This window comes from Desulfobacterales bacterium, assembly GCA_029211065.1.
Lineage (GTDB): Bacteria > Desulfobacterota > Desulfobacteria > Desulfobacterales > JARGFK01 > JARGFK01.
Map to the genome: position 1 here is coordinate 1 of JARGFK010000001.1, position 57,671 is coordinate 57,671.

The following is a 57,671-nucleotide window of genomic DNA, read 5'->3' on the forward strand; positions in this document are numbered from 1 at the left end:
GTTATTGGTGATAACATTGCCGACGTTATCTCCACCGATGGTTGCATTAGATGAATCAAGATAAATCCCGTTGCTGCTGCTGTGCCGTATCGTGCTGTTTTTAATTGCGAACGAAGCCGAAGCAACATAAATATCGGCATTGTTGGTATGACCTCCATACTCCACAACGCAGTGGTCCAGGATGGTCTTACTGTCATTGGTCTGATCCGTAAAATAAATCCCCTTCCAGTTGCCCGGCGCCGAAGTCGACGCATTGGAAGTAAAGATGATGGGAGATCCCGCCGTACCTTGGGCCGACAGCGCGCCGTAACACCCGTCCGCACCGATATAAAGACCCGTGCCGGTATTAAAGCGCACCTCCACCCCTGGCTCAATCGTCAGCGTCGCCGTATAGGCCGGATTGTTCCAGGTAGTATGCCGCACCCTGACATCACCGGTGACAATATAGGGGCTGCCGGCCAGAGTCCAGGTAGTATTTGCGGTAATGTTCCCACTGACATTGGTGGCGGCAAGAGAAATCGGCGAAAAGGAAACAATGAAGACCAAAATCATGAAGATCCCAAGTAGGGCACGTATCGTTCTGCCTGTCTTTTCCGGAGAACAGAAGCAACCGATTTTCATTTGATTCCCAACCGGCTTGAAATCAAAAAAGCAGGTCTTTATCATAAATTTCTCCAAATATTTCCAGAATGTATTGGACTGCTTTTTTCGCCACATTTATTTCACCACAGAGGCACTGAGAACACAGAGAAAATTTATTTTTATTCAATCGGGAGATGCCGATTGAATAAAAGATTCCCTGTAGAAAATCCTTGCCACAGGCAAGTGTTTTTCCCGGCCGGTATCTTCCGGCCGGGGAAACTGCTCTACCCTCTGTGTCTCAATGGTTGTTTATTTTTCACATTCAAAAAAATCATTCTCTCTGCCCGCAGGGCGCACAGTCCACGGTTTTTTTTACGCGGCTATCTCGTGCCTGTAAGGCCAGGTCCTGATTGGACAGATAAGTCCGGTATCCTGCCAGACCGCCTTCAAGGAAAAAAACATTTTCAAGATTGGTTTGGGCGACGATTTTTTCGATCTCTTCGTACCCTGCGCCGGTATCGTTAAAAATGAGGATTAACTTTTTCCCGGCCGCAGCAGCACGGAGCGCCCCGGCGGTCAATTGCCGGGGAAACGGCAGATAGCGCGTCTCCGGCAAAAGGCGTTTTGCCTGCGAATTCTGCCGTTCGGACACATCGATAACGACCTGGTCTTTGCGGTCTTTTTCCTGGTAGAATTCCAATGCCGAAATATGTTTGTATCGGTCCGGAAAAAACAGATCGCCATTTAGCTGTCCGCCGCTGCGCTGCCAGGCGAGCAGGCCGCCGCTTAAGATCGAAACCCTGAAACCGCTTTTGTTTAATTCCCGGCAGGCCGCCTCCGTTTGCCCGTCGGGATAGCCGCCGTCCACCAGCACCACGGGATTGTTTTTCAAAAACGCCTTGGTCTTGATAAAATACAGCGGCACGTTGATGGAATCGGGTATCCGCACCGCGCTGAATTCCTCCGGCCGGCGGATGTCCACCAAAAAGATCTGCTGCTGTTGTTTGAGCTGCTCCAGGACGGACCGGGTCGAAACCGGCGTTGTTTCCGCCGCCGATGTAGGCCGGGGATAAAGGGATAATCCCATCATCGCAGTGATCAGAATTAATCGGTTTAATATTTTCATATATTCACCACAGAGACACGGAGAGCACAGAGTGATTTTATTTTATTTTCCTTTCACATCAGTCGCAGCCTCCCATGCTGTTGATGCTTTCACAGATATTTTTGGCCTGAATGAAGTCGGCTTTGTCCGAATCGGGATTGTTCAGAATGCTTTCCACCCACAGGATGGCTTCAGCCAAAGTCATGTCCGGAACGTTGTCAAAATCCGTATCCACCGGCATATCCAGCGAAAGCGCTCCGTCGGCAAAGTTCAGCCAGGTCGCCAGAAAGTGTTCCAGGGCCTGTTCTTTTTTGGCCAGGTCTTTGTCTTTTTTGCCGTTGCCCCCGGCCGGCCAATACACCTGCTTGGCTTCTTCGATGGTCGTCATGCCGATGCTTTCAGAGAACACGCTGCTGAAACGGTCTATGATATAGAGATAGGCCTGGAGCGTGTCATCATTGATCTGGTGGTTGCCGTTGTCGCCGAACTGATGCGCCCAGAATCCCTTGCCTCTGACGCAGCCGGAGTTTCCGGTTACGGCAACGATCAGGTCCCGGCCGTCCTCACCCCCGTCATCATCGGATATCCTCACAAGGATCGAATGGAGACCGGTTGAGGAATAGGTGTGACTGAATGTAAAACTCTTATTCTGATCCAGCGCCAGTGTCTCCTGGACCCCGTCGCCGAAATCAATCGCGGCGGTCCAGGTGTCACTGCCGGGATCGGTAAAAGAACAGGAACCAAATATTGCTTCCCCCGTTTTAATGATTTCGTCGGCGGCAAGTTCATTTATTACCGGCGGCACGTTGTTCACCGTAACCGTCAGGGTGCTTGAACCCACCCCGCCGTCATCGTCGGTCACCGTCAATGTCACGGTATAAATGCCGTTGTCGGCATAGGTGTGTGTCGGCGTCAGACTCCCGCCGGCAGTCGCACCGTCGCCGAAGCGCCAGAGAATTGTATGGCTGTCCGTGCCCGGATCGCTGAAGCTCCCGCCAAAGGCCACTTCCGCGCCCTCGGCCGCGGTCTGATCCGGCCCGGCATTTGCCATCGGCGCCACGTTGTTCACCGTAACCGTCAGGGTATCGCTGCCCACACCGTCATCATCGTCTATCACCGTGAGAGTGACGGTATAAACTCCGTTATCTTTATAGGTATGCGCTGGATAGAGAGTATCGATGACGTTGGCACCGTCGCCGAAGTTCCACAGGATCGTATGGGCGTCATCGCCCGGATCGGTAAAGCTGCCGCTAAAACTGATATCCGCGCCTTCACCGGCATATTGATCTACTCCGGCGACTGCCGCCGGTGCGACATTATTAACCGTAACCGTGAAGGTGTTTGAGCCTGCAGCGCCGTCATCGTCGGTTATCGTGAGCGTTACGGTATAAACGCCGTCATTGGAATAAATATGGTCTGCCTGAACCGTGCCGGAGCCATCGGTCTCCACCACGCTGCCGGCAGAAACCGTGCCGTCTCCCCAGTCAATTTGGGCGCTGTGGGTATCCAGCCCTCCGGAATCGCTGAAACCGGCGGAAAAACCGACGCTCGCGCCTTCATCAACTGTCAGGTCGGGGCCGACATCTACAACAGGAGCAACATTATGAACCATAACCGTGACCATGTCGGTGCTCTCCAGGCCCACCGCGTCGACTACCGTCAGCGTAAAAGTCAGTACTTCGCCGCCGCTGCCGGCATCCGGGGCCGTAAATGCGACCTGCGCTGACTCCGGATCGGGCAAAGAAACGGCCGGCCCGCCGGTCTGCTCCCAGCGGTAAGACACCGTCCCGTTGCCGGGATCGTAAGAGGCAGAACCATCCAGAAGGATTACCGCGCCCTCATCCACATCCTGATCATCCCCGGCCTCGGCCGACGGCGGGGTCTTATCAACGGTTACGGCCCCAGAACTGTATGACGTGACGGTTGAGTTGCCGTCGCTGATCACGGCATAGATATAATAGTTGCCGTCGGCTACAGCGGTAATGTCCCATACAAAGGTATCGCTTTCTTCATCCGGATCCTCGCTAATATCCGTCATGATCGGAATGCCGTCCGCCCCGGAAGTATCCGTATCGTAAAAGAGAGAAATGGCTGCATCGGTCTCGGGATCGCCGTCGTCCCAAGCAATGGTGATACCTGCATGGGTCCGCAGATCCCCGGCCGGTTCCACAATTACGATCCGGGGCGGATCATCGACACCGTTCTGATCGGTAAAGAAAGCCGATACCGCCGACCAGTCGCCGGGAAGCCCGTGTTCGTCCTCGGCCCGGGCGCGCCAGTAATACCAGTGGTTGTCCAGCAGCGTCGCAGACGGCGTCCAATTGAGACTTTCCGTAACCGTGTCATCAACCGGTTGGCTCAATGCCTCATCGCTATACAGCCTAAACCGGTAATAGATGACATCTTCATCCACGTCCACGGCCGGGTTCAGCTCAAGGGTCGGCTCAAGCGAGCTCACCCAGGCGGCGTGTCCCGGATTTTTCACCGTCGGAACCGAAGGTGCGTCATTGGCCGTATTGACAAAGAAGCCGGCCGTGGTCCAGGGGCTCTGGGCGGCGTCGTCGCCGGCTTTGACCCGCCAGTAGTAGCGCGTGTTGTCGCTGAGACCGGAAACCGGCCATACGGCCCCATCGGCGCCCGGGCTGATCTCACCCGACGTCCGTTTGAGGGACCCGTCAAATGTGATGACGGTATCAATCTCAAAGATATAGGCGAGGGCATCCCCATCGATATCAACGGCATCAGCTGCGACAAGGTCCAGTTGCTGGATCGTCACTTCATTGCCGTCCTCTGGAAATACGATCCGGGGCGTCGTGGGGGCGTCATTGGCCGTGTTGACAAAAAAGACAGCCTGCGCTGTTGCCGTCCAGGCGCCGTGTTCATCAATGGCGACCGCCCGCCAGAAATACCGGGTATTGTCATCCAGGTCGTTTGTCACGCTCAAGAAGGTGGTACCGGCGCTGCCGGCGGCAATGTCTGCGGCTGTGGCCACCACCTGGCTCATGGCGCTATCGGCATAAATTTCAAAAGTATAGGTGACGGCGTCCCCGTCCACATCCACGCTGTTGGTCACTTCCAGCATCGGTTTCAGCGTGTCCACTTCGGAACTGTCCGCCGGGCTGCTGATGTTAAACGCACCGGGGGGATCGTTTTGGGTATTGACAAAAAAGCCGGCCTGGGCCCACTGGCTGAAGCCAGTGCCGTCCCCTGCCCTGACCCGCCAGTAGTAATGCGTATTATCGCTGAGATTTTCAGGAACCGTCCAGCCGGTCTGCTGGGCGGTTTGGGGCACGGCCGGTTGATATGCCACCCGGGCGGTGAGACCCGCGTCGGCATAGACCTCAAACTCATAGGTAATCACGTCGCCGTCGGGGTCCGTGCTGTTTTCAACGACAAGCTCGGGCTGCAGCAGGGGTGTTTCGGAACCGTCCGGGGGCGCAAGGATGTTCGGAATGCCGGGGGCGTTGCTCGACGCCGGATCGGTGCCGTTGAGATACTCATCCAGATCCGAAATGCCGTCGCCGTCGGCATCGCCGCTGCCGTCACGGTCCAGGTTTCCGAAATGTGCCATCTCCCAGTCATCCGGCAGGCCGTCCTGGTCGCTATCCCCGAAGGCATTGATGCTGACAAGCACCGCCCGGGCATCTTCCAAAGCGCCGTCTGAGGCTTTGAACGTGATGGTATAAACACCGGCCTGGCCTTCGGCCGGGGTCCAGCTGAAAAGACCGGTGCCGTCGCCCCGGTCCACAAACGTCGCCCCGAACGGCAGGGGCGCGGCGCTTAGAGTAGGGATCGTGCCGTCCGGATCGCTGGCCGCAACCGTAAAGGCGAGGGCGTTTTTTTCAAAGCCGGTCTGGTTGGCGATGGGTTCAAGGACCGGCGCGCGGGGTGTTTCCGCCGATGCATCGAATATAAAGGTATAGGAATTGGTGGTATTGACATCGAACAGGTTGACAAAGTGCTGCCAGGTATGGTCCGCCTGCTGCTTTTTGGAAAGCCAGGCGTTTTCGGGTTTGATGACCTTGCCGTCGCTTCTCAGCACCTGCTTGAGTATCTTCTGGCCGTTATGGGGGTCCGGCAGCGTCACAACCATAAACCCGGCCGTGGCCGGCGCGGACAGGGTATAGCGGCTCTCGGCATCGGTCGACGACGCTAATACCAGGGATGAGTTGGCGCTCTGGTTGGTGACGGCCGTGTTCTGGCCGTTTGACTCATACAGGGTGTAGATCTGGCTGTCGGCGCTTTCTTTGGCCAGAAAATCCCGGACCGTGTCCCGCCCGGGCAAGTCCGCCAGGACGTCCCGCACCGAATAATGGGTCCGGGCGGCCTCAAAAAGCGAGGTGAGTTGTCCGCCCAGCTCGTCTGAATGGCTGAAGTTTGCGCGAAAATCCACGAAGCGGCCCGACAGGGTGCAGGTCATGAACCAGCGGGCGGCTTTGGCACCGTCGGGCGCTATGTCGCCGAAATCCGCCAGCAGACTGGCCGTGGCCGGCTTGCCGTTGACTTCGCTGCCCTCAATCACAAAGCCAATTAAAAGCCCCTGATCGTTGTCGACAATCTTTGGCTGAGCGGAGTCAATCTTAAGCGCCTTGGCCGTGCCGGCGCCGGTATTCTTCACGCGTACGCCCAAACTGAAAGGAACCGACGCCTCGGTCTCGGCCGTCCAGGGATCGTCGCCAAAAACATCCGTGGGCAGAAAATAATCGAGGGTCAGCGCCGGCATGGGTTTCACAAAAATGTAGTCCGGGGTCACTTCGGTGGTATGGGTTTCGCCGCCGATGGTATAGGAAAGGGTGGCCCCCACGTAGTAAAGGGTGCCGGCGTTCAGGCCGTTGGAAGAACCGGGGGCCGGGATGATGAGCCAGTGGATATCGGCCGATGAAGCCGGTGAGACTGCGCCGCTGCCGTCCACAGCGTCAATATTCTGCAGGGAGTCTATGCGCACAAAAAACAGGGCGTCGGCATCATCGGGGTCTGAACTCGCGCGGATGGTGTTTCCGGCCGCGTCCTTGAATGAAACCGTCGCAGCCACATTTTTAAGCATGATATGGGATAGGCCGTTGTTGATGCGCATGTGGGCGTCAAAGGCCTGCCGTTCCAGGGTCAGCTCCTGTTTGATTTCGATCTTAACATCGGCGCAGACGGAATCGGTTGCGGCCAATGCAGTGCCCGGCGCGGCAATGAGGCACAAAACCGCCCAGAACATCAAAAACAGTCGACTGATACCCGAATACCCCGGCGATCCGTTCGGCTTTCCCATCCTTTTCCTCCGGAATGAGATGTTAAGCTGGTAAATACAAAAAGGCTCACGGCTAACGGTGCACGGCACGAGGAGAACTTAACTTTAACGTCGCGCCTATTCTTTTTCTGACTGATGCTGAAAACTAATTTTAAAAAAATTTAATTCATGCTGACTTTAAGCCCGTCTCCTTTATAGCTGAAACGGTTAAACCGATTTTCAGCGCCATCCCCTTGGTTGCCCATAATGTGCATGGCAATGTACCCGGCCGTGTTTTTAAAAAAAAACCTGTTCTGGGGGTCGGCGATATGCCAGGCGCCGTCCTGGTAAAACTCGGCCCAGTTGTGAAAGCCGGCTACCTTTAAGATTGTATTTTCAGGGCAGATGTAACCCCCGACCCCCCGGGACGGGATTGCATTGGCCCGGCAAAGGGCGGCAAACAGATACATATATTCGGTGCAGTCTCCCTTGCGGTACGTGTGCGCATACAGAGCACCGCGATCGTTTTTAATATAACCGGCATACTGAATATGGCCCGCGACCCACTGAAATATATTATTGGCCGTCTGCAGCACGTCGGAAGACTTTAACTGCCGGGCGGTGCTTTGAATGGCCGGATGGTCCGCTTCGATATATTTTTCCGCCTTCAGCCATAAGGCCGGGGCATCCGGACTGTTCGGCTTCGCCCCTTCGGACAGTCGCAGATCCGCCGTAATGCGGATGATCCGGGTCGCATAGGGCGGCAGCGCCTTCAGTTTAAAATACAAAATCTGGTTGCCCAACCCATCAATGGACAAATCAAACGGATGGGACGCCGTGATCGCGTCGCAGCGCTGGTTGGCCGTCTGTTTGACCGGCGCGTAGGTCCGGAATTCGGCATTTTCCAGCAATTGCGATCCCGTGTTCTGGAGCGTAAATTCATAGTAAACCTGTCGCGGGATCGTGTATGCGCTCCGGTCATCGGCCGCATCCGTTTTTGCGTCAAAATACACCGCCACACCCCAGATCAGAACACTCCCGAGGAACAAACAAACCACCTGTCCTGGTTTTTTATTTCCGGCCAAACGATACATGGTTAGCTTTTGTTTGAGTGTTAACTTTTTAAATTGCGTTATGCCGCAATAACGAGGAATGTAATGAAGGGTTTCCAATTCGACGGCAAACCCGTTTTGTCTTTAAATGGAAAAGCGTCTTAATGAAGCGATAGGAAAATCTTTAAAGGTAAGAACTTCATTAAATTTCAACTATCCTAGCGATTTTGTCAATGGTTAAATGTGCCAGCGGTTTCTACCGGCTTTATTAAGCCTCCCGGAGTCCTGCCCAGGTGGGACGGCGGGGATCTTTAACCCCAAATTTCGCAAGCGCACGGCACAAAAATGAATATAGTATATTCAAAATTCATGCCGGAACCGTGATAGTATCCATAATTTTTTTTGCCTGGAGCTGCCTGTTCGTTTGATTTCTTAACAATCCGGTATTTTTTGAAATATAACCTTGGCGGCAGGGGCTCCGAAGGGGATTTTTGAAACAAATTGATACGACAGACCGGACAAGGCAGTTTCCTTTTGCACATTTTTTTGTGCACGTGCACAATTTTCTGTGCATTTCCGGTATTAGTTCAGTTCCTTCATCAACGCGATTTCATCGCAATTGGGGAATTTGACGCAGGCCAGGCAATCTCCCCAGATCTTGAGGGGCAGTTCCGAAATTTCAATCTGTGAAAACCCATGTTTTTTAAAAAATTCCGGCTGGTAGGTGAGGGTAAACACTTTGGCCACTTTAAATGTTTGCGCATCGGCAAGGGCGGCTTCCACCAGTTTGGCGCCGATTTTCCTTTTCTGATGCTGCGGGTGCACGGCCAGGGAGCGGATTTCGGCCATGTCTTCCCAGCAGATCTGCAATGCGCAGCAGCCCACGACGGTTTCGTCGGGGCCGTCTAAACAAACCAGAAAATCCCTGATATGATCATAGAGCTTGCTCAACGGCCGCGGAAGCAGTTCGCCCTTGTTGCCGTATTGCTGCAGCAGGCTGTGAATGGCTTTGATATCCTTTATTTGGGCTTTGCGAATCATGGCGGTTCCTATAGCATTATTTGCGGTTAAAGCAAATTATTTTTCGGATTCTTCTCCGGATTTCGGCTTCAGGCTATAGACCTGTTCTTCCGACTCCCGAACTTCAGCCTTGTTGTGTCCGTTGATTGTTGTCCGTTGTCGGTTGCGGTTCCGGACACGGACAACTGACCACGGACAACCGGTAGTTCTTTCCAACCCTTCAGCCTATTTACCTACTCTCATCGGTTCGGCTCCATCCCCTTTCTGAACATCGCAGAGACTGCATTCTTTGAATTTTCCGGGGCCGGCAGGCCGGTCTGGGGATCCATCCGCACCGACACCACGTCGTCGGGAATGTCAAAGTAATGATAAGGCCGGTCGTGATGCGCCTGGCTCATAAACTCAATCCAGGCGGGTAGCGCCGCCCGGGCCCCGGTTTCACCTCGTCCCAAGGGAGTGAAATCATCATTTCCAACCCAAACGCCGGCGGCGATGGAAGGCGAAAAACCGATAAAAAGGGCGTCTTTGAAATCATTGGTGGTTCCGGTCTTGCCCCCGAGGGGGAAGGTCAGGCGGACGGCCATTTTTCCGGTTCCTTCTCGAATCACGCCCTGGAGCATATCGGTAATGATCGCAGCCCCGGTCCGTGACATCGCAAGATGAACCTGGGGTGCCCGCTGCCAGACGGTTCGACCGGCCGTATCCATTACTTTTAATACCCCGAACGGTTGTATTTTTTTCCCCCGATTGGGAAACACCGCGTAGGCGGATGTCAGATCCATCAGGGTGATTTCCGAGGTTCCCAGTGCCAAGGAAAGATTCGGCCGCAACGGAGAGTGAATCCCTAAAGAAAAAGCAAAATCGGCGACGGCGGCCGGTCCCAAAGTCTCAATGAGCCTGACGGCCGGGATATTTTCCGATAAGGCCAGAGCCTTTCGCAGGGTTATTTCCCCCAGATACGTTTTTGAGAAATTTTCAGGCTGCCAGTCATTTCCGTCCTTGGCCCCTTTAAATATTACCGGTGCATCCAGGATTGTCTGGTTCTGGGAAAAGCCCCGTTCAACGGCCAGGGCATAGACGATCGGTTTAAAGGCCGAACCCGGCTGGCGCAAGGCCATTGTCGCTCGGTTAAATGGGCTTTGTACGAAATCCCTGCCGCCGGTCATCGCCAGGATGGCGCCGGTCTGAACGTCCAGGGCAACCAGCGCGCACTGGGGCTCCGGTTGGGCGATGCCGTTTTTTTTCATACGGCCTTCAAGGGATCGCAGACCGCTGATGGCCGCTTGATCGGCTGCTTTTTGCAGATCATGAGAGAGGGTCGTTATGACCGTAAGTCCGCCCTTGTATAGTCTATCCGACCCGATGTCATCTTCAAGAAAATTTTTAATATATTCAACAAAGTAGGGGGCGTTCCGGGCAAATTTACCTTGATCGGGTGTGAGAACCGGTTCAGCAAGCGCCTGCCGGTATTGTGCGTCCGTGATGATATGAATCTCATGCATCTGTCGCAAAACAATATCCCGGCGTTGTCGGGCAAGCGCTTTGTTAATCAACGGGGAAAACCGTGAGGGCGCTTTGGGCATGGCTGCGATAAGGGCGCACTCCGCCAGGGTCAGCTCGCCGATGGGTTTACTGAAAAATATACGCGCAGCAGACGCGACCCCGTAAGCGCCGCTGCCGAAATAGACCTGATTCAGGTACAGCTCCAGGATTTCATCCTTGGTGTAGCGCCGTTCCAGATGAAATGCCAGCAGGGCTTCTTTGAGCTTGCGGACTATGGTTTTGCGGGGTGTCAGAAAAAGGGTTTTGGAAAGCTGCTGGGTCAGCGTGCTGGCCCCCTCCACAAACTCACCCGCCCAGATATCTCTTACAATGGCCCGCAGAATACCCTTGAGGTCTATCCCGGTATGCCGGTAAAAGTTTCTGTCTTCGGTGGCAATCAGGGCTGATTTCAGATAGTCGGGTACCATTTCAAGGGGGACCGGATCCCTTTTTTCAACAAACAGTTCGTCCAGCAGAATATTGTCGGCGGAAAATATCTGCGTAGTGGCCGATGGTTTATAAGTTTCCAGGGAACGGATCTGGGGCAGATCGCGGGTCAGGGCGAAAAAAGCCCCCACCGTCATGCCGCAGGCAATGCCGGCAATAACGATCAGGAGTATGGGGATTTTTAGTTTTTTAAAACCGGTTTTAACCATTGAAATTATTTCCGGCCAAATTGAGCTGTCGGGGCCTTCTCGGCCCAACGCTCACTAAGTACATGTATTCTTAAATACGATTATGTATAACTTTTCATTTCACCACAAAGGCTCAAAGGACGCGAAGTATTGCCCGAACCGGGTGCCGGCCCTAAATAATAGCCGGCTTCGGTTCGAGCAAAGGTGCACACTTTTTTACCGGTAGCGCCGTGAGCTCTAACCTTGAAGCGATAACCATTTGCGGGATCGCAGCCAGGTGGAGTCGGTTCTTTGACGGAGCCAGGACCCGATACCGCAAATTTTTCTCTTTGCGACCTTGGCGTCTTGAGCGCAGCGGGCGGTGAAACAATACAAAAAATATTTCATCGAACTTACGAATTTGACCATTAAGTACACCTAATTCTTAAATCCTACTATTATTTTGCTTTTTACACTAGATCAGGTTTAGAGTCATCTTTCTTTTGAAACAAATTGGCCATAAGCCGTTTCCAAAAACCATTCGGGAAGGTCTTCCGCCCGCCGAAATGAAAGGCTGGTTGTCATGAAAAGCGTCATTGCGCGCTGGAAACAGAAAGCGCGCGATCTCAAAAAAGAAACGTTCGCCATTTATCTGGCGTATAAAGACCCGCGGGTTCCCTGGTATGCAAAGCTGCTGGCTGCCTGCGTGGTGGGGTATGCCTTAAGCCCGATAGATCTGATACCCGATCCGATCCCGATTCTGGGTTATTTGGATGATCTTGTGATCGTCCCACTCGGCATTGCGCTGGTTGTCAGAATGATTCCGCCCGATGTCCTGCAGGAATGCCGGCAAAAAGCTGAAACAGCTTTCCGCCAGGGCAAACCAAAGAATTGGATAGCTGGCGCTATTATTATCGTTATATGGGTCATTGCTTTTGCTCTAACAATTTTCTATTTGAAAAAATTGTTCATGAAATAGCGAACCTATAATCCGTCATAACGAGATGATCCTATTTGAGTTGAAAACGGATCGGTATCTTAACCCACATTTCAATTTTATTCTCCCCTTCCATACCGGGTTCAAATAACCAGTCTTCAACAGTGGTCCGGGCGGCCTTGTCCAGGGTCGTGTAGCCGCTGGATGAAAATATCTTCATATCCGCGACGCGGCCGTTTTTATCAATGAAAACTTCGAGTATCACGGTGCCCTGGTAGTTTCTTTTTCGAGCCAGGATGGGATAATGCGGGGGTGGATTGTCGCGATACCTGGGTTTGGCCTCCCGGATGAGCGGTGGGGCCGGAGTTTGTTCAACAGTCCCGTCCGAACCCGCTTTTTTCTGTTCATCCGTCTTCAGTATTGTCCGGAGCCGGGGTTCAGGACCGGGTGGGGATGCAGGGACATCCGGTTTTTCTTCCCCGGTTATCGGATCAGGCTTGGAATAGTGAACCGGTTGGCTTTCAGAGATGAGCTGAGAAGGCATTTGCTTCTCCGGTGGAGGGGGAATCGCCTTAATATCAGAGACACGATCGCGGCCGGATTCTGGTTCTGATTTGGGCGTGGGCTTTGGTTTTGGTTCGGGTGCAGGTTCAGGTGTTGACTTCGCGGCCGGTTTTGAAAGTTTTGGTGCGGGTTCAGCTTTCGGCATCGGCCGGGACACCAGGGCCAGGGTCACCATTTGAGGTTTCGGTTTTAAATAAGGTTTTTTCCCCATCCAGCCGAAATCCGCCCACAGAAGATAGGCATGGATCCCCATTGCTATTATTGCTGACAGCAATATCCGCTTCAAATCGGGCTACTCCCATTCGGCCTGAAGCGAGACGTGATTCAGGCCTGTTGATCGGATTTGATCCAGAACCCGGAAGAGCTTCTGATAGGTGAGGCTGCGGTCGGCAAACAGGAGCACGCCTGTTTGATGCTTGCCGGCGGCTTTCGCTTTCAGTACGCCGGCCAACTCGGAAAGAGGGACCGGTTCTTTGTCCACAAAGGTTGAACCGTCCGCAGTGATGGTGACGGACAGGGTCGTCAGTTTTTCAATTTGGGCAGCGGCGGCGCTCGGCAAACGAACCGGCAGGCCGCGATGAACGGCCATGGAGAGTATGGCATAGATAAAGAAAACCAGCAGCAGAAACACGATATCGATCAAAGGGATCAGTTCGATGCGAACTTTACTGCTTTGGTTGAGTTGGATTTTCATGCCGAATCGCCTTTTGGTAATTCTGACTTCTGGAACAGTTTTTCATAAACGATTTCCAGGCTGGTGGCATATTTTTCAATATCCAGAACGGCGCCGGCCACGCGTGAATTAAAATAGTTGTAGGGAAAGACCGAAAGAATGGCGATTCCGAGTCCTGCCGCCGTGGTAATCAGCGCCTGGGCAATACCGGCGGTTACCGCTTCAGGGTGTTCAATGCCGGCAGATCCCAGCATTTCAAATGATGTGATAATGCCAAGCACCGTGCCGAAAATACCCAAGAGCGGGGCAACCGTAATCATGGTGTCCAGCACCCCCATATAGCGGCGCATATTTTTGACCTCATCGGCCGCAGCCGACTCCATGGCCTTGGTCATGGAAAATTCACGGTGCAGGATGCCGCTGACAAGAATCCGGATCAGGTAATCTTTTGATCCGGCCACCTTTATTTTGACCGATTCCCAATCGGCGGCCCGGCAAAGCTCCAAAACCTCATTGACCAGCGACTGGCTTCGCAGCATGTCCAACCGGATCCAAAACATTGCCCGTTCAATGACAACGGTGAGCACAATGAAGGAGCATGCCAGGAGGGGATACATGACCGGTCCGCCGCTTTTAAATATTTCCAGCATAGTCTGTCGTTCTCCTCTAAATAATCATTTCATTTGATGGGAAACATGACCCCGGCTGCCGGCGGCCACAAAATTCATCCGTCTCAAGACAGCGAACTCGCCATGGAAACTGAACACATTGAGAGCGCTGTAATCCTGTTCGATTCTGAACATATTCTGTAAAGAAACCCCCAGCAGTTCGCAAATAATAATCCGGTTAACCCCTCCGTGGGCGACAATGGCGGTCTTCTTTCCTTTCTCTTTCTCAATGATGTCGCGGAAGGCCGGCATAACTCTGTCCCGGACAGCTTCGGTGCTTTCCCCGCCGACGGGGAAAAATGTTAGGGGATTGTTTATCCAGGCCATGAACTCATCCGGGTATTTACGGTTGATTTCATCAAAGGTCATGCCTTCCCATCGGCCGAAGCCGCGTTCTCTTAAACGGGGAATGATGATCGGTTGCAATCCAAAAGAACGGGCGATAATTTCTGCGCTTCTTCTGGAACGTTGCAAGTCTGAACAATAAATGCAACCCAAAGCGTTGCCCGCGCTCCCCGGCAATTGACTCTCATTCGCTTCATGAACAAGATGATCTGCCAGACGTCCTATCTGTTTTTCACCTTCTTCAGAAAGCGGCACATCCAGATGGCCTGAGTATCTTTTTTCTTCCGCGTTGATCGTCAATCCATGACGAATGATATAAACTGTTGTAATCATATTTAAATTTAAGTTGGATAGGGCACTAAAAACATGAATAGGCATAACACCTCATTCATTTCTGTAATTGCACCTAGATTGTCACCGGTGAGCCCGCCGAATTTTTTTGCAAAGAAGCGCGACATCGAAAAAGAAAAGATATAACACGATATGAATATGACGATTATTTTCAGTGGCACCAGCAAGTGAGATGCCATTAATACATTTACAGCGGCAATTCCCGTTGCAAGGCTGGTTGCGACAATCAACTCCCTGTGGCCCGTCTGTTCGATGAATATTTTTCCCAAACCATCATCCCGGGCGCTTTTGGCATGAAAGAGGGCCGGGACCATACTCCAGCGGGCGAGTACCGGGGTTAGGATCAGCACGACGTAAGCGGTTACGCCCGGCATGAAAAAAACATTCTGAAACAGAAGATATTTTATCAGAATAAGGATAACAATGGAAACCACACCGATGGGACCGGTGGTGCTGTCCTTCATGATGGCGATCATTCTTTCTTTGCTTTTCCGTGATGCCAGCGCATCAACCGTATCGGAAAGTCCATCGATATGAAACCCGCCGTTACTGAGAACAAGTGATGCGACGACAAGTGCGGCAACAATGTCGTTCGGAAATATCCGCACAAAGATCGCATAGACCAGGGCAAGCAGAAATCCCTGTATCAGGCCTACAATGGGGAAAAAGGCGCTACTTTTGCCGATTTCGTCCGCGCTTGCATGAGCAGACCCGGACGGAACCGGTAAAATCGTAAGGAATTGAACTGCGCCAAGTAGTTTCTGCAACATCCTTTAACCCTTGTTATTTATTCTGATCGGAAACTCCGGCCTCACCGAAGGTCGCCATTTCCCGATAAATCTTCAGCCCCGCGTCAATAACCGTCATGGCAAGGGCTGCCCCGGTGCCTTCACCCAGTCGAAGATCGAGATTCAGTATCGGCCGTAATTTCATATGGGCAAGCATGGCCTGATGACCCTTCTCTACCGAATGGTGGGCCGCAAACAAATAATCGGCAACATCAGGGTTCAGGGTATACGCGATCAGGGCGCCCGCTGTTGAGATGAATCCATCGATAACCACCGGAATGCCCCTTGCGGCAGCTCCCAGACACAAACCGGCGATACCGCCGATTTCGGCGCCGCCGATTTTTGCCAGCACATCCAGTCCATCCCGGGGATCGGGGCGATTTATCGAAATCGCTTTGGTGATGCCCCGGACTTTATTGTCCAGGGCAATTTCGTCGATACCGGTCCCCTTGCCGGTAACATCCGCTACGGATTCTCCGGTGATGACCGCGGCAATTGCCGATGAAGGGGTCGTGTTGGCAATGCCCATTTCACCGGTTGCAAAGAGCCGATAGCCCCTGTCCGCATATTCCTGCGCCAGCTCCCTGCCGACCTCGATACATCGGACGGCTTCGACAGGCGTCATGGCCGGGCCCTTGATGATATTCTTCGTTCCATGGACGACTTTCCTTTTAACCAGTCCCTCCAGGTCGTCAAACTCAAAATTAACCCCGATGTCGATGACCACCACATCCGCCCCGGCGTGCCGGGCCAGGACGTTGATTCCTGCGCCGCCATGGATGAAATTCAAAACCATCTGGGCTGTCACTTCCTGGGGAAACGCGCTGAAGCCTTCTTCGGCAACGCCGTGGTCGCCCGCAAAGGTGAAGACCACCTTTTGAGGGATCTCAGGCATTTCAGTGTTGTATATCGCAACCAGTCTGCGGGCAAACTCTTCCAGCCGGCCGAGACTGCCGGGCGGTTTTGTAAGGTTGTCAAGCCGTTGCTGCGCAAGCGTATATAGCTCGGTTCTTACGGGTCGGATATTTCCAAGCAATTCCTTCATGTTCATAAACAGTCCCTTTTCAAAACATAATTCTATCTTTTCAACTGAAGCGGCAGCCCGCTAACCATCAGATAAACTTCATCGGCAATTTGAGCGACCTTTTGATTGAGTCGTCCGGCCATATCCCTGAAAATTCTAGCTGATCTGTTGCCCGGCACGATCCCCATGCCTACTTCATTGGAAACGAAAAAGATGGAAGATAAATTCTCAAACCGTTGCGGGGATCGTTGAACATCCTGCAACCTGTTCATCAATGTGTCGATTGTTTCGATCACTTTGGTCTCACAATCTGATGTTTCCGCATGCCCCCCCATCACATTGAATAACCAGAGGGTCAGGCAATCAATAAGGATTACCTGGTAATACGGGCCGTTATTTTCCAGCGTTTCGCCGATTTCAGAGGAGACTTCCGCAGTATCCCACTCCGGACTGCGCTCCTCCCGGTGCGTCTTGACCCGCTCCGCCATTTCCGCATCCAGCGGCTGCGCCGTGGCGATAAAGAGTTTTCTGCCGTCGATCTTTTCGGCCTGGCGAAGGGCAAACGAACTTTTGCCGCTGCGGGCGCCGCCGGTAATAAATATGATCCTGGTCTGTTTGTTGTTTGAATGTAAATTCATAGGTGGCACCTATCCATTGTCGGTAAAAATCAAAATCGCCTGACGGTTTTTCATGGCCGAACGGTTAAACGGGCATCAAATCACAAAAGTAGAAACGATTGTCCCTTAAAACGATCTCCCCTGTGCGGTGTTCTATGCAGTAGCGAAATATGGGACCGTTATAAGCAAACGAGTGAAATTCACCATTTTCCCCACAGGGGTCGACGGTCGCCGGCAAGGCGGACAAAAACTGCTTGTCGAATTTCCGCCCGACAAATGTTTTGTCCAGAAATTGAGAGTCAACACATGTCACAACAGCGTCAAAAGCCAAAGACAGAATTTTACCAACAAGCTTGCGAGCATTTTTTCCCCAAAGCGGAAATATTCCTTTCATACCAATCAGCGCAAGATTTTTTTCCCGATACCTCCTTAAATCTTCAAGGAATATATCACCAAAAGCGATTGCAGAAACACCTTTGTCGCGGTATTTCAGCAAGACCGTGCGCATTTTTGATTCATATTCGTCATTGGAACAGTTTTTTGCGATATACACCTGCTCGAGGGGCAATCCCAGAGAATCAGCCTGTCTTTCAAGCAATATCCGACGCACCCCGTGCATACTGATTCTCTCATATTCTTCCGTGACGGTCGTGATAAGGGAAACTATTTCATAGATTCCAATTCGCATGAGCTCATGGAGAGCGAGCGCACTGTCTTTTCCCGCACTCCATGATACAATTATTTTTTCTTTATTTGGCATATGCGGTTTGTCAAACCCAGACTGAACAATCGTTCCGTCGGTTTTGTAAGGCTTTAATTATATTCGACTGAAACATATTCCCGGCACGATTCAAGGGCCTAAAACGTTTTCAGCTTCACGCCGACATAAACCGAAAGACCGGGTGTGGCATAACTCCAGGCACTTTCATAGAAGGCGTCAAACAGGTTGTCGATTCTTCCGTAAAGCTGGAGCCATTGATATAAATCGTAAGTAACTGCCAGATTAACCAGAGAGTAGGCGTCCAGTTTTTCAACCGGGGTGCCGTTTACATCTTTGGCCGAATCGATTTCGCGTCTTTCATCGACCCAGTAATAATCAAGGTTAAAGACTCCTCTATTAAGAAAACGATATCGCATGTTTGCATAAACCTTGTTATATGGGCGCCGAACCAGCTGATTTCCGTCAGGATCTTCCGTGTCCGTATAGGTGTAATGGATCGTCAGGTCCAGCGTCGAGGCGGGCGCATATTTGATAAAGGCTTCGATACCCTTTGTCTTTGTGTTGCCCGGGAGCTGGTTGTATGTTGACGTCGCAAAGTCATAATCAATGCGATCGTCGAAAACCGTGTCAAAATACGTTAGCCCCACTTTGATTTTATTATCGGACAACGGTTGTTCAACCCCGACATCCCAGCCTTTGCTTTTTTCCTCTTGTAAATTTTCATTGCCGTAAACCGAATACAACTCGAACAGGGAGGGGGCGCGAAATCCGGTTCCATAACTGGCCTTGAGGGTAGTATTGGATGTCGCAAGGGTATAAGCCGGGGCGACGCGATAGGTGGTGGCCCCGCCGAATCTGTCGTGGATATCATAACGCAGTCCGGCGACAAGATCCAGGCTTTCACCCCAAAACAGTTGGTCCTGGACCCAGAAGCTGGATATATCGGCATCTTTATCAATACTGGAAGACTTGCTCTCCAGCGCTTCTTTCCAGTAACTTGCCCCCATGTGCAGTAAGTTTACGTCCTGAAAATTCATAGTACCCTGAAAGCCGAATTCATTTGTTTTACCATCGTAGTCATAAGCCAGGGTTCCATCTGCGTCAAATCCATCACGGGTGTGCAAAGAACCATTGTAATAAAATGTTGATTCTAAAAAGCGGTCAAAGAAAAAATTGTGGGCGTCAACCCGGTAATAGGCCTGTTCATTGTCCCATCGCTGTCGTTTGTTGCCGCTTGGATTCGGTGTGGCAGTCCAGAACGGGTCGTAATCCACTTGGTCAACCAGATAACCGGCATCATATGTCGGCCAGTTGCCGGAATACCAGTCATCCACCCGGACTTCCGAATTCATGTATCGAACGCTGGCATTGATATCAAAATCAGGGGTAATATCGTAGCCGAGTTTTCCGGAAAGGGTCGTATTTTTCCAGCCGTCCTTCTCGGATGTATTACCGTTATGCAGGATACGGTCGTTGTCTGCGTTGGCAATGGAGAATCCATCGGTTTCGGTTCGCGAAAGCGAAAATGAATAATTAAACACATCCAGCCCTCCGTCAGACCCGGCGTAAACCTTCCAGGTATTATAGGAACCTCCCTCAATACCCCCGTAAACCGAAGGTTTACTTTTGCCCTTCTTGGTGATGATATTAACAACGCCGGCAGTGGCATTGCTGCCGTATAAAACGCTCATGGCGCCTCGGACCACTTCAATCCGTTCAATATTATCAATATTCAGATTTCCGATATCGGCGCTGCGATTGGGGGAAGAGGGGTCGTTGAACACAACACCGTCGATCAGCACCAGGGTGTTTTTGGAATCGGCGCCTCTGATGAAAACAGCGGTTTGGGTGCCGGGCCCTCCCTGCGACTCTATATCAAGGCCGGGTATTTCTTTCAGCAACTCTGCAACAGATCTTGATTTTTTAGACTCGATATCCTTGGCGGTAATGACTGTAATCGAATTGCCGCCGATTTTGTCCATCGTTGTTGCACTGCGTGTCGCCGTGACGACTACTTCGGGTAGTGTAACTGGCTGAGCATCAGATGCAGCCAGGCAGATTCTCGACAGGATCAGAGGGATACAGATTAAAAACAGTTTGAGGTACTTCATCACATTTTCTCCTTTCCAAAATTAAATTTTGTTTTGGTCCGGAGCAAAAAAAATCCCCGGACCGAAATTGATTCGATCCGGGGATATCCCTTTTTCATCCTCTGATCCAATGGCATCCTCTGTCCGCGGAGGCGCAACCGTAGCTTCAGGCAGGTCTTCTGACTCTCGGATCATCCTACCGGCCGCACCTTCCCGACCGAATTAAGAAGCGGTCAGTGGTAATTCGAGAACATTTCGAAAAACGGATATTTCCTAAACATTCTCAGCGGCGGTCGTCCCCGATCACAGCGGCGGGCCCGTCCCCGTTTTTATGGGAGTTCCCTTTTAAACTCGAAAGAGTACCTGAATGCAAAATCCTATGGCGCAAAGAAAACGGAAAGTCAATAAAAAAATCAGGGGTCAGGGGTTCAAGGGTAGTAGCTGTCCATCGTCCGTCGAAGTTCGGCGACGGACAACTGACCACGGACAACTGACCTTCAGCCACCCGGTTATTGACCTGGTCCTTTCGATTTCTGCCCCCCGATCCCCGGTCCCTGATACTTTTTGGGCACCAAGGTTACCCGGGGGAACCGGCCGATGGGGCTTTCGTCCACCAGCAGGGTGCAGCCATAAACCGCTTCCAGGGTTTTATAGTTGAGCACATCCTGGGGCGGTCCCAGGGTTACGATACGGCCGCGATTAAGCAGCAGTAGTCGCCGGGCATACATGGCGGCCAGGTTCACGTCATGGGACACCATGACAATGGTGATGTTCTTTTCCGCCCGCAGCTTTTCCATCAGATCCATGATCTTGATCTGGTGAGCCAGGTCCAGGGCGGCCGTCGGTTCATCTAAAAGGATGATTTGCGGTTCCTGACAGATGGCGCGGGCAATGTACACCCGTTGGCGTTCACCGCCGCTTAACTCATTCAGTTTGCGGTGCGCGAGATGCGTGGTTTCGGTAAAGGCAATGGCTCTTTGTGCAATTTCAAAATCTTTTTCCTGCTCCCATCCGAGCAGCCCCAGGTGGGGGGAGCGGCCCATCAATACAATTTCCGTGACGGTAAAGGGAAAATCCAAATCTGCCAGTTGCGGAACAAAGGCCACCTTTCTGGCAAGTTTTTTGCGCGGGTATAGCTCAAGGGGGCGGCTAAATAATGTCAGCCGGCCCTGGAGCGGTTTAATGATATTTGCGATGATTTTCATCAAGGTGGTTTTGCCGGAGCCGTTGGGTCCGATCACAATGAAAAAGTCGCCGGTTTCAATGGAAAAAGATATATCCTGTAGCACGGGAAAGTCGCCGTATGAATGGTCGATCTTATGTATATCGATTGCAATCGTCATCGCTTGGATGTTTTCATCAAAAATATGAATAAGGGCGCCCCGATCATGGCGGTGATGACACCGGCCGGCATCTCACCCTGTTCGGGCAAAATCCTTGCCAGCAGGTCGCAAAGGACCATGTAGGTGCTGCCGCCCAGAATGCAGGCCGGAACCAGCACGCGGTGGTCCGGGCCCAGCAGCAGGCGCAGCAGATGGGGCATGACCAGGCCCACAAAACCCAGCAGTCCGCTGTGGCTGACGGTTGCGCTGACCATAAACGACGTGGCGACCAGCAGGGTTACCGTTACCGCCTTTACATGGACGCCCATGGACTGGGCCGGTTCTTTGCCCGCCAGGAGCAGATTCATGGGATGGGCAAACCAGAAGATCAGAATCATTCCCGGCAACAGCGTTGCCGCAAGGATTGCAACCTGCCGGGCGTCGACCATGGAAAAATCCCCCATCAGCCAGAAAATGATATTGTGCAGGCGGCTATCCTGGGTCAACGATACCAGGAACATGATGACCGCCGCGCAAAAGGCATTGACCATCACACCGGACAGCAGCAGCGATTCTCTTTTAAGAATCGTCTGGCCGGACACCATCATTAAAATCAGCAGGAGGGTGGCCATGCTGCCGATAAAAGCGAAAAGGCTGACGCCGGGAAAGGGGGATACCCCCAGCAGGATGCCGATAATGGCCCCAATGGCCGAACCTCCTGAAATGCCCAGGATGTATGGTTCGGCCAGGGGATTGCGCAGCAGCGCCTGAAATACCAGGCCGCCCACCGATAGCGTGGCGCCCACAAGGGCTGCCAGCAGAACCCGGGGCAGACGAATCCGCCAGATGATGGCAGCGAGAGTGGGGTCAATATCGTTTTTACCCCAAATGGTTTGAACGACGGCTGTCAGGCTGCTCCCGGTTGATCCCGCCGACAGACCCAGCAGCATGGCCGCAAGCAGCAGCAGGAGCATCACAATTGAGACGGTCATCAGGCGTTTAAGGACAAGGGGTGGTTTCACGGCGATTGATTCTCCCTTATAAGATCAGGGTGGATCAGTCCTGCCAGCAGCTCAAGGGCATCCACCAGGCGGGGTGACGGACGGTCGAAAAGATTAGAGTCCGTGATGAAGATTTTCCGGTTTTGGACCGCGGGCATGTTGGGCCAGCGCGACCACTCTTCTTTGACACGTTCAAAAATATCGGTTCTGGCCATGGAGGTGATGATAATGACGTCCGGCGAAAGCCCCAGGACCTGTTCCCGGCTGAATCGGGGATATGGGGTATCGCCTGCCGCCAGATTTCTCCCCCCTGCTTTTTCGATCAGTTCGTGGATAAAGGTGGGCGTCCCCACGGAAACAATCGGTGAAATCCCAATCTGGAAAAAAACGCCGGGCCGGCCGGCGGCTTTGGAAACGTTTGTCTGAACACGCGCGACCCTGGCTTGCATGGTTTGTACCAGGTCCCGGGCGGTATTTTCGGCCTGCATCAGCCGGCCGATTGCCAGGATGGTTTCCATGACCGAATTTAAATTGCGGGGGTCTAAGGCGTAAACGGCTATCCCCATTGATTCGAGTCGTTCCACTACTGACCTTGGATTTCCATCCTTGATCGCAATGCAAAGGTCCGGCTTCAAGGCCACAATGCGCTCCAGGTCCAATTGCACATAGGAACCCACCTTGGGTAATTTCCGGGCCTCAACCGGGTAATCGCTGAATTGGGTGACGCCTTTCAAGCGATGTTCCTGTTTCAATGCAAAGATTATTTCAGTGATATTGGGCGCCAATGCGATGACGCGCCGGGGGTCGGCAGGCACCTTGACCGACCGGCCCAGCAGGTCCGTTACGACCGTATAGGTTGCGGCAAAGGCTGTGGGGGGAAACAGTCCACCCGCCACCAAAGAAAAAATGACCAAACAGCAGGCTGAACTGATGGCGGATTTGATTGCGCCAATCTTTACCTGCAACTTCTCTAAAACCGGCTGCAATAAAAAACCCGGACTGAAATCGATCAATCCGGGATATTCTTTATTCATTGTCTTCCCCTCAGTCCACAGAGAAAATTTTTGTTTATGCAGGTCTTTGACGAGAAGCTATCTCAAAAATTGGATTTTGGTTCAAGATCTCCCGCCAAAACCCGGCGGGACAAGAACGCGGGGCCGAGTTTTAACCCGCAGGCATACTCAAGTATGTCGAGGACTTGAAACGAGAACCCAACGCAGATATTGGATCAAAAGGCTTTGTTGAGATAGCTTCTAATGAAAAAAGGGCATTCCTGTCAAGCGATTTATTTTTCGTAGCAGTGAACGCCACCCCGTGACATACAATTCCGATGGAACCCTGAAATAACGGAATGAAGTTAAATCCTTGACAAAGGCACCTGTTTTTGTGTAATCGAACAGCCAAAGATAGATGCATTGTATACCTCGAGGATTAATCTGGATTAATCCGTCTGGGGCGAAGACAAATTAGCCCTGACACCGAATGGGGCAAAAAGAGCGTTTTGCAAAGGTGTCGGATCGTTTCTCACACGCTGTTTTAAGGATTTTGGTTTGAATAGATTACGTTTTTTCCCCCTGGCCGTCCTTTTGATATTCATTTTGAGCGCTTGCATTCAAGCTGTTCCCAAACCGGTGTCGACACAGGATAAACAGGGATCCCCGCCCCCGCAAAAAACTACAGCTGCTACTGATAACAACGTTGTCGCCGATAATGTCGATAATCAGGTGGTCGCCGAAGATGCCGATAATAAGGTTGTCATCGAGGACATGAGTCCGGCAAAGCCCAAAATGAGCAACCCGCCGTCCGGGAGCGCCCCTTCGGCCCCGCAAGTGGCATTGGTTGTTCCGGGGGCTGCTGAGAAGCCGAAAGCAGCGCCGGGGACGTCCGCCAAAAAGATGGAACCAACGCCGCCAAAACCGGTTGTAAACTCAAATCCGGATAAGGCTGCTGCCCAACCGGTTGGGGAAGGCTCGGCTGCCGGCGCCAAAGAATCAAATGATCCGGCCACGGAAATCCCGCTTACTCCCAAAAAAATACAGTCTTTGCTGGATGAAGCCCTTGATTTTTGTCAGGCGGCTCAGGATTTCTGGCAAAAAGGCGAATTGGAAAACGCATTGGAGGCCCTTGATCAGGCCTATTCACTTATTCTTAAAATCGACAGTCCGGATATCAAACCCGAATTGATCCAGCAAAAAGAAGACCTCCGACTGATCATATCCAAGCGAATCCTTGAAATATATGCCTCCCGAAATATCGTCGCCAACGGAAAGCACAATGCCATCCCGCTGGTGGTCAATAAGTATATTCAGGCTGAAATCGATCTGTTTACCACTGGAAGGGAAAAAAAATTTTTTATTGATTCCTACAGGCGCTCCGGCCGGTATCATGATTACATCGTTTCGGAACTCCGTAAAGCCGGTCTTCCGGAGGAATTGTCCTGGCTGCCGTTGATTGAAAGCGGATTCAAGGTCAATGCCCTTTCCCGGGCAAGAGCATTGGGGCTTTGGCAATTTATTCCTTCAACCGGCTTTAAATTCGGACTGAAGCGGGATGTTTTTATCGATGAACGCATGGACCCTGAAAAAGCGACCCAGGCGGCGATCGCGTATTTAAAGGAGTTGCATCAGATCTTCGGCGACTGGACGACCGCACTGGCTGCCTACAACTGCGGGGAAGGCAGGGTGCTGCGGGTCATCAAAAGTCAAAATGTGAACTACCTCGATGACTTCTGGGATTTGTTCGAACGCCTGCCGTTTGAGACGGCCCGTTACGTTCCCAGGTTTTTGGCCACGCTGCATGTTCTCAACAACAAGGAACGATACGGGCTCGACAGCGTAACGGTCGATCCGCCCTTTGAATTTGAAATATCAACCGTTACAAAACAGATGCATCTGCGGGATATCGCCAGTATATTAGGTATCGACCTGGCCGATTTGACGGAACTGAATCCCGAACTGCGCTATAAGATATTGCCGCGCGAACTCTACCAGCTTCGCGTGCCCCCTGGAAAGGCGGAAGAACTGCTGGCGAAACTGGACGATATCCCCGTATCCTCCAGACCGCAGCCGGATTATGTCAACCACAGGGTAAGATCGGGCGAATCGCTTTCCGGCATCGCCAATCGATACCGGACCAGCGTTAGCAGCATTGCCCGGGCGAACAACATTCACAGGCACAATTTCATCGTTGCCGGCCAGGTGCTGAAAATACCCCAGGGCGGGTCCTATCAGCCGCCGGCTCAGACCATCGTGCCGGAAAAACCGCCCGCAACCCACACGGTCCGAAGCGGTGATTCGCTCTGGATTATCGCCAAGCGCTATGGTACCACCACCAAAGAGATCCAGGAGTTAAACAAGCTGAATTCCACCATGCTCAGTATCGGCCAGGTTCTCCATTTATCGGGGAAAACAGAGGAAGCGCCGCCAAGAGAAGAACTAAAAACCTATCAGGTCAAACACGGCGACAGCCCCTTTAAAATCTCGCAGCAATTCAAAATGCCCCTGGAACAATTCCTTCGGATTAACCAGTTAACCCCCAGGAGTAAAATCTACCCGGGCCAAAAACTCTATATCGAATAAGTTTCGCCCCCGTAGCTCAGTGGATAGAGCAATGGATTCCTAATCCATGCGCCGCAGGTCCGATTCCTGCCGGGGGCACCAATAATATCAGTAAGTTATGAATTATGATGCCCTTGCGTGAGGATCAGTCGACTTATGAAAGGGAAGATCCATGATGACCTTAAATCTTTTTGCGCTGAAGTTTGAGTCCGTTCCTGCATCCACTTCCTGGTATCTTTCAGATCTTGGGGAAGCGCGTGGCAAGCAGGAATTGTTTGCCCGAATGTCAGCGTAGACATGATCCGGCGAGTGTTTAAAAATTTACGCACGAAGAATCAAGTGGAGTGTTTAGGACGAGGTCAGAATGATCGATGGAGCAAGACCAAAAAATGGCAATTGGGTAATGTCTAGTGAATTGGGCAATGAAATGGGTAGTTTTGGCGTGAGGATAAGGGGTAGAAGTGTCAGGCTGCATTTTTGACATCTCAGATCGCAAAATTTTTCTACGGCAATAAACTTCACCGGCGGTGTTGCTAAAATCAGAAAAAAATCATATGGAAAAGAAAATTTTTAAAAACCAAATCAATTTTTCCAGCGAGTAGGAATCGTCATAATGAAAGGAATCGTTCTGGCCGGCGGGTCCGGCACGCGGCTCTATCCGATTACCCGGGTCGTCAGCAAACAGCTTTTGCCGGTCTACGACAAACCGATGATTTATTTTCCGCTTTCGGTCTTGATGCTGGCGGAGATCAGGGAAATACTGATCATTTCGACTCCGCAGGATCTTCCGTTGTTTGAAAAGCTTCTGGGGGACGGGTCCCAGTGGGGTATCTCCTTTAGTTATGCCGAACAGCCGCATCCCGGGGGACTGGCCCAAGCGTTTATTATCGGGAAGCACTTTGTCGGGCGCGACCCTGTTTGCATGGTCCTGGGGGATAATATATTTTACGGCCAGAGTCTGACGGCGCAGCTCACCAAGGCCAAGTCCAGAAAAACGGGCGCCACTGTTTTCGGGTACTGGGTCAAATATCCCGAACGCTACGGGGTGCTTGAATTCGATGGCAGCGACAATGTTATCGGTATCGAAGAAAAACCCAAAAGCCCCAAGTCCAACTATGCGGTGACCGGCCTCTATTTTTATGATAACCGGGTCCTGGATATTGCCGCTGCATTAGAGCCTTCGCCCCGGGGCGAGCTGGAAATAACGGACGTCAACCGGGCCTATTTGGATAGGGAATCTCTGTTTGTGGAAAAGCTGGGTCGCGGCATCGCCTGGTTGGATACCGGGACCCATGAGACCCTGATGCAGGCCGCTAATTTCATCGCAACGATTGAAAACCGCCAGGGGCTGAAAGTGGCCTGTCTGGAGGAGATTGCCTATCGCATGGGATATATTGATGCCGCCCAGGTTGAAAGGCTGGCCCGACCGCTGTTGCAGAACAGCAACGGGCAGTATTTAATGGACATGTTGAAATACGATAAGAAACAGTTATGAATATCATCCCCACCGACCTTGAAGGGGTTCTGATTATTGAACCCGATGTATTTGCGGATCCGCGCGGCTTTTTTGTGGAAACATATCAGCGCCGGAGATATGGGCAACTGGGAATTGAGCAGCAATTCGTGCAGGACAATCTGTCGTTTTCAGTCAAAGGCACCCTCCGGGGACTGCATTACCAAATAAAGCGCCCCCAGGCAAAGCTGGTGCAGGTGATTACCGGTGAAATATTTGATGTGGCCGTGGACATACGGCCCGGATCATCCGGCTTCGGCCGATGGACCGGTGTCACCCTGTCTGAAAAAAACAAACGCCAGATGTTGATCCCGGAGGGGTTTGCCCACGGGTTTTGTGTCTGCAGTGAAACCGCCCACGTACTGTATAAATGTTCGGATTATTATAAACCTGAAGATGAAGGCGGCATCAATTGGAAAGATCCCGACATCCGGATTGACTGGCCGGAAAAAGACCCCATCCTGTCACATAAGGACCGGCAGTTTTCCTTCCTGCAAAACCTGTTACCCGAGCAGCTTCCTGTTACGGAGGTTTGACATTGAAGATTCTGGTGACCGGGGCGGACGGGCAGCTCGGCCAGGAACTGCTGCTGCAAGGCCGGAAAAGCGAATTCGAGCCCGTCGCCACTGATTTGTCGGAGCTGGATATCACAGCCGCGGCGGATGTCGACAAGGCCATTGCCCGATTCAGACCATTCCTGGTGATAAACGCGGCAGCCTATACCCAGGTGGACAGAGCTGAGTCAGAGCCGTTGCCGGCCGGCCGCGTCAATGCTGAAGGCCCCGCCGTCCTCGCCGGGGCCTGCCGGTCGGCCGGCATCGCGATCATCCACATTTCAACGGATTATGTTTTCGACGGTGAGAAAAACACCCCGTATACGGAATCTGACCCGGTCGCGCCGACGGGCGTCTATGCCCGCAGCAAAGCAGACGGCGAGAACCGGATCCGATCGCTCTTGCCCGAGCATATCATCCTGCGGACATCCTGGCTCTACGGCGTTTTCGGTCATAATTTTGTGAAAACCATGCTGCGAATCGGCCGGGAAAGGAAGGTTATAAACGTCGTCAACGACCAGTTCGGCTCTCCCACCAGCGCCACCGATCTGGCCCGGACGGTCTTGAAAATAGCGTCGGATATTCATAGGAAATCCGCTGTACCGTGGGGAACCTATCATTACTGCGGCAAGGGTGTTGCTTCCTGGCACGAATTTGCTGAAAAAATTTTCAGCCTGACAGCACCCTATCAACTTTTTAAACGGCCCGTTGTCCAGGCGATTTCAACCGATCAGTATCCCACCCCGGCCAAAAGACCGCGATATTCAGCATTGGACTGCAGCAGAATCCATCAGAATTTCGGCATATCCACCCAGCCATGGCCCGAGAGTTTGGCAGCTGTAATTAAAAGGATCATGAATGCTGACAAAAACGGATAGGATCGAATTGCTGGCGCCGGCAGGCAATTTTGAAAAACTTGAAGTTGCCATTCATTTCGGGGCGGACGCAGTCTACCTGGGGGGAAAGGATTATAGCCTCCGGAATTTTTCAGGAAACTTTACCCTTGATGAGCTCAGGTCGGCCGCAGCCCTTGCCCATGCAGGCGGTGTACGGGTCTACCTGGCCTGCAATATTTATTCACGCAATGCCGAGCAGCCGGCGATACGGCGCTATCTTGAAATGCTGAGCGATATGGAGATTGACGGCCTGATCGTTTCTGATCCCGGCATCATTGCAGCGGCGCGTCAAATTGTCCCGCACATTCCGCTGCATTTAAGCACCCAGGCCAATACGACCAATTATAACAGTGCGCTGTTCTGGAAAAATCAGGGCATTAAAAGAATTGTCATGGCCCGGGAGCTGTCGCTGGCTGAAGCCGGTGAGATGGTCGCACAGTCCGGTCTGGAGGTGGAGGCGTTTGTGCATGGGGCCATGTGCATCTCGTATTCCGGCAGGTGTCTGCTGAGTAATTTTATGGCGAACCGCGACAGCAATCAAGGCATGTGCTGCCACCCCTGCCGGTGGAAGTACGCGGTCATGGAAGAAACGCGTCCCGGACAGTACATGCCCATCAGCGAAGACGAGCGCGGGACTTATATTTTCAATTCAAGCGACCTGTCTATGATTGCGCATATCCCTGAACTGATCCAGACGGGACTGACGGCGCTGAAAATTGAGGGACGCATGAAAGGCATCCATTACGTCGCCGCTACGGTAAAAGTGTACCGCGAAGCCATTGATGCATATTATAAAAATCCGCTACAGTATGAGTTCAGAGAGGAATGGCTTAGGGAACTCAACAGCATCAGCCACCGCGGCTACAGTACCGGATTTTATTTCGGCGAACCGGACGGGGCGTCGCGCTGTAATGGGGGCGCTGAAAACGAAAGTAAACCGCTTTTCATCGCTAAAGTGCTGGACCCAATCAACCCGCAACAGGTGAAGGTGGACGCCCGCAACAAGTTTTTTAAAGGGGATCGGGTTGAAATCCTCAAACCAGGCAGCCCGGTCCATACCGACATCATCGCAGCGATTTTCGATGAAAACGGGCACTCGATACCGTGCGCTCAGCCCGGTTCAAAGGTTTCGGTTTCACTCGGGACGGACTGCGCGCGCAATGATCTCATCAGAAAGGCAGGCGGGCACCCATGAAAAAAGGTTATGTTCAGGTCTATACCGGGGATGGAAAGGGCAAGACCACGGCCGCCCTGGGGCTTGCCCTGCGGGCGGCCGGAGCCGGATTAAAGGTTTATATCTGCCAGTTTATGAAAATCGGTGATTATAGTGAAATCAAATCGTTGAAACGATTTTCAGACATGATCAGCATTGAACAGTTTGGAATCGGCAAGTTCGTCAAGGGCCTCCCTGCACCAGAAGACATGGCGGCGGCTCGCAGGGGTCTCGAAAAAGCAAGGGGAGCGATGGAATCCGGCCAATACGGGTTGATCATACTGGAAGAAGCCAATGTTGCGGTGCATTTCGGATTGTTTCCGGTTGAGGAACTGTTAAACCTTATCGCTGATAAACCCGAAGGGGTTGAAATAATCATCACCGGTCGGGGCGCCCGCCCTGAGATTATAGATCGGGCGGACCTGGTTACCGAAATGAAGAGTGTTAAACATTATTTTGATAAAGGGGTAGCCGCCCGTACCGGTATCGAAAAGTAAGCGCAAGGGGGCTTTATCGCGCGAAACGGTGAGGTGGCAGGTCTAATAAACGGTACCTTTCACTGCCAATGAATTTAAAATGGGATTATCGTCAAAAATCAAATATCTAATCAAATAATCAAAAATCAAAGATAATAGTCAAAAATAGAATATTTAAGACAATATTTATTAAATTTGAATAATAAACGGCTTTTATAAACAATTTTATGGGTTGATATTTAATAGATACATCGCTATAGAAGAACGTTCTGTTTAGGATATTGGATCGAATTAATCAGTTAAGCATTTAGAAAAATTAAAAAAGTTTGTGTATGCCAGCGTAGCTCAGCTGGTAGAGCTACTGATTTGTAATCAGTGGGTCGGGGGTTCGAGTCCCTCCGCTGGCTCCACTAATTGTTTGGGTTGATGGGTGGCGGATATTCGATGCACCCTCCATGTTACGTTTAACGGGTGGGGTTCCCGAGTGGCCAAAGGGAACAGACTGTAAATCTGTCGGCGAAGCCTTCGGAGGTTCAAATCCTCCCCCCACCACCATCCCTAATGTGAGTTGTATGTAGGAGATTTCGATACTGAAATCGGAATCGGGATACTACATGGCTTCCTGCATGATTCTAACTGCGGTTAGCGCAATTTTGCGGAAACTTGATATTATCTCCTGAATTCTTCATAGGGGTGTGCCACAGCATATTTGCCCTGATAACATGAGCGGGAGTAGCTCAGTTGGTAGAGCTTCAGCCTTCCAAGCTGAATGTCGCGAGTTCGAGCCTCGTCTCCCGCTCCAGCCAGATGGTTGCTACGGTTCCTGATGGTAACAGCGGGGGCTTTATCGGTTTTACGGATTGCCCGTCAGCGCCCACGTAGCTCAGTAGGTAGAGCGCTTCCTTGGTAAGGAAGAGGTTCACCGGTTCGATTCCGGTCGTGGGCTCCACAGCGCAGTTGAAGCGCTGGAGTCGAAAACTGCGTGCCGGGCGGGGTATTGACGGTAAGAAGATCTGAATTTGAAAAAAATGAATAATATTAAGGGGAGGACGAGAGATGGCGAAGCAGAAATTTGAGCGGACCAAGCCGCATGTGAATGTGGGGACGATCGGCCATATCGATCATGGCAAGACGACATTGACGGCGGCGATAACGAAGCATATGGGATTGAAGGGTCTGGCGGAGTACGTGCCGTTTGACCAGATCGACAAGGCGCCTGAGGAGAAGGAGCGCGGCATTACGATCGCGACGGCGCATGTGGAGTATCAGACAGCCAATCGTCATTATGCGCATGTGGATTGTCCGGGTCATGCGGATTATATCAAGAACATGATCACGGGAGCGGCTCAGATGGACGGCGCCATATTGGTTGTGGGAGCGGATGACGGACCGATGCCCCAGACGCGGGAGCACATACTGCTGGCGCGTCAGGTGGGGGTGCCGCGGATCGTGGTATTTTTGAACAAGTGCGACATGGTGGATGATGAGGAGTTGATTGAGCTGGTGGAGCTGGAGCTGCGGGAGCTTTTGGACAAGTATGAGTTTCCGGGGGATGACACGCCGATTATCCGGGGCAGTGCCTTAAAGGCGCTGGAGAGTGATGATCCGGACAGTGCCGAGGCCAAGTGCGTATTTGAGCTGATGGAAGCGATCGACACGTTTATTCCGGAGCCCAAGCGGGACATCGACAAGCCGTTTTTGATGCCCATCGAGGATGTGTTCAGCATCTCGGGGCGCGGCACGGTGGTAACGGGTCGAGTGGACCGGGGGATCATCCATGTGAGCGATGCGATCGAGATTGTGGGCATCCGGCCGACGGTAAAGACGGTGTGTACGGGCGTAGAAATGTTTCGCAAGCTGTTGGACGAGGGTCGTGCGGGGGACAATGTGGGGTTATTGCTGCGGGGGACCAAGCGCGAGGATGTAGAGCGCGGCCAGGTGGTGGCGATTCCGGGATCGATTAAGCCGCACACGAAGTTCAAGGCAGAGGTATACATATTGAGCAAGGAAGAGGGGGGACGGCATACGCCGTTTTTCAATGGGTACCGGCCGCAGTTTTATTTTCGGACGACGGACGTGACGGGGATATTGCAGCTGCCCGAGGGCGTCGAGATGGTGATGCCGGGAGACAATGTAACGATATCGGCCGATTTGATCACGCCGATCGCGATGGAGAAAGAGTTGCGGTTTGCGATTCGTGAAGGCGGCCGTACGGTGGGCGCCGGCGTGGTAAGCGAAATAATCGAATAACGGCACAGAGGAGTTTGCTGGTGAGAATAATAATTACGCTTGCATGTGCTGAATGCAAAAGAAGAAATTATAATACGACAAAAAACAAACGGACAACTCCGGACAAGCTGGAATTTAAGAAGTATTGTAGATTTTGTCGAACGCATACGATGCATAGAGAGACCAAATAGCCTGTTCTATTGTAGATTCGTGTTGTCAACGGCGGAACTGGATTCTTTGATAAGGGAACCTGCAGGCCAGTAGCTCTAACGGTAGAGCATCGGACTCCAAATCCGGGTGTTGGGGGTTCAAATCCCTCCTGGCCTGCCAGCATATATTGAGGCGAAAGCTCAGAGTTTGATGGTCCGAGAACGGCAGGTGTTAAGACTTTGAGCTTTCACCTTTTAGGGAGCAAAATGGGACGGATACAGCGAAAAAAAGCTTCACCAAAAAAGAAAAAAGGCATCGATGAAGGGGCTGCGCCCCAGGCAAATACTGAAGCCGCGGTCGAGGGGGCTGTTCCGGCGGTTATATCCGACAAGGATACAGCAAAAAGGCAGGCGGCGCCCCAGAAAAGGTCCTTGCCCGCCGTTAAATCGACCCAGGGCGGCGCTGTCAGGAATTTTATCGAAAAGGCCTTGCAGTTTTTGCGGGAAGTCAAGGTGGAACTAAAAAAAGTAACTTGGCCTACGCGTAAACAGGCGCTGGGTTCGACGCTGGTGGTCATTATATTGGTAATAATCATTTCACTCTTTTTGGGGGTCGTCGATATCAGCTTGTCGAGTCTGATTCGTTTGGTTTTTAAATAAATGAGGAGAAAAGTATAGTGGCACGCAAATGGTATATCGTCCATGTTTATTCGGGGTTTGAAAATAAGGTTAAAACAGCCCTTGAGGAACGGGTTGCTCTATCCTCTCATCCGGATAAATTCGGTGAAGTGATTGTGCCGACCGAACATGTTGTAGAACTCATAAAGGGAAAACGAAAGACGTCGGCGCGTAAATTTTATCCCGGTTATATCCTGGTGAACATGGAACTGGACGATGAAACCTGGCACATCGTTAATGATACCGCCAAAGTCACCGGTTTTTTGGGGGGCAGAGACAAGCCAACGCCCATTACCGATGATGAAGCCGAGCAGATATTGAACCGGATGGAGGCCGGCAAATTAAAGCCGAAGCCGAAATATTTTTTTGAATACGGCGATGAAATTCGGGTGATTGACGGACCGTTCACCAATTTTAACGGCACGGTGGAAGAGGTTAACCCTGAGAAGGGCAAGATAAGGGTCCTGGTGAGCATTTTCGGACGTTCTACACCAGTTGAATTGGATTTCGTTCAGGTCAGCAAGCTATAACAATTTAGGAGTGTGAAGAAAAATGGCGAAGAAAGTAATGACACAGATAAAACTGCAGGTAACGGCCGGAAAAGCCAACCCGTCACCGCCGATCGGTCCGGCCCTGGGGCAGCACGGTGTTAACATAATGGATTTCTGCAAAGCTTTTAATGCCAGGACCGCAAATGATGAAGGCATGATTATTCCCGTCGTGATCACCGTTTATCAGGACCGATCATTTACCTTTATCACCAAGACGCCACCGGCCTCAGTCCTGTTGAAGAAAGCGGCTAAGATTGCAAAAGGCTCAGACAATCCCAAACGAAATAAGGTCGCTAAAGTGTCACGGGCTCAGGTTGAAGAGATAGCAAAACTGAAGATGGTCGATTTAAATGCGAACGACCTGGAAGCTGCCTGTAAAATTGTTTCAGGGACAGCTAGAAGTATGGGGATCGAGATCGCCTAAAGAATAAAAGGAGTGATGTAGAAAAATGCCGAAGCACGGTAAAAAATTTATAGAGGCAAGAAAAAAGGTTCATTCCGGCAAAAAGCATGATTTTGTTGAGGCCGTTCAGCTGGCAATCGATTCAGCCTATGTAAAATTTGATGAGTCCGTTGACCTGGCGGTACGCTTGGGGGTGGATCCCCGGCATGCCGAGCAGATGGTGCGCGGTACGGTTGTATTGCCCAACGGTCTCGGCAAAGAAGTAAAGGTGCTGGTGTTTGCCAAGGGTGAAAAGGAAAAAGAAGCCCAGGATGCCGGAGCGGATTTCGTAGGCAACGACGATCTGGTTGAACAGATCAAGAACGGATGGTTCGGCTTCGATAAAGCCGTCGCGACACCCGATATGATGGGGACGGTGGGTAAGATCGGTAAACTTCTCGGCCCCCGGGGATTGATGCCGAATGCCAAAATTGGAACCGTCACGTTTGATGTTACCAGAGCGGTCAACGAACTTAAAGCCGGAAAGATCGATTTCAGGGTTGAAAAGGCCGGGATCGTGCATGCGCCCATGGGCAAGGTTTCTTTCGGAGCGGAAAAAATTGTTCAGAATATTTCCGCTTTCATCGAGACCATCATCCGTTTGAAGCCTGCGGCCAGCAAGGGGACTTATCTAAAGACGATTGCCATATCCACCACAATGGGACCGGGCATCACCATCGACACGTCCTTTGCCAAGGAAATCGTTAAATAAAAGATTGTTTCCCATCGGGTTTAAATAAACTGTCAAAGACCGTAGGTTCACTCTATCTGTGTATAATCGGGTTGACCGGCCTACAGAGACAGGCGTTAGCAATGAAATAGTGCCTCCGGTTTTTTACAGAAAAGGAGGGAGGTGTTAATAATTGAAATTAGACGATAAGAAAAAAGTTGTTCAAGATCTGCGCGAAAAATTTTTAAAAACAAAGGTTTTGATCGTTACCGATTATAAGGGATTGCGGGTTGAATCCCTGAATGACCTGCGCAGAAAACTGCGGGATGCCGGGATCGATTATCAGGTTGTGAAGAATACGCTGCTGCGAAGGGCTTCCCAGGAAACGGATGTCGCCCTGATCCAGGACAGTTTTAAGGGCCCCAGCGCCATTGCCTTAAGTTATGATGATCCGGTGGCGCCGGCCAAGGTTTTGACACAGTTCGCCAAAGAGAACGAAAAGCTCGAACTCAGAATCGGCGTCATGGGCGGCAAGATCATCGACTTGAACGGGATAAAAGCGCTGGCAAATCTGCCTTCACGCGAAGTTCTGCTCAGTCAGCTGCTTTCGGTCATGAACGCAGTGCCGACGTCGTTTGTAAGGGTGTTGAGCGCGGTTCCGTCCGGCATGTTGAATGTGTTGCTGGCCCTCAAGGCAAAAAAGGAAGAAGCGGCGGGCTGAAAATCGATGGACAGTGTCGGCTGCAGTTAAAAATGGCGGCAGACAGAATGGAACGTCACTAACAGATAAAACGTAAAAAGCTGAATACATTAGCGGGCTGATGACAACACCATCCCGTAAGTGAAACTGGAGGAAAGTCAAATGGCAAACATTACCAAAGAAGATGTGATTGAATTTATAGCAAATATGTCCGTACTGGAGTTATCCGAACTGATCAAGGAAATGGAAGAGAAGTTCGGCGTTTCCGCAGCAGCGCCGGTTGCCGTCGCAGCGGCTGCTTCGGGAGACGCGGCTGCGCCGGTAGAAGAAAAGACGGAATTCGACGTTATCCTGACAACCGTGGGCGACAAAAAGATTCAGGTTATTAAAGAAGTGCGGGCCATTACCGGTCTCGGGCTGAAAGAAGCCAAGACCCTGGTGGATGAGGCCCCCAAACCCGTCAAAGAAGCTGTTTCCAAAGAGGAAGCCGAAAAAATCAAGGCTCAGTTGGAAGGCGCCGGCGCCCAGGTGGAATTAAAGTAGTCCGTAACTGGTGAATGAAAAGGGGTGTGGGTGATAGGAATGAAAAAACGTCGGCGGGCGTTTGCGAGCGCTCGCTGCAACGTTCTGATTTTCGCCTATCACCTATAGCCCGTTACCCAATTACACTATAAGATATTGGAGATGTCATGGCGGAAAGCACCGTGGTTAATATGCGTGTCAGAAAAAGCTTCGGCAAGATACGTAAAATTGTTGAAATCCCTGATCTGATCGGGATGCAACGCGACTCATACAAACGATTTTTACAAATAGGCGTCCCGCCTGAAAAGCGTGAAGATATCGGTTTGCAGGCGGTATTCAAGTCTGTTTTTCCCATCAAGGATTTTACGGGAAGCGCCTCGCTGGACTTCGTATCTTACCGCTTTGCCGAGGTGAAGCATACGGTTCAGGAGTGTATCCATAAAGGGATGACTTACGAACTGCCTGTGCGCATTACCGTCCGATTGGTAGTAAACGATATCGATAAAGAGACCGGGGTTTCCAATATCCGTGACATCAAGGAACAGGAAATCTATTTTGGTACGATTCCCCTGATGACGGATAAGGGCACGTTTATCATTAACGGCACCGAACGGGTAGTCGTCAGCCAGCTGCACCGCTCGTCGGGCGTGTTTTTCGACCACGACAAAGGCAGCAGTCATTCCAGCGGCAAGATTATCTATACCTCACGGATTATCCCGGTGCGGGGCTCCTGGATCGATATGGAGATCGATCCCAAGGATATCGTCTATATTCGGATCGACAGGCGTCGCAAGTTTCCCGTAACACTGCTTTTTAAAGCGTTCGGTTATTCGGCCGAAGACATTTTGACGTATTTTTATAGTACCGAAAAGATCCAGGTTAAAGGTAAACGCTATTTAAAGGAATTTAATCCCGATTTGCTCAAAGGCCAGCGGGCCGGTCGCGATATCAAGGATCCGGTGTCCGGCGAGGTGGTGGTAAAAAAGGGGCGGATGTTTACCAAGCGTGTGCTTGCCCAGTTAAAAGCCAGCAATACGACAACGATTCCGGTGGGTTTGGATGATATCACCCATAAGGTCTTTGCCCATGCGATTGTTGATCCCAAAACCGGTGAAACGGTTATAAAGGCCAACGATCTGGTGGATGAAGAGACCCTCCTGAAACTGAGCAATGCCGGCATTAATGAATTTGAGCTGCTTTTTATCGATGAAATGTCCAGCAGTGATTCTATTCGCAAGACACTTTTACTGGACAAGGTGGAGACCAAACAGGACGCCCTGATTGAAATCTATCGGCGCCTCAGACCGGGTAACCCGGCTACGCCGGAAGTGGCCCAGGATTTTGTTGATCACCTGTTTTTCAAATCGGCTTATTACGATCTGTCCAGCGTGGGAAGACTGAAGATCAACCTGCGACTGGGGATCGATACGCCCATCAATATCGTCACCCTGAGAAAGGAGGATATTCTCCTAACAGCCAAGACGCTGATTGCCCTCCGGGACACCCAGGGCGTTGTGGACGATATCGACCATCTGGGAAACCGACGGGTCCGTGCCGTCGGCGAGCTGCTTGAAAATCAGTATCGGATCGGTCTGGTGCGGATGGAACGGGCCATTAAAGAACGGATGAGTCTCCAGGAGGTGGATGCCCTGATGCCCCATGACCTGGTGAATCCGAAACCGGTTTCGGCGGTTGTGAAGGAATTTTTCGGCACCAGCCAGCTCAGCCAGTTCATGGATCAGACCAACCCGCTTTCTGAAACAACCCACAAGCGGCGGCTGAGCGCCCTCGGACCGGGGGGGTTGACCCGTGAACGCGCCGGTTTTGAGGTCAGGGACGTGCATCCGTCTCACTATGGGCGCATATGCCCCATTGAAACACCGGAAGGACCCAATATCGGGCTGATCGTCTCTCTTAGCACGTATGCGCGCGTGAACGATTACGGCTTTATTGAAACGCCATACCGGGTCGTTAAAGATTCCACGGTAACCAACGAGGTCAAATTCCTGAGCGCCTTTGAAGAAAAGGAACTTCCCATTGCCCAGGCAAACGCCCTGGTGGATAAAAAAGGCAGCTATGTCAATCAACTGGTTACGTCGCGGGTTGCCGGAGAGTTTATGATGGTCAACCGGGAAGAAATTGAACTCATGGATATTTCGCCCAACCAGCTGGTCAGTGTATCGGCTTCGCTGATTCCTTTTCTGGAAAACGACGATGCCAACCGGGCGCTGATGGGATCCAATATGCAGCGGCAGGCGGTTCCGCTTATCATGAATCAGGCCCCCCTGATCGGTACGGGCATCGAAGGGGTTGTCGCCAAAGATTCCGGCGTGGGAGTGGTGGCCCAGCGTGATGGTGTGGTGGATGCGGTTGAAGCCTCCCGTATCGTTTTGCGACATGCGCCGGCTAAGGATCGCAGCGCCAAAGACGTGACCATCTATAACCTGGCGAAATTTAAACGTTCCAATCAGAATACCTGTTTTAACCAGCGTCCCATTGTTGAAAAAGGCCAGCGCGTTAAGGCCGGCGATATCATAGCCGACGGACCCGCCACCGACAAGGGCGAACTGGCCCTGGGTAAAAACGTCACCGTGGCGTTTATGCCGTGGGAAGGGTATAATTTCGAAGATTCGATTCTGGTGAGCGAACGACTGGTTCGTGATGGTGTTTATACCTCCGTCCATATTGAAGAGTTTGAAGTCGTTTCCCGGGACACCAAGCTGGGAAAAGAAGATATTACGCGGGATATTCCCAATGTGGGCGAAGAAGCACTCAAGGACCTGGATGAAAGCGGTATCATTCGGCTGGGGGCTGAGGTTGTTCCCGGCGACATCCTGGTGGGAAAGATTACGCCAAAAGGAGAAACGCAGCTTTCACCGGAAGAGAAACTGCTGCGGGCCATCTTCGGGGAAAAGGCCGGCGATGTTAAAGACACTTCTTTGAGGGTTCCTCCGGGTGTCGAAGGGATTGTCATTGATGCCAAAGTCTTTTCGAGACGGGGGGTTGATAAGGATGAACGCAGTCGACTGATAGAAGATGCTGAAATCGCCGCCCTTAAAAGAGACCGGGACGACGAAATCCGGATCAATGAGGAAATCGCCCGCGGGGAGATTGAAAAGCTGCTCATCGGTCAGAAATCTGAAACCGTGATAAAACGGGGCAAGAAGATTTTACTGCCGAAAGGCAGCAAGATCGACGCCGATACACTGGCGGGAATACCGCTGGCGCAGATCGAGGGGATCGTATTGCAGGACCCCAAGGCGACCGAAAAAATCCATGATATCCTTGAACAGTATCGTCAGAACTGCGACCGCTGCCGGGCCGAGCTTGAAGAGCAGGTCAGCCGCTTTGACCGCGGGGATGATCTGGCTCCCGGCGTCATCAAGATGGTGAAGGTTTACGTGGCCATGAAACGAAAACTTTCGGTGGGCGATAAAATGGCCGGCCGTCATGGCAATAAAGGGGTGGTATCACGGGTTTTGCCCCAGGAGGATCTGCCGTATTTTGAGGACGGCACCCCGGTGGATATGGTGCTCAACCCGTTGGGGGTTCCGTCGCGAATGAATGTGGGGCAGGTTCTGGAAATTCATCTGGGTTATGCCGCCAAAGGGCTGGGCGCCCAGATCAATAAACTGCTGGAAGAGAACAAGCTAAAGGAAGTGCGCACGAAGATGAAGCGGATATTTTCCGATTCAGATACTCCCAAGATGCTCGACGGCCTGAATGAAAAAGCGTTGGTCAATTTCGCCCGGCAATACCGCGACGGTGTGCACATGGCCACCTCTGTTTTTGACGGCGCCAAGGAAGAAGAGATCAAGGCGCTGCTGGATGAAGTTGGATTATCCACATCCGGGCAAGCCACCCTGTACGACGGGCGCACCGGCGTACCGTTTAAACAGAAGATCACGGTGGGCACTATGTACATGCTGAAACTGCACCATCTGGTTGACGATAAGATTCATGCCCGTTCCATCGGGCCGTATTCACTCGTTACACAGCAACCCCTCGGCGGCAAAGCCCAATTCGGCGGCCAGCGGTTGGGGGAAATGGAAGTATGGGCCATGGAAGCCTATGGCGCAGCCCATGCGCTGCAAGAGTTTTTAACCGTCAAGTCGGATGATATGGCGGGTAGAACGCGGATGTATGAAAAGATCGTTAAAGGCCAGAATACATTGGAACCGGGCATCCCGGAGTCCTTTCGGGTTCTGACAAAAGAACTTCAGAGTTTGGGTTTAGATGTCAAACTACTTGAAGGAAAAGATGAATAAGGAGAAGCCCTTGGAAACTCTATATGATTTTTTCGCTAAACCTAAAGACCCTAGACTTTATACCGGTGTTCGCATCGGTTTGGCTTCATCGGAAGAAATTCTGCAGTGGTCGTTTGGGGAAGTAAAAAAACCAGAAACCATTAATTATCGAACCTTCAAACCCGAACGCGACGGTTTGTTCTGCGCAAAAATTTTTGGTCCCACCAAGGATTACGAATGTAACTGCGGCAAGTACAAACGCATGAAGCACAGGGGCGTTATCTGCGAAAAATGCGGCGTGGAGGTTATCCAGTCCAAAGTCCGTCGGGACCGGATGGGCCATATTGAACTGGCCACCCCGGTTTCTCACATATGGTTTTTAAAGAGCCTTCCGAGTAAAATCGGCAATTTGCTGGATTTAACGCTCAAAAACATGGAAAAGGTTCTTTACTTTGACAACTACATCGTTACGGATCCCAAAGACACCGATCTGACCCGCTGCCAACTCCTGTCGGACGAGAAGTACTACGAAGCCTTGGAAAAGTACGGGTCAAAATTTGAAGCGGGGATCGGCGCTGAAGCGGTCAAAACCCTGCTCGAACAGATCGACCTGGAGAAATTATATGTTGAACTGCGGGCCGAGACGCGCTCGACCGGCTCGGTGGCCAAGCGCCAGAAACTGTCCAAGCGGCTTAAAATTGTGGACGCCTTCCGGCGCTCCGGGATCAATCCCGCCTGTATGGTGATGAGCGTCATTCCGGTCTTGCCGCCGGATCTGCGGCCGCTGGTTCCGCTGGAAGGCGGTCGCTTTGCCACGTCCGACCTGAACGATCTCTATCGCCGGGTGATTAACCGCAACAACCGTCTGCAGCGGCTGATCGACCTGAAGGCGCCTGACATTATTGTCCGCAACGAAAAAAGGATGCTGCAGGAATCCGTGGATGTTCTCTTTGACAACGGTCGTCACGGTCGGGTGATTACCGGGAGCAACAAGCGGCCGCTGAAATCTCTCAGCGATACGCTCAAGGGAAAACAGGGCCGGTTCCGCCAGAACCTTTTGGGGAAACGGGTGGATTATTCCGGACGGACCGTCATCACCATCGGCCCCAATCTTAGGCTGCATCAATGCGGTCTGCCCAAGAAGATGGCGCTCGAGCTCTTTAAGCCGTTTATTTATTATCGATTGGAGCAAAAAGGACTTGTTTCCACCGTAAAAAGTGCCAAGAAAATGGTTGAACGCGAAACCCCGGAAGTCTGGGACACTTTAGATGAAGTCGTCAAGGAATACCCGGTAATGCTGAACCGCGCGCCCACACTCCATCGGCTGGGGATTCAGGCCTTTGAACCGATTTTGATCGAAGGCAAGGCGATCCGGCTGCATCCGCTGGTATGTACGGCTTTTAACGCCGACTTTGACGGCGACCAGATGGCGGTTCACGTCCCCCTGGCGGTGGAGTCGCAGATCGAAGCCCGGGTATTGATGCTCTCGAGCAACAATATCCTTTCACCGGCCAATGGTGTGCCGACGATTGTGCCGACCCAGGATATCGTTCTGGGGATTTACTATATGACCCGGGGGACCAAGCAAGCCAAAGGAACCGGCATGATATTTGCCAATCCGGAGGAGGTGCGCGTCGCCTTTGACGCCGGCGAAGTCGAGTTGCATGCCGAAATTACGGTCCGAATGGGGTTGAGTCGATACGACACAACCGTGGGACGGATATTGCTCTGGGAAATCATTCCCAAGGAGAATCTTTTGGTCCTGCGGCATATCATGACTGCGTCGGAAGACGCCGCCAAAGACATTCAGGCCCAGATAAAGGCCGGCAAGCCCTTTGTCGACATGGTGAAAGCATCCGAAAGCGCCGACAAAGAGAAGGACGGGCATATCGGATTGCTGCGCAAGGATGAATTCATTCGGATTTTTAATGCTTCCGATAGTGACGCCGATGGCGTATATTCGCTGAACAGAGGAGACGTCAGCGCTGTTATTTTCGGCGACAACGGCTACCATCTGTTTGAAGTTGTCGGGAAAAAACCTGAAATTCCGTTTGAAGTCATGAATCATGTCATGGACAAGAAAAGGCTCAGCGAACTGGTCGATTATGCCTATCGGAACCTGGGCCCCAAGGCAACGGTCATTCTTTCGGACCGTCTCAAAGACATCGGTTACAAGCACTCAACCGAAGCCGGCCTTTCCATTTCGATTGATGCCATGATTACCCCTGCATCCAAGCGGGACCTCCTGGATGAAGCCGAAAAGCAGGTCACTGATATCGCCAAGCAATACACCGAGGGGCTGATTACCCAAGGGGAAAAATATAATAAGGTCGTGGACATTTGGGCCAAGGCCACCGATGATGTTGCCAATGAAATGATGGAAGCCATGAAAACGGCACCGTCTATAGACAGGGAAGGCAAGCCGATTACGGACGCTAAAGGCAAACCCGTCATGGTGGAGAGTTTCAACCCCATATACATGATGGCGGATTCAGGCGCCAGAGGCAGTAAGGACCAGATGCGTCAGCTGGCCGGCATGCGCGGGCTGATGGCGAAACCGTCCGGCGAAATTATCGAAACGCCGATTACGGCTAATTTCCGTGAGGGGCTTTCGGTCTTGCAGTATTTTATCTCTACCCATGGCGCCCGCAAGGGGCTTGCCGACACCGCTCTGAAAACGGCCAACTCCGGGTACCTGACCCGACGCCTTGCGGATGTCGCCCAGGACTGTGTGGTTAGCGAGCCTGATTGCGGAACCATGCTGGGGGTTGATGTTGAACCGCTGATGGAGGGTGGTGAAATTATCCAGCGGCTGGGCGAACGCATCCTGGGACGATATCCGGTTGATAACATTGTCGATCCGTTTACCGACGAGGTGATCGTCCGGTCCAGCGATGAAATCGATGAAGATGCCGTCAGAAGAATTGAAGATGTCGGCATCGCCAACGCCAAGATTCGATCCGTACTGACCTGTAAGACCAGACATGGTGTTTGCGCCAAATGCTACGGCCGCGATCTCTCCCATGGCCATGCGGTTGAAATCGGACAGGCCGTCGGAATTCTGGCGGCCCAATCCATCGGCGAACCCGGCACCCAGTTGACCATGCGTACCTTTCATATCGGTGGAACCGCCAGCCGGCGTGTTGAGCAGGCCGATGTCCGGGCAAGGTTGGACGGCTCCATTAAATTCGACGATCTCAATGTGGTCAAAAATGCGGAAAATATACTGGTGGTCATGAACCGCAGGGGGGGGGAGTTTGCGATTGTGAGCGACACCGGCCGGGAACGGGAACGCTATCCGGTCATTTATGGCGCCCACATCCTGGTCAAGGACGGTCAGAAAGTGAATGCCGGGGATCTTCTGGCAACCTGGGACCCCTTTACCACACCCATTATCACCGAGGTGGAGGGAACCGTGAAGTACGGGGATATTACGCCCGGTAAAACCCTGCAGGAAAAAGTCGACCCGGTAACGGGTATGTCCAGCCGCACGATCATTGAATCCAAAAGCGCCGAGGTGCGGCCCCGAATTTCCATTAAAGATGCCGATGGTAAAACCGCCAGCCTGCCGAAGTCATCCGGCGTTGCCCGGTATGTCCTGCCGGTCAACGCGATTTTGCTGGTTGAAGACGGCGATACGGTCAAGGCCGGTGACATCGTCGCAAAACTGCCCCGGGCAACCACCAAAACAAAAGATATTACCGGCGGCCTGCCCCGTGTGGCCGAGCTTTTTGAAGTACGCAAGCCCAAAGAAACTTCGGTTTTGAGTGAGATTGACGGCTACGTCGCCATTTCCAAAAGTACCAAGAAAGGAAAGCAGAAGGTAACGGTTTCGCCGGCCGATGTCGGGGAAAATAAGGAATACCTGATTCCCCAGGGCAAACACATCAATATTTATGACGGCGATTACATCCGCGCCGGTGAACCGATCATCGGCGGTTCGGCCAACCCCCAGGATATTCTGAATATAAAGGGGGATGTGGCGCTGGCCCGATATCTGGTGGATGAGGTTCAGGAAGTCTATCGCCTCCAGGGCGTCCGGATCAACGACAAGCACATTGAAGTCATCGTTCGCCAGATGATGCGGCGTGTTAAAATAACCGCGGTGGGTGATACCGATTTTATCCTGGAAGAACAGGTTGACAAAAACACATTCGAAGAAGCCAATCTGGCAGTGGTTGAAAAAGGCGAAAAGCCGGCCATGGCCGAACCGCTTATTCTGGGCATTACCAAGGCTTCGCTGAGCACGGACAGTTTTATATCGGCGGCATCCTTTCAGGAGACGACCAAGGTTCTGGCGGAAGCAAGTATTGCCGGTACGGTGGATAACCTGCGGGGGTTAAAGGAAAATGTGATTATGGGAAGAATTATTCCGGCAGGGACCGGATTTCATCTGTATAACCCCACCACGACCGATGGCGCCTAATGGACCGGTTTCAGCCGTTTATCGACGATATGTTCGGCGGCTGCCGGGTGGTCTGAACAGTGTGACGGCCATGCCGGATGGAGGGAAAAAAATAAATGCTTGGGAATGTGATTTTAGACATAATAATGCTTGACAATTTGGTTTTAAATTTATAACTTTCAGCTTTTTATGACCTAATAAAATTTAGGTCGAAACGTGTAAAAAAGGGGAAGATATGCCGACGATTAACCAGCTGATCCGAAAGGGCCGCAAACGGATACAAAAGAAAACCAACACGCCTGCGCTCAAAGGTGCTCCCCAGAAAAGAGGGGTATGTACCCGGGTGTATACTTCTACGCCCAAAAAACCCAACTCGGCTTTGCGTAAAGTGGCACGTGTCCGGCTGACCACCGGCATTGAGGTAACCGCCTATATTCCCGGAATCGGCCACAACCTGCAGGAGCATTCCGTGGTGCTGGTTCGCGGCGGCCGCGTCAAGGACCTTCCGGGCGTCCGGTATCACATCGTCCGGGGGACGCTTGACTCGCTGGGTGTTGCGGATCGGAAACAGGGGCGGTCCAAGTACGGGGCCAAAAAACCAAAATAGGATTAGAATTCAATCCCGCCAGAGCGGGACAGGATTCAAGTTTCACAATTAATTGGAAAAATTACCAATAACGCAAGGGTACAGCAGATGCCAAGAAGAAGAGAAATTCCGGAAAAAATCATTATACCCGATTCCAAGTACAATAATAAGCTGGTATCGAAGTTTATCAATGCGATTATGCGAAACGGCAAAAAAAGCATTGCCGAATCCATTTTGTATGATGCCATGGATATTATCGCAAAAAAAACAAGCGATCCGGCAATTAAAGTGTTCGAGAAAGCCGTTGATAATGTTCGGCCGATGATTGAAGTAAAATCACGACGCGTGGGCGGATCGACCTACCAGGTGCCGACTGAAATTCGTCCCTCACGGCGAACCGCATTGGGAATTCGGTGGATCATCAGTTACGCCCAGGGTCGTTCTGAAAAAACGATGGCGAACAAATTGGCAGGTGAATTACTGGACGCAGCCAACCAGAGAGGTTCGGCGGTAAAGAAAAAAGAAGACACGCATAAAATGGCGGATGCAAACAAGGCCTTTGCCCATTTTCGGTGGTAGTGAATGAAAAAAATGTGTGCATGAACACCCGGCCGGGGAAATCCTGACCGTATGACTACGGTAAAGCCCGGGCGCTTGATGCAATAATTTTTTCAAGGGGAGGACGAGAGATGGCGAAGCAGAAATTTGAGCGGACCAAGCCGCATGTGAATGTGGGGACGATCGGCCATATCGATCATGGCAAGACGACATTGACGGCGGCGATAACGAAGCATATGGGATTGAAGGGTCTGGCGGAGTACGTGCCGTTTGACCAGATCGACAAGGCGCCTGAGGAGAAGGAGCGCGGCATTACGATCGCGACGGCGCATGTGGAGTATCAGACAGCCAATCGTCATTATGCGCATGTGGATTGTCCGGGTCATGCGGATTATATCAAGAACATGATCACGGGAGCGGCTCAGATGGACGGCGCCATATTGGTTGTGGGAGCGGATGACGGACCGATGCCCCAGACGCGGGAGCACATACTGCTGGCGCGTCAGGTGGGGGTGCCGCGGATCGTGGTATTTTTGAACAAGTGCGACATGGTGGATGATGAGGAGTTGATTGAGCTGGTGGAGCTGGAGCTGCGGGAGCTTTTGGACAAGTATGAGTTTCCGGGGGATGACACGCCGATTATCCGGGGCAGTGCCTTAAAGGCGCTGGAGAGTGATGATCCGGACAGTGCCGAGGCCAAGTGCGTATTTGAGCTGATGGAAGCGATCGACACGTTTATTCCGGAGCCCAAGCGGGACATCGACAAGCCGTTTTTGATGCCCATCGAGGATGTGTTCAGCATCTCGGGGCGCGGCACGGTGGTAACGGGTCGAGTGGACCGGGGGATCATCCATGTGAGCGATGCGATCGAGATTGTGGGCATCCGGCCGACGGTAAAGACGGTGTGTACGGGCGTAGAAATGTTTCGCAAGCTGTTGGACGAGGGTCGTGCGGGGGACAATGTGGGGTTATTGCTGCGGGGGACCAAGCGCGAGGATGTAGAGCGCGGCCAGGTGGTGGCGATTCCGGGATCGATTAAGCCGCACACGAAGTTCAAGGCAGAGGTATACATATTGAGCAAGGAAGAGGGGGGACGGCATACGCCGTTTTTCAATGGGTACCGGCCGCAGTTTTATTTTCGGACGACGGACGTGACGGGGATATTGCAGCTGCCCGAGGGCGTCGAGATGGTGATGCCGGGAGACAATGTAACGATATCGGCCGATTTGATCACGCCGATCGCGATGGAGAAAGAGTTGCGGTTTGCGATTCGTGAAGGCGGCCGTACGGTGGGCGCCGGCGTGGTAAGCGAAATAATCGAATAACCATGAAAGATAGAAGCAATGATAACGAACAGTAAAATCAGAATCAGACTCAAGGCTTATGATCACAAGCTTTTGGATCAGTCGGCGACTGATATAGTGGATACGGCCAATAAAACCGGCGCAAAAGTGGTGGGTCCGATTCCGTTGCCGACGCGGATCAATAAGTTTTGCGTTTTGCGATCTCCCCACATCGACAAAAAATCTCGCGAACAGTTCGAAATCCGAACCCATAAGCGACTTTTGGATATTATTGATCCCACCCAGCAGACGGTGGATGCGTTGATGAAACTGGATCTTTCTCCGGGCGTTGACGTAGAAATAAAATTATAGCACAGGGATTGAGAGCGCTATGAGCAGAGGACTGTTAGGTAAAAAATTAGGAATGATGAGTCTGTTTTCATCAGAAGGCATCATGCAACCCGTTACCGTTGTACAGGTCGGTCCCTGTGTGGTAACCCAGATAAAGACGATTGCGACAGACGGATATAATGCGCTGCAGCTGGGGTTTGGAGAGAAAAAGGCTTCACGCCTCAACAAACCGATAACCGGGCACCTGAAAAAGAGCGGCGAGGGGCGTTGCGCTGTCCTGCAAGAATTTTCGGTGGACAAACCGGAAGACTATCAGTTGGGGCAATCCGTTACCCTGGAAGTCTTCAATGTCGGGGAACGGGTTGATGTGGTTGGAAAAAGCAAGGGCAGGGGATTTAGCGGCGTCGTAAAACGGCACGGTTTCCATGGCGGTAAAGATACCCATGGCAGCATGAGCCATCGGGTCCCTGGCTCCATCGGTACCAGCGCCTGGCCTTCACGGGTCGCCAAGGGGAAAAAAATGCCCGGGCAATACGGCAATGACCGTATTACGATCCGCAATCTGGAGATTGTCGAAATCCGGCCGGATCAACATCTGATTTTATTAAAGGGCGCCGTACCGGGGTTCAAAACTGGAATTGTTTCCATCAACAAAGTAAAACTTAAGAAATAGCTACAAATTTGGGACAACCTACAGCCTCCAGGGGTGGTTGCCACCGATAGATCCATAGAGGATAATTATGCCAGTTGTTGATGTATTAAACACCAAAGGTGAAAAGGTTTCACAGACCGAACTTGCGGACAGCTTGTTTGATGTTCCTGTGAAACAGAGCGTCTTGCACGAGGTTGTCACCATGCAGTTGGCCTGCCGGCGTGCGGGAACAGCATCCGTCAAACACCGTTCCGATGTCAGCGGAAGCGGGCGGAAACTCTTTCGCCAGAAGGGTACCGGACGTGCCCGGCGGGGGGATATTAAGGCCCCGCCCTTACGCGGCTCAGGTTCGATCTTCGGCCCGGATCCCCGTTCATACAGCTACCGGGTGCCGAGGAAGGTGCGCAAAATGGCCCTTAAAATGGCTTTAAGCTGTAAACTGAAAGATAACCAACTGGTTGTGCTGGATGGATTCAGCCTTGGGAAGATCCGCACAAAGGATTTCATGGATGCCTTGAACAGCCTGGAAGTCCAAAACGCGCTGATCATTATCGATCAAAAGGATGAAAATCTGGAACTGTCATCCCGCAACGTGCCGGATGTTAAGGTTCTTAGAACGGAAGGCTTAAACGTGTACGACATCCTTAAGTATGAGAATCTGGTCCTGCTGGAGTCTTCGATCAAAGGAATTGAAGGGAGGCTGCTCTCATGATTCAGTATGATATTATCAAACGTCCGTTGATCACCGAAAAAACGAGCATTCAAAAAGAAGCCGCCAATCAGGTTTCCTTTGAAGTGGACCGCCGGGCGAACCGGGTTGAAATTAAACGGGCGATTGAAAAGATATTTAGTGTCAGGGTTTCAAGCGTGAAAACCATGCAGGTTAAAGGAAAGACGAAACAACGCGGCCGAATTGTCGGGAAACGCAAAGATTGGAAAAAAGCGATTGTGACATTGTTGCCGGGCGAACGGATTGATTTCTTCGAAGGCGTTTAACAAATCAGCGAACAAGGGCTGATCGTCGGCCGGAGGGCCGGATAACACACCTGAATATGAGGAACAAGTAATGGCAGTAAAAAAAGTAAAACCCACGTCTCCTGGCAGGCGTTTTCAGATTTATTCAACCTTTGAAGAGATCACTAAGGATGTACCTGAGAAAAGCCTGCTGAAAAGAATTAAAAAAACAGGCGGACGCAATGTGAACGGACATGTTACCTGTCGGCATCGCGGCGGCGGAAGCAAACGGCATTACCGCATCATTGATTTTAAGCGGGACAAAAACGGGATACCGGCCAAGGTGGCGGCCATTGAATATGATCCCAACCGCTCGGCCAGAATTGCGCTGCTGCATTATGTCGATGGTGAAAAACGTTATATTTTGGCGCCGCTGAATCTGGCGGTGGGCGATAGTGTACTTTCCGGTCCCCAGGCCGATATTAAACCCGGCAATACGCTTCCCCTCAGCAACATCCCTTTGGGAACCCATATCCATAATATCGAATTGCGCATCGGTAGAGGCGGACAGATTGTCCGGAGCGCCGGGACATTCGCGCAGTTGATGGCCAAAGAGGATAGGTATGCCCTGGTTAAGCTACCTTCCGGCGAAGTGCGCATGATATTACTGCAATGCACAGCCACGATCGGTCAGCTTGGCAATGTGGTTCACGAAAATATTTCCCTGGGCAAAGCAGGCCGGACGCGTTGGCAGGGGAGACGTCCCAAGGTGCGCGGGGTTGCCATGAACCCGGTCGACCATCCCATGGGGGGCGGCGAGGGAAGATCCTCAGGCGGGCGACATCCCTGCTCACCGTGGGGGATGCCCACAAAGGGATACCGTACCCGAAAAAACAAGCGTAGTGATCGTTATATCGTTAAAAAGCGGACAAAAAAATAGGACTGAATCCGATCGTTAATTCAGTGGACAGCAAATAAAGATACCAGGAGAAGTTATGCCTCGATCGTTAAAAAAGGGACCTTTTATTGAGCCGAAATTGTTAAAGAGGGTCATGGCGACGCAACAATCCCGCAGCAGTCGGGTTATTAAAACATGGTCAAGACGCTCGACTATTATTCCTGAAATGGTCGGCATTACCTTGGCGGTTCATAACGGCAGGAAATTTATACCGGTTTTTGTGTCGGAAAATATGGTCGGTCACAAACTGGGAGAATTCTCTCCGACACGAACATTTTATGGACATGCCGGTGACAAGAAATCAAAACTGAAAAAATAAATTGATGACAACACTTCTAACGAAAAAAAAGGAATAACAGTGATGGAGGTTAGAGCGGTTTCGAAATATATACGCGTTTCTCCTCAAAAGGTTCGAACGCTGATTGGGGCCGTCAAGGGCAAACCGGTTGAAGCCGGCCTCAATGCGCTGAAGTTCATGCCGCAAAAGGCGGCCAAAATTTTAGAAAAAACGCTTCGCAGCGCAGTGGCCAATGCCGATCAGAATCCGGATATCGATGTTGATGCGTTGATTATTCGCAATATCACTGCTGATCAGGGGCCGACCTTGAAGCGCTTCCGGGCCAGGGCGCGCGGTAGAGGCGCCCGGATTTTAAAGCGAACCGCACACATAACAGTCACTTTAGCTGAGAAATCGGTATAAAAAGGAGGTTGGAGCTTGGGTCAGAAAGTTAATCCGATCGGATTGAGATTAGGGATCGTCAAGACATGGGAATCTCGCTGGTATGCCGGCAAGAATTATGCGGATTACATCCTTGAAGACTATAAGATCAGAAAATTTCTCAAAAAGAAACTCTATCATGCCGGTATTTCCCGGATTGAAATTGAAAGATCATCCAAGCGTGTTCGGCTTCGGGTTTTCACGGCAAGACCCGGAATCGTTATCGGAAAAAAAGGCGCTGAAATTGCTCAACTGAAAAAAGAGCTTGAGAAAAAGATGTCGTCGCAGGAAGTTACCATCGACATTCAGGAGGTTCGCAAGCCCGAGATCGACGCGCAGCTTCTGGCTGAAAATGTCGCCTTGCAGATTGAACGACGGGTCGCTTTCCGACGCGCCATGAAACGGGGGGTTACTTCGGCCATGCGGTTTGGCGCGCTGGGGGTTAAAATCATATGCGCCGGCCGGTTGGGCGGAGCTGAAATGGCCCGAAGGGAGTGGTACCGTGAAGGGCGCGTACCGCTGCATACCCTACGGGCCGACATCGATTATGGTTTTATTGAAGCACGAACGACTTACGGCATCATCGGGGTGAAGGTGTTCGTCTTTAAAGGAGAGATTTTAAAAAAGGAACAACTTGAGTCGGCAGTTAATGAATAATAGGAGAAATTGGACATGCTCAGTCCCAAAAAAGTAAAATTTCGCAAACAACAAAAGGGCAAAATGAGAGGTGTCGCCCGTAGAGGCTGCAGCTTGGATTTCGGCGAATTCGGACTGCAGGCGATTGAATGCGGCGCTCTCAGTGCCAAGCAGATTGAAGCCGCCCGTATTGCCATGACCCGCCATGTTAAAAGAGGCGGTAAAATGTGGATCAGAGTATTTCCGGACAAACCGATTACCAAAAAGCCCGCTGAAGTCAGAATGGGAAAGGGCAAAGGCGCACCCGAGGGGTGGGTTGCGGTTGTACGTCCCGGCAGAATTCTTTACGAGATGGAAGGTGTGACGCGAGAATTGGCCCAAGAAGCACTCCGCCTTGCCGCACACAAGCTTTCGGTTAAGACCCGGTTTGTGGAAAGGAGCACGCGCTGATGAAAGCGAGTGAGATAAGGGAACTAAGCCGGGAGGAAAGAGCGCGCAAACTTGTTGAGTTGAAGGAGGAGTTGTTTAACCTGCGATTTCAACATGAAATCGGCCAGCTTGAGAGCCCTGCTAAAATGAAACAGATTAAACATGATATTGCCAGAATAGAGACCCTGTTGCGTGAAACTTCCTTACAGGGAGCGCCCAATAACACTAAAACGGAAAAAGAATAGTCGCTGTCATGAAAAAACAAGGGAAAAAAAGACAAATGGTCGGGACGGTCGTCAGCAACAAGATGGATAAAACGGTGGTGATCCTTGTTGAAAGACTGGTACAACACTCGCTCTATCAGAAATATGTGAGGCGGCGGGAGCGGTTTTCCGCCCATGACGAAGGCAATGCCTGTAATATTGGTGATAAAGTCGCAATAACTGAATCTAGACCGCTAAGCCGGACAAAAAGATGGCGCGTCAGTGAAATACTTGTGAAAGCTGTTTAGTCGAAGATAAAGGATAACTGAAATGATACAGGCAGAGACGAGGTTGACGGTAGCAGACAATTCAGGCGCCAAGGTGCTCTATTGCATCAAGGTTCTGGGCGGCACCCGCCGACGGTATGCGACGATCGGCGATGTGATAGTTGTCAGTGTAAAGGAAGCCATCCCGAACGCCAAAGTAAAGAAGGGCGATGTTCTAAAAGCTGTGGTCGTCAGAACCAAAAAAGAAATTCAGAGACAGGACGGCTCTTTCATACGATTTGATGATAATTCTGCCGTCTTAATCAATGCGCAAAGAGAACCTATCGGAACGCGAATATTTGGGCCGGTTGCAAGGGAATTGCGGGGCAAGCGGTTTATGAAAATAATTTCACTGGCGCCGGAAGTATTATAAGACAGGTTTGTTTATACGCCTGCTTGTTTTGCGAAGACTCGCAAAATGAAATTTAAACGGAGAAATGGCTGATAATGAAGCGTAAATGCCTAATAAAAAAAGACGACAAGGTAAAAATTGTTGCCGGTAAGGAAGCGGGGAAAATCGGCAAGGTCCTGAAGGTCAATCGCAAGAAGGAACGGATACTGATTGAAAAAATCAATATCATTAAACGCCATACCCGACCGAGCGCTCAAAATAAACAAGGTGGCATTGTCGAGAGTGAGGCCCCGATCCATTGGTCGAATGCCATGTTGATGTGCAACAAATGCTTGACGCCCGTTCGCATCAAACTACAGCGGTTGGAAGACGGTAAGAAGAAACGGGTTTGTCGAAAATGTAACGAATTAATAGACGCTTGAGTACTATAAATCAGGATTGAGTGTCGGAGGCTATCGATGTCACAGATAGAAGAGTTCTACCATAAGGAAGTGGTTCCCAAACTGATCGAAACCTTTCAGTATAAGAACAGAATGCAGGTTCCGAAGTTTGAAAAAATAGTATTGAACATGGGCATGGGCGAAGCGATCCACAACATGAAGCTGCTGGACGCCGCCCTGGAAGAGCTGAAGCTCATTGCGGGACAGCAGCCGGTCATCACACGGGCAAAAAAATCCATAGCCGCTTTTAAATTAAGAGAGGGGATGCCCATCGGTTGCATGGTGACGCTGAGGCGCAAGCGCATGAATGATTTTTATAACAAGCTGGTTAATATCGCCCTGCCGCGCGTTAGAGATTTTAGAGGGGTTTCGCCCAAAGCGATGGACGGTCGCGGCAATTATACTTTAGGTATCAAGGAGCATATGATTTTTCCTGAAGTGGATTATGACAAAATTGATAATATTAAAGGTCTGAATATAACGATTGTTACAAGTGCGAAGACGGATGAGGAAGGAAGAGAGCTTCTTAAACTGATGGGGATGCCATTTAGAAATTAACGGACGGATTTCAGCTCTGCAGCGTTAATAATATAAAAAACGTCAACCGCAAGGTTCACTTTCTGTTCGGAAGTTCACAAGGAGGATAGTTTGGCAAAGAAGTCGCTTCAGATAAAGGCAGTCAGAAAGCCGAAATTCAAGGTGCGGGCCTATAACCGGTGTCCGATGTGCGGCCGTTCCAGGGCTTTTCTGAGAAAATTTGGTATTTGTCGTATTTGCTTTCGGGATCTGGCCTCCAAAGGGAAGCTCCCCGGAGTCTGCAAATCCAGTTGGTGATGTTCGGAATGAACGATGAATCCATTTTTAATTACTTAAATTGTAACAGTAAACGGAGAAAACGATGGCGATGAGTGATCCCATTGCGGACATGTTGACCCGCATTAGAAATGCAGGCAAGGCCAAATTCAATAGTGTGGATATTCCGGGTTCAAAGCTGAAAGTTGAACTGGCAAAGATATTGAAAAACGAAGGCTACATCAGGAATTACAAGTTCATTAAGGATGAAAAACAGGGGATACTGAAAGTCTACCTGAAATATGACCAGGGTCAGACCAGTTCCATCTACAGCCTGAAACGTGTCAGCAAACCCAGCAGGCGGGCTTATGTCAAAAGCAAGGACGTCAAACCCGTGTATAATGGGTTGGGCATTTCGATCTTGTCCACCTCGCGTGGTATGATGACGGACCGCCAGGCCAGGAAAGAAAACATAGGGGGCGAAGTCCTCTGTACAATATGGTAATTATAAGAGGAGTCATCAATGTCTCGAGTAGGTAAAAAACCGATTCAAATTCCAGATAAAACCGAGCTTGCTTATAAGGATCGATTCTTGACCGTAAAAGGCGGAAAAGGTTCACTGACCCGGTCGATCCATCCGGCTGTCGATCTGAAAATCGAAGGCGGCATTTTGAATGTAACGCTGCTAAAGGAGGACCGCAGCAGCAGGGCATTTCAGGGCCTTACCCGCAGCCTTGTGGACAATATGATCCAAGGCGTCAACAAGGGGTTTGAAAGGATTTTAGAAATAAACGGCATCGGTTATCGGGCTGAAATCAAGGGTAACAGCATTGTTTTTAACCTGGGGTACTCGCACCCGATCACCTTTGATCTTCCGAAAGGTATCTCTGCCAACATGGAAAAGAATACGCTCATCAAGCTATCCGGAATCGACAAGGAGCTGCTGGGCCATACGGCTGCCGCCATACGCCAGTTAAGGCCGCCGGAGCCTTATAAGGGCAAGGGGATCAAGTATGCCGAAGAAATTATCCGGAAGAAAGCCGGCAAGACCGGAACGAAATAATCTGAAGAATGATACGGACGAACAGCGTCGGAAGTTTTTCTTTTCTACCATAAGGATTTTTTAGGATGGGATCGACAAATCAAAAGCAAACAGCGCGTTTAAAGCGAAAAAAAAGTATCCGCAAGCGTTTGGCTGGAACCCAGCAGCGGCCCAGACTGTGTGTGTTTCGGAGTGCGTCACATATCTATGCCCAAGTCATCGATGATGTCAATGCACAAACGGTTGTGGCCGCAGCCAGTACCGAAAAAGCCGTCAAAGATCGCGGTGCATTCAAGAGCAAGATCGAGCAGGCGGTTTTTATCGGTGAACTCATCGGGCAGCGTGCCATTGAAAAAGGAATTAAGCAGGTTGTATTCGACCGCAATGGGTTTTTATATCACGGCCGGGTGAAGGCGGTTTCGGAAGGCGCACGCAAAAAGGGTTTGGATTTTTAGTTTTTTTAGCAAAGCAAAGGAGGCAGGTCCTTGTTCAAACATCAAACGGACGAAAATGAATTAATTGACAAGGTGGTACATATCAACCGGGTGGCAAAGGTTGTTAAAGGCGGGCGCCGGTTCAGTTTCAGCGCCATTGTCGTTGTCGGCGACGGTCGCGGCAGCGTCGGTTACGGTCTTGGGAAAGCCGGCGAGGTTCCGGAAGCGATTCGTAAAGGCGTCGAAAAAGCAAAGAAGAACATGATTAAAGTGCCGCTGGTCAATGAAACGATTCCTTATGAAGTCACGGGGAAATTCAGTGCCGGACGGGTGTTGTTGAAACCGGCTTCTGCGGGAACCGGTGTTATCGCCGGCGGGGCGGTCCGGGCAGTGCTTGAGGCTGTCGGCGTCCAGAATATTCTGACGAAATGTATGGGGACTCATAATCCGCACAATGTCGTCAAAGCAACATTTAACGGTCTGCAACTGTTACAGAGCCGCGAAGATGTGGCGGCGCGACGCGGGATTCCGGTTGCCGAACTTGGTTGAGAGGGGTTGGATTGATGAGCGCAAAACTGAAAATTACACTGGTAAAAAGCATGGTCGGTAGACCTGAAAAACAACGTAAGGTGTTGCGGGGAATGGGACTGACAAAACTAAATAAAAGTGTCTTTCTGAATGACACGCCGTCTATCCGGGGAATGGTCCACGCGGTATCGCACCTGGTGAAAGCCGAGGAGAACACCCATGAAGTTAAATGAATTGTCTCCGCCGAAAGGGTCGCGCAAAAACCGCAAGCGTCTGGGGCGCGGCATGGGATCGGGCAGCGGAAAAACCGCCGGAAAAGGCGCTAAAGGGCAAAATGCACGCTCCGGCGGCGGTGTTCGGCCGGGTTTCGAAGGCGGCCAGATGCCGCTCCAGCGCCGGCTGCCCAAACGCGGTTTTACCAATATTTTTAAAAAGAAGTTCGCCGAGATCAATCTGCGGGATCTGGCGCGATTTGAAAGCGGCAGCCTGGTGGATGAACCGGCTCTGGTCCGCTCTGGTCTGATCAGCGGAAAAAGGGACGGTATCAAACTTCTGGGAAAAGGTGAGATCGCCCATCCGCTTTCAATAAAGGTAAACAGGGTCAGCAAAAGTGCCCGCGCTAAGATAGAAGCCGCCGGCGGGAATATAGAGGTTATCTGATGATTGGCAGCGGGTTTCAAAATATTTTCAAGATACCTGAGCTGAAAAAGAGAATTTTGTATACATTTGCGCTCCTTTCGGTATATCGTATCGGGGTTCATGTGCCCACACCGGGAATCGACAGCGTTGCATTGGCCTCTTTTTTTGCCAGAGCCAAGGGAACCCTCCTGGGCCTCTTTGATATGTTTTCGGGCGGCGCGCTGGAGCGCCTGTCGGTTTTTGCTTTGGGCATTATGCCGTATATCAGCGCCTCGATTATTCTGCAGTTGCTGACCGTGGTCATCCCCCATCTGGAGCGATTGTCAAAAGAAGGAGAGCAGGGGCGCAAGAAGATAACCCAGTATACCCGTTATGGAACGGTCGTCCTTAGCATCATCCAGGGCTTCGGAATCAGTGTCGGGCTTGAAAATATGACGGCGCCCGGCGGCGCACCGGTGGTCATTATGCCGGGATGGGCCTTTCGGCTGATGACCATCATCACCCTGACGGCGGGAACCGCTTTTATCATGTGGCTGGGCGAACAGATCACCGAGCGGGGAATCGGCAACGGTATCTCTTTGATTATTTTTGCGGGAATCGTCGCACGCCTGCCCACGGCCATCGGGAACACCTTTCGGCTTCTGTCCACCGGTGAAATGGGAATCTTTCCCGTCTTGATTCTGGTTGTGCTGATGGTGCTGGTCGTCGCTTTTATCATTTTTGTCGAACAGGGCCAGCGCCGGATTCCGGTTCA

60 protein-coding genes, 6 tRNA genes and 1 riboswitch (1 of these 67 running past the window's edge) are annotated in these 57,671 nt (G+C 51.4%); of the genes, 48 read left to right on the plus strand and 18 right to left on the minus strand.

Features of this window, described 5'->3' with window-relative positions:
• The 6 genes from P1P89_00005 to P1P89_00030 all read right to left on the minus strand — a co-directional run.
• On the minus strand, positions 1-552 hold a 552-nt coding region (locus P1P89_00005; GenBank protein MDF1589869.1), incomplete at its 3' end, for a hypothetical protein.
• Between the two features lie 361 nt (positions 553-913).
• Entirely contained in the window at positions 914-1,708 is a 795-nt protein-coding gene (locus P1P89_00010) for a rhodanese-like domain-containing protein (GenBank protein ID MDF1589870.1), read from the minus strand.
• A 58-nt stretch (positions 1,709-1,766) separates the two neighbouring features.
• Positions 1,767-6,947 (minus strand): PKD domain-containing protein, encoded by a 5,181-nt coding sequence (locus P1P89_00015; GenBank protein ID MDF1589871.1) that lies wholly within the window; start codon positions 6,945-6,947, stop codon positions 1,767-1,769.
• Positions 6,948-7,087: 140 nt separating this feature from the next.
• Positions 7,088-7,954 (minus strand): transglutaminase-like domain-containing protein, encoded by an 867-nt coding sequence (locus P1P89_00020; protein MDF1589872.1) that lies wholly within the window; start codon positions 7,952-7,954, stop codon positions 7,088-7,090.
• Positions 7,955-8,539: 585 nt separating this feature from the next.
• Entirely contained in the window at positions 8,540-8,998 is a 459-nt protein-coding gene (locus P1P89_00025) for an N-acetyltransferase (protein ID MDF1589873.1), read from the minus strand.
• Between the two features lie 218 nt (positions 8,999-9,216).
• A complete protein-coding gene (locus P1P89_00030) occupies positions 9,217-11,175 on the minus strand; it encodes a PBP1A family penicillin-binding protein (protein ID MDF1589874.1) in 1,959 nt (652 codons plus the stop codon).
• A gap of 541 nt (positions 11,176-11,716) precedes the next feature.
• Between P1P89_00030 and P1P89_00035 the strand changes: the two genes are divergently transcribed.
• Positions 11,717-12,112: a YkvA family protein gene (locus P1P89_00035; protein ID MDF1589875.1), complete on the plus strand. Its 396-nt coding sequence runs from the start codon at positions 11,717-11,719 to the stop codon at positions 12,110-12,112.
• 31 nt (positions 12,113-12,143) lie between these two features.
• Here the strand turns inward: P1P89_00035 and P1P89_00040 are convergent, their stop codons facing one another.
• From P1P89_00040 to P1P89_00095, 12 genes are all read right to left on the minus strand, one after another.
• Positions 12,144-12,920, minus strand: a complete 777-nt coding sequence (locus tag P1P89_00040; protein ID MDF1589876.1) for a TonB family protein — start codon at positions 12,918-12,920, stop codon at positions 12,144-12,146.
• Between the two features lie 6 nt (positions 12,921-12,926).
• Positions 12,927-13,328, minus strand: a complete 402-nt coding sequence (locus P1P89_00045; GenBank protein ID MDF1589877.1) for a biopolymer transporter ExbD — start codon at positions 13,326-13,328, stop codon at positions 12,927-12,929.
• Positions 13,325-13,957 (minus strand): MotA/TolQ/ExbB proton channel family protein, encoded by a 633-nt coding sequence (locus tag P1P89_00050; protein MDF1589878.1) that lies wholly within the window; start codon positions 13,955-13,957, stop codon positions 13,325-13,327. Before P1P89_00050 ends, P1P89_00045 begins: the two co-directional genes overlap by 4 nt.
• 24 nt (positions 13,958-13,981) lie before the next feature.
• A complete protein-coding gene (locus tag P1P89_00055) occupies positions 13,982-14,698 on the minus strand; it encodes a histidine phosphatase family protein (GenBank protein MDF1589879.1) in 717 nt (238 codons plus the stop codon).
• Positions 14,662-15,441, minus strand: coding sequence for an adenosylcobinamide-GDP ribazoletransferase (gene cobS / locus P1P89_00060; protein ID MDF1589880.1), 780 nt, complete (start codon positions 15,439-15,441; stop codon positions 14,662-14,664). Before cobS ends, P1P89_00055 begins: the two co-directional genes overlap by 37 nt.
• A 13-nt stretch (positions 15,442-15,454) precedes the next feature.
• Complete coding sequence (cobT, locus tag P1P89_00065; GenBank protein ID MDF1589881.1) at positions 15,455-16,510, minus strand: nicotinate-nucleotide--dimethylbenzimidazole phosphoribosyltransferase; 1,056 nt, start codon at positions 16,508-16,510, stop codon at positions 15,455-15,457.
• 26 nt (positions 16,511-16,536) lie between these two features.
• Positions 16,537-17,121, minus strand: coding sequence for a bifunctional adenosylcobinamide kinase/adenosylcobinamide-phosphate guanylyltransferase (gene cobU / locus P1P89_00070; GenBank protein MDF1589882.1), 585 nt, complete (start codon positions 17,119-17,121; stop codon positions 16,537-16,539).
• A gap of 64 nt (positions 17,122-17,185) precedes the next feature.
• Complete coding sequence (locus tag P1P89_00075; GenBank protein MDF1589883.1) at positions 17,186-17,860, minus strand: diphthine--ammonia ligase; 675 nt, start codon at positions 17,858-17,860, stop codon at positions 17,186-17,188.
• Between the two features lie 98 nt (positions 17,861-17,958).
• On the minus strand, positions 17,959-19,932 hold the full coding sequence (locus P1P89_00080; protein MDF1589884.1) for a TonB-dependent receptor: 1,974 nt from the start codon (positions 19,930-19,932) through the stop codon (positions 17,959-17,961).
• A 130-nt stretch (positions 19,933-20,062) separates the two neighbouring features.
• Positions 20,063-20,293: riboswitch (cobalamin riboswitch) on the minus strand.
• 127 nt (positions 20,294-20,420) lie between these two features.
• Entirely contained in the window at positions 20,421-21,254 is an 834-nt protein-coding gene (locus tag P1P89_00085) for an ABC transporter ATP-binding protein (protein MDF1589885.1), read from the minus strand.
• Entirely contained in the window at positions 21,251-22,255 is a 1,005-nt protein-coding gene (locus P1P89_00090) for an iron ABC transporter permease (GenBank protein MDF1589886.1), read from the minus strand. Before P1P89_00090 ends, P1P89_00085 begins: the two co-directional genes overlap by 4 nt.
• The gene (locus P1P89_00095; GenBank protein MDF1589887.1) at positions 22,252-23,268 is read right to left on the minus strand and encodes a cobalamin-binding protein; all 1,017 of its coding nucleotides are present in this window, start codon (positions 23,266-23,268) and stop codon (positions 22,252-22,254) included. Before P1P89_00095 ends, P1P89_00090 begins: the two co-directional genes overlap by 4 nt.
• A gap of 516 nt (positions 23,269-23,784) precedes the next feature.
• Between P1P89_00095 and P1P89_00100 the strand changes: the two genes are divergently transcribed.
• The 47 genes from P1P89_00100 to secY all read left to right on the plus strand — a co-directional run.
• Complete coding sequence (locus tag P1P89_00100) at positions 23,785-25,812, plus strand: LysM peptidoglycan-binding domain-containing protein (protein ID MDF1589888.1); 2,028 nt, start codon at positions 23,785-23,787, stop codon at positions 25,810-25,812.
• A gap of 5 nt (positions 25,813-25,817) precedes the next feature.
• Positions 25,818-25,893, plus strand: a tRNA-Arg gene (locus P1P89_00105).
• A 511-nt stretch (positions 25,894-26,404) separates the two neighbouring features.
• Positions 26,405-27,286 carry a glucose-1-phosphate thymidylyltransferase RfbA gene (rfbA, locus tag P1P89_00110; GenBank protein ID MDF1589889.1) on the plus strand — a complete coding sequence of 294 codons (882 nt, stop codon included), beginning with the start codon at positions 26,405-26,407 and terminating at the stop codon, positions 27,284-27,286.
• Positions 27,283-27,840 (plus strand): dTDP-4-dehydrorhamnose 3,5-epimerase, encoded by a 558-nt coding sequence (rfbC, locus tag P1P89_00115; protein MDF1589890.1) that lies wholly within the window; start codon positions 27,283-27,285, stop codon positions 27,838-27,840. The genes rfbA and rfbC overlap by 4 nt, the downstream gene beginning before the upstream one ends.
• A 2-nt stretch (positions 27,841-27,842) precedes the next feature.
• The gene (rfbD, locus tag P1P89_00120) at positions 27,843-28,736 is read left to right on the plus strand and encodes a dTDP-4-dehydrorhamnose reductase (GenBank protein ID MDF1589891.1); all 894 of its coding nucleotides are present in this window, start codon (positions 27,843-27,845) and stop codon (positions 28,734-28,736) included.
• Positions 28,717-29,949 carry a U32 family peptidase gene (locus P1P89_00125; GenBank protein MDF1589892.1) on the plus strand — a complete coding sequence of 411 codons (1,233 nt, stop codon included), beginning with the start codon at positions 28,717-28,719 and terminating at the stop codon, positions 29,947-29,949. The genes rfbD and P1P89_00125 overlap by 20 nt, the downstream gene beginning before the upstream one ends.
• Entirely contained in the window at positions 29,946-30,464 is a 519-nt protein-coding gene (gene cobO / locus P1P89_00130; GenBank protein ID MDF1589893.1) for a cob(I)yrinic acid a,c-diamide adenosyltransferase, read from the plus strand. The genes P1P89_00125 and cobO overlap by 4 nt, the downstream gene beginning before the upstream one ends.
• Before the next feature lie 313 nt (positions 30,465-30,777).
• Positions 30,778-30,853 (plus strand) — tRNA-Thr (locus tag P1P89_00135).
• A gap of 60 nt (positions 30,854-30,913) precedes the next feature.
• A tRNA-Tyr gene (locus P1P89_00140) sits at positions 30,914-30,998 on the plus strand.
• Between the two features lie 171 nt (positions 30,999-31,169).
• Positions 31,170-31,245 (plus strand) — tRNA-Gly (locus P1P89_00145).
• A gap of 70 nt (positions 31,246-31,315) precedes the next feature.
• Positions 31,316-31,392, plus strand: a tRNA-Thr gene (locus P1P89_00150).
• Between the two features lie 107 nt (positions 31,393-31,499).
• Positions 31,500-32,693, plus strand: coding sequence for an elongation factor Tu (gene tuf, locus P1P89_00155; protein ID MDF1589894.1), 1,194 nt, complete (start codon positions 31,500-31,502; stop codon positions 32,691-32,693).
• A gap of 20 nt (positions 32,694-32,713) precedes the next feature.
• Complete coding sequence (rpmG, locus tag P1P89_00160) at positions 32,714-32,863, plus strand: 50S ribosomal protein L33 (GenBank protein ID MDF1589895.1); 150 nt, start codon at positions 32,714-32,716, stop codon at positions 32,861-32,863.
• Between the two features lie 63 nt (positions 32,864-32,926).
• Positions 32,927-33,002, plus strand: a tRNA-Trp gene (locus tag P1P89_00165).
• Positions 33,003-33,088: 86 nt separating this feature from the next.
• Positions 33,089-33,481: a preprotein translocase subunit SecE gene (gene secE / locus P1P89_00170; protein ID MDF1589896.1), complete on the plus strand. Its 393-nt coding sequence runs from the start codon at positions 33,089-33,091 to the stop codon at positions 33,479-33,481.
• Between the two features lie 17 nt (positions 33,482-33,498).
• A complete protein-coding gene (gene nusG, locus P1P89_00175) occupies positions 33,499-34,029 on the plus strand; it encodes a transcription termination/antitermination protein NusG (protein ID MDF1589897.1) in 531 nt (176 codons plus the stop codon).
• A gap of 22 nt (positions 34,030-34,051) precedes the next feature.
• Positions 34,052-34,474 (plus strand): 50S ribosomal protein L11, encoded by a 423-nt coding sequence (gene rplK / locus P1P89_00180; protein MDF1589898.1) that lies wholly within the window; start codon positions 34,052-34,054, stop codon positions 34,472-34,474.
• Between the two features lie 25 nt (positions 34,475-34,499).
• On the plus strand, positions 34,500-35,204 hold the full coding sequence (rplA, locus tag P1P89_00185) for a 50S ribosomal protein L1 (protein MDF1589899.1): 705 nt from the start codon (positions 34,500-34,502) through the stop codon (positions 35,202-35,204).
• A gap of 151 nt (positions 35,205-35,355) precedes the next feature.
• Positions 35,356-35,883, plus strand: coding sequence for a 50S ribosomal protein L10 (gene rplJ / locus P1P89_00190; protein ID MDF1589900.1), 528 nt, complete (start codon positions 35,356-35,358; stop codon positions 35,881-35,883).
• Positions 35,884-36,024: 141 nt separating this feature from the next.
• Entirely contained in the window at positions 36,025-36,405 is a 381-nt protein-coding gene (gene rplL / locus P1P89_00195) for a 50S ribosomal protein L7/L12 (GenBank protein ID MDF1589901.1), read from the plus strand.
• A gap of 146 nt (positions 36,406-36,551) precedes the next feature.
• Positions 36,552-40,652, plus strand: a complete 4,101-nt coding sequence (gene rpoB / locus P1P89_00200) for a DNA-directed RNA polymerase subunit beta (protein MDF1589902.1) — start codon at positions 36,552-36,554, stop codon at positions 40,650-40,652.
• 10 nt (positions 40,653-40,662) lie between these two features.
• Positions 40,663-45,057 carry a DNA-directed RNA polymerase subunit beta' gene (rpoC, locus tag P1P89_00205; protein ID MDF1589903.1) on the plus strand — a complete coding sequence of 1,465 codons (4,395 nt, stop codon included), beginning with the start codon at positions 40,663-40,665 and terminating at the stop codon, positions 45,055-45,057.
• A gap of 214 nt (positions 45,058-45,271) precedes the next feature.
• Positions 45,272-45,643, plus strand: a complete 372-nt coding sequence (rpsL, locus tag P1P89_00210) for a 30S ribosomal protein S12 (protein ID MDF1589904.1) — start codon at positions 45,272-45,274, stop codon at positions 45,641-45,643.
• Positions 45,644-45,730: 87 nt separating this feature from the next.
• Entirely contained in the window at positions 45,731-46,201 is a 471-nt protein-coding gene (gene rpsG, locus P1P89_00215; protein ID MDF1589905.1) for a 30S ribosomal protein S7, read from the plus strand.
• Positions 46,202-46,311: 110 nt separating this feature from the next.
• On the plus strand, positions 46,312-47,505 hold the full coding sequence (gene tuf, locus P1P89_00220) for an elongation factor Tu (protein MDF1589906.1): 1,194 nt from the start codon (positions 46,312-46,314) through the stop codon (positions 47,503-47,505).
• Positions 47,506-47,523: 18 nt separating this feature from the next.
• Positions 47,524-47,835 (plus strand): 30S ribosomal protein S10, encoded by a 312-nt coding sequence (gene rpsJ / locus P1P89_00225; protein MDF1589907.1) that lies wholly within the window; start codon positions 47,524-47,526, stop codon positions 47,833-47,835.
• Positions 47,836-47,854: 19 nt separating this feature from the next.
• Positions 47,855-48,487 (plus strand): 50S ribosomal protein L3, encoded by a 633-nt coding sequence (gene rplC / locus P1P89_00230; protein MDF1589908.1) that lies wholly within the window; start codon positions 47,855-47,857, stop codon positions 48,485-48,487.
• 67 nt (positions 48,488-48,554) lie between these two features.
• Positions 48,555-49,178: a 50S ribosomal protein L4 gene (gene rplD / locus P1P89_00235; GenBank protein MDF1589909.1), complete on the plus strand. Its 624-nt coding sequence runs from the start codon at positions 48,555-48,557 to the stop codon at positions 49,176-49,178.
• Positions 49,175-49,462: a 50S ribosomal protein L23 gene (gene rplW, locus P1P89_00240; protein ID MDF1589910.1), complete on the plus strand. Its 288-nt coding sequence runs from the start codon at positions 49,175-49,177 to the stop codon at positions 49,460-49,462. Before rplD ends, rplW begins: the two co-directional genes overlap by 4 nt.
• Positions 49,463-49,532: 70 nt before the next feature.
• The gene (rplB, locus tag P1P89_00245; protein MDF1589911.1) at positions 49,533-50,360 is read left to right on the plus strand and encodes a 50S ribosomal protein L2; all 828 of its coding nucleotides are present in this window, start codon (positions 49,533-49,535) and stop codon (positions 50,358-50,360) included.
• Positions 50,361-50,415: 55 nt separating this feature from the next.
• On the plus strand, positions 50,416-50,697 hold the full coding sequence (gene rpsS, locus P1P89_00250) for a 30S ribosomal protein S19 (protein ID MDF1589912.1): 282 nt from the start codon (positions 50,416-50,418) through the stop codon (positions 50,695-50,697).
• A 42-nt stretch (positions 50,698-50,739) separates the two neighbouring features.
• Complete coding sequence (gene rplV / locus P1P89_00255; GenBank protein MDF1589913.1) at positions 50,740-51,078, plus strand: 50S ribosomal protein L22; 339 nt, start codon at positions 50,740-50,742, stop codon at positions 51,076-51,078.
• A 15-nt stretch (positions 51,079-51,093) separates the two neighbouring features.
• Complete coding sequence (gene rpsC / locus P1P89_00260; GenBank protein MDF1589914.1) at positions 51,094-51,753, plus strand: 30S ribosomal protein S3; 660 nt, start codon at positions 51,094-51,096, stop codon at positions 51,751-51,753.
• Between the two features lie 15 nt (positions 51,754-51,768).
• A complete protein-coding gene (gene rplP / locus P1P89_00265) occupies positions 51,769-52,182 on the plus strand; it encodes a 50S ribosomal protein L16 (GenBank protein ID MDF1589915.1) in 414 nt (137 codons plus the stop codon).
• Complete coding sequence (gene rpmC / locus P1P89_00270) at positions 52,182-52,406, plus strand: 50S ribosomal protein L29 (GenBank protein MDF1589916.1); 225 nt, start codon at positions 52,182-52,184, stop codon at positions 52,404-52,406. The genes rplP and rpmC overlap by 1 nt, the downstream gene beginning before the upstream one ends.
• An 8-nt stretch (positions 52,407-52,414) precedes the next feature.
• Positions 52,415-52,672, plus strand: a complete 258-nt coding sequence (gene rpsQ, locus P1P89_00275) for a 30S ribosomal protein S17 (protein ID MDF1589917.1) — start codon at positions 52,415-52,417, stop codon at positions 52,670-52,672.
• Positions 52,673-52,694: 22 nt separating this feature from the next.
• Complete coding sequence (gene rplN / locus P1P89_00280) at positions 52,695-53,063, plus strand: 50S ribosomal protein L14 (protein ID MDF1589918.1); 369 nt, start codon at positions 52,695-52,697, stop codon at positions 53,061-53,063.
• Between the two features lie 74 nt (positions 53,064-53,137).
• Complete coding sequence (gene rplX, locus P1P89_00285) at positions 53,138-53,464, plus strand: 50S ribosomal protein L24 (protein MDF1589919.1); 327 nt, start codon at positions 53,138-53,140, stop codon at positions 53,462-53,464.
• A 36-nt stretch (positions 53,465-53,500) separates the two neighbouring features.
• Positions 53,501-54,040, plus strand: a complete 540-nt coding sequence (gene rplE / locus P1P89_00290) for a 50S ribosomal protein L5 (GenBank protein MDF1589920.1) — start codon at positions 53,501-53,503, stop codon at positions 54,038-54,040.
• 90 nt (positions 54,041-54,130) lie between these two features.
• Positions 54,131-54,316, plus strand: coding sequence for a type Z 30S ribosomal protein S14 (locus P1P89_00295; protein ID MDF1589921.1), 186 nt, complete (start codon positions 54,131-54,133; stop codon positions 54,314-54,316).
• 64 nt (positions 54,317-54,380) lie between these two features.
• Complete coding sequence (rpsH, locus tag P1P89_00300; protein MDF1589922.1) at positions 54,381-54,779, plus strand: 30S ribosomal protein S8; 399 nt, start codon at positions 54,381-54,383, stop codon at positions 54,777-54,779.
• A gap of 18 nt (positions 54,780-54,797) precedes the next feature.
• Positions 54,798-55,337: a 50S ribosomal protein L6 gene (gene rplF, locus P1P89_00305; GenBank protein MDF1589923.1), complete on the plus strand. Its 540-nt coding sequence runs from the start codon at positions 54,798-54,800 to the stop codon at positions 55,335-55,337.
• Between the two features lie 65 nt (positions 55,338-55,402).
• On the plus strand, positions 55,403-55,771 hold the full coding sequence (gene rplR, locus P1P89_00310; protein MDF1589924.1) for a 50S ribosomal protein L18: 369 nt from the start codon (positions 55,403-55,405) through the stop codon (positions 55,769-55,771).
• Between the two features lie 30 nt (positions 55,772-55,801).
• Complete coding sequence (gene rpsE, locus P1P89_00315; protein MDF1589925.1) at positions 55,802-56,299, plus strand: 30S ribosomal protein S5; 498 nt, start codon at positions 55,802-55,804, stop codon at positions 56,297-56,299.
• A gap of 14 nt (positions 56,300-56,313) precedes the next feature.
• Entirely contained in the window at positions 56,314-56,511 is a 198-nt protein-coding gene (rpmD, locus tag P1P89_00320; GenBank protein MDF1589926.1) for a 50S ribosomal protein L30, read from the plus strand.
• Complete coding sequence (gene rplO, locus P1P89_00325) at positions 56,498-56,938, plus strand: 50S ribosomal protein L15 (protein MDF1589927.1); 441 nt, start codon at positions 56,498-56,500, stop codon at positions 56,936-56,938. The genes rpmD and rplO overlap by 14 nt, the downstream gene beginning before the upstream one ends.
• Positions 56,938-57,671 carry the 5' portion of a preprotein translocase subunit SecY gene (gene secY, locus P1P89_00330; protein MDF1589928.1) on the plus strand. It continues 583 nt past the right edge of the window, so only the first 734 of its 1,317 coding nucleotides appear in the window; it begins with the start codon at positions 56,938-56,940; its stop codon lies beyond the right edge, outside the window. The genes rplO and secY overlap by 1 nt, the downstream gene beginning before the upstream one ends.

Bases quoted from the DNA above. Each gene is read 5' to 3' on its own strand.
- P1P89_00010 (MDF1589870.1), bottom strand. From the start codon at position 1,708: ATGAAAATATTAAACCGATTAATTCTGATCACTGCGATGATGGGATTA.
- P1P89_00015 (MDF1589871.1), bottom strand. From the start codon at position 6,947: ATGGGAAAGCCGAACGGATCGCCGGGGTATTCGGGTATCAGTCGACTG.
- P1P89_00025 (MDF1589873.1), bottom strand. From the start codon at position 8,998: ATGATTCGCAAAGCCCAAATAAAGGATATCAAAGCCATTCACAGCCTG.
- P1P89_00030 (MDF1589874.1), bottom strand. From the start codon at position 11,175: ATGGTTAAAACCGGTTTTAAAAAACTAAAAATCCCCATACTCCTGATC.
- P1P89_00035 (MDF1589875.1), top strand. From the start codon at position 11,717: ATGAAAAGCGTCATTGCGCGCTGGAAACAGAAAGCGCGCGATCTCAAA.
- P1P89_00045 (MDF1589877.1), bottom strand. From the start codon at position 13,328: ATGAAAATCCAACTCAACCAAAGCAGTAAAGTTCGCATCGAACTGATC.
- P1P89_00050 (MDF1589878.1), bottom strand. From the start codon at position 13,957: ATGCTGGAAATATTTAAAAGCGGCGGACCGGTCATGTATCCCCTCCTG.
- P1P89_00055 (MDF1589879.1), bottom strand. From the start codon at position 14,698: ATGCCTATTCATGTTTTTAGTGCCCTATCCAACTTAAATTTAAATATG.
- cobS (MDF1589880.1), bottom strand. From the start codon at position 15,441: ATGTTGCAGAAACTACTTGGCGCAGTTCAATTCCTTACGATTTTACCG.
- cobT (MDF1589881.1), bottom strand. From the start codon at position 16,510: ATGAACATGAAGGAATTGCTTGGAAATATCCGACCCGTAAGAACCGAG.
- cobU (MDF1589882.1), bottom strand. From the start codon at position 17,121: ATGAATTTACATTCAAACAACAAACAGACCAGGATCATATTTATTACC.
- P1P89_00075 (MDF1589883.1), bottom strand. From the start codon at position 17,860: ATGCCAAATAAAGAAAAAATAATTGTATCATGGAGTGCGGGAAAAGAC.
- P1P89_00080 (MDF1589884.1), bottom strand. From the start codon at position 19,932: ATGAAGTACCTCAAACTGTTTTTAATCTGTATCCCTCTGATCCTGTCG.
- P1P89_00085 (MDF1589885.1), bottom strand. From the start codon at position 21,254: ATGACGATTGCAATCGATATACATAAGATCGACCATTCATACGGCGAC.
- P1P89_00095 (MDF1589887.1), bottom strand. From the start codon at position 23,268: ATGAATAAAGAATATCCCGGATTGATCGATTTCAGTCCGGGTTTTTTA.
- rfbA (MDF1589889.1), top strand. From the start codon at position 26,405: ATGAAAGGAATCGTTCTGGCCGGCGGGTCCGGCACGCGGCTCTATCCG.
- rfbC (MDF1589890.1), top strand. From the start codon at position 27,283: ATGAATATCATCCCCACCGACCTTGAAGGGGTTCTGATTATTGAACCC.
- P1P89_00125 (MDF1589892.1), top strand. From the start codon at position 28,717: ATGCTGACAAAAACGGATAGGATCGAATTGCTGGCGCCGGCAGGCAAT.
- cobO (MDF1589893.1), top strand. From the start codon at position 29,946: ATGAAAAAAGGTTATGTTCAGGTCTATACCGGGGATGGAAAGGGCAAG.
- tuf (MDF1589894.1), top strand. From the start codon at position 31,500: ATGGCGAAGCAGAAATTTGAGCGGACCAAGCCGCATGTGAATGTGGGG.
- secE (MDF1589896.1), top strand. From the start codon at position 33,089: ATGGGACGGATACAGCGAAAAAAAGCTTCACCAAAAAAGAAAAAAGGC.
- rplK (MDF1589898.1), top strand. From the start codon at position 34,052: ATGGCGAAGAAAGTAATGACACAGATAAAACTGCAGGTAACGGCCGGA.
- rplA (MDF1589899.1), top strand. From the start codon at position 34,500: ATGCCGAAGCACGGTAAAAAATTTATAGAGGCAAGAAAAAAGGTTCAT.
- rplL (MDF1589901.1), top strand. From the start codon at position 36,025: ATGGCAAACATTACCAAAGAAGATGTGATTGAATTTATAGCAAATATG.
- rpoB (MDF1589902.1), top strand. From the start codon at position 36,552: ATGGCGGAAAGCACCGTGGTTAATATGCGTGTCAGAAAAAGCTTCGGC.
- rpsL (MDF1589904.1), top strand. From the start codon at position 45,272: ATGCCGACGATTAACCAGCTGATCCGAAAGGGCCGCAAACGGATACAA.
- rpsG (MDF1589905.1), top strand. From the start codon at position 45,731: ATGCCAAGAAGAAGAGAAATTCCGGAAAAAATCATTATACCCGATTCC.
- tuf (MDF1589906.1), top strand. From the start codon at position 46,312: ATGGCGAAGCAGAAATTTGAGCGGACCAAGCCGCATGTGAATGTGGGG.
- rpsJ (MDF1589907.1), top strand. From the start codon at position 47,524: ATGATAACGAACAGTAAAATCAGAATCAGACTCAAGGCTTATGATCAC.
- rplC (MDF1589908.1), top strand. From the start codon at position 47,855: ATGAGCAGAGGACTGTTAGGTAAAAAATTAGGAATGATGAGTCTGTTT.
- rplD (MDF1589909.1), top strand. From the start codon at position 48,555: ATGCCAGTTGTTGATGTATTAAACACCAAAGGTGAAAAGGTTTCACAG.
- rplW (MDF1589910.1), top strand. From the start codon at position 49,175: ATGATTCAGTATGATATTATCAAACGTCCGTTGATCACCGAAAAAACG.
- rplB (MDF1589911.1), top strand. From the start codon at position 49,533: ATGGCAGTAAAAAAAGTAAAACCCACGTCTCCTGGCAGGCGTTTTCAG.
- rpsS (MDF1589912.1), top strand. From the start codon at position 50,416: ATGCCTCGATCGTTAAAAAAGGGACCTTTTATTGAGCCGAAATTGTTA.
- rplV (MDF1589913.1), top strand. From the start codon at position 50,740: ATGGAGGTTAGAGCGGTTTCGAAATATATACGCGTTTCTCCTCAAAAG.
- rplP (MDF1589915.1), top strand. From the start codon at position 51,769: ATGCTCAGTCCCAAAAAAGTAAAATTTCGCAAACAACAAAAGGGCAAA.
- rpmC (MDF1589916.1), top strand. From the start codon at position 52,182: ATGAAAGCGAGTGAGATAAGGGAACTAAGCCGGGAGGAAAGAGCGCGC.
- rpsQ (MDF1589917.1), top strand. From the start codon at position 52,415: ATGAAAAAACAAGGGAAAAAAAGACAAATGGTCGGGACGGTCGTCAGC.
- rplN (MDF1589918.1), top strand. From the start codon at position 52,695: ATGATACAGGCAGAGACGAGGTTGACGGTAGCAGACAATTCAGGCGCC.
- rplX (MDF1589919.1), top strand. From the start codon at position 53,138: ATGAAGCGTAAATGCCTAATAAAAAAAGACGACAAGGTAAAAATTGTT.
- rplE (MDF1589920.1), top strand. From the start codon at position 53,501: ATGTCACAGATAGAAGAGTTCTACCATAAGGAAGTGGTTCCCAAACTG.
- rpsH (MDF1589922.1), top strand. From the start codon at position 54,381: ATGGCGATGAGTGATCCCATTGCGGACATGTTGACCCGCATTAGAAAT.
- rplF (MDF1589923.1), top strand. From the start codon at position 54,798: ATGTCTCGAGTAGGTAAAAAACCGATTCAAATTCCAGATAAAACCGAG.
- rplR (MDF1589924.1), top strand. From the start codon at position 55,403: ATGGGATCGACAAATCAAAAGCAAACAGCGCGTTTAAAGCGAAAAAAA.
- rpmD (MDF1589926.1), top strand. From the start codon at position 56,314: ATGAGCGCAAAACTGAAAATTACACTGGTAAAAAGCATGGTCGGTAGA.
- rplO (MDF1589927.1), top strand. From the start codon at position 56,498: ATGAAGTTAAATGAATTGTCTCCGCCGAAAGGGTCGCGCAAAAACCGC.